Source organism: Rugamonas brunnea, from assembly GCF_014042345.1.
GTDB classification, from domain to species: domain Bacteria; phylum Pseudomonadota; class Gammaproteobacteria; order Burkholderiales; family Burkholderiaceae_D; genus Rugamonas; species Rugamonas brunnea.
The window spans coordinates 1-56,937 of sequence record NZ_JACEZT010000009.1 but is presented as its reverse complement, the minus strand read 5'-3'; the positions used below and the strand labels follow the sequence as shown (position 1 = coordinate 56,937).

50 protein-coding genes (1 of these 50 only partly in view) are annotated in these 56,937 nt (G+C 64.9%); 13 read left to right on the top strand and 37 right to left on the bottom strand.

Annotated features, from left to right (window positions below; all coding sequences use genetic code 11):
* On the top strand, positions 1 to 788 hold the 3' portion of the coding sequence (locus H3H37_RS14670) for an NAD(P)/FAD-dependent oxidoreductase (RefSeq protein ID WP_311197504.1). Its footprint begins 490 nt before the window's first position; 788 of the gene's 1,278 nt are visible here — the last part of the coding sequence; its start codon lies off the left edge, out of view; it ends in the stop codon at positions 786 to 788.
* A gap of 78 nt (positions 789 to 866) precedes the next feature.
* Here H3H37_RS14670 and H3H37_RS14665 read toward each other — a convergent pair whose 3' ends face one another.
* The 9 genes from H3H37_RS14665 to glpD form a co-directional block, all read right to left on the bottom strand.
* Positions 867 to 2,132 (bottom strand): maltoporin, encoded by a 1,266-nt coding sequence (locus H3H37_RS14665; RefSeq protein ID WP_182163740.1) that lies wholly within the window; start codon positions 2,130 to 2,132, stop codon positions 867 to 869.
* A gap of 110 nt (positions 2,133 to 2,242) precedes the next feature.
* Positions 2,243 to 3,724, bottom strand: a complete 1,482-nt coding sequence (gene glpK, locus H3H37_RS14660; protein ID WP_182163738.1) for a glycerol kinase GlpK — start codon at positions 3,722 to 3,724, stop codon at positions 2,243 to 2,245.
* Positions 3,725 to 3,803: 79 nt separating this feature from the next.
* Entirely contained in the window at positions 3,804 to 5,549 is a 1,746-nt protein-coding gene (locus H3H37_RS14655; protein WP_182163736.1) for an ABC transporter substrate-binding protein, read from the bottom strand.
* 143 nt (positions 5,550 to 5,692) lie between these two features.
* The gene (locus H3H37_RS14650; protein ID WP_182163734.1) at positions 5,693 to 5,977 is read right to left on the bottom strand and encodes a DUF2160 domain-containing protein; all 285 of its coding nucleotides are present in this window, start codon (positions 5,975 to 5,977) and stop codon (positions 5,693 to 5,695) included.
* Position 5,978: 1 nt separating this feature from the next.
* On the bottom strand, positions 5,979 to 6,791 hold the full coding sequence (locus H3H37_RS14645; protein ID WP_182153171.1) for a carbohydrate ABC transporter permease: 813 nt from the start codon (positions 6,789 to 6,791) through the stop codon (positions 5,979 to 5,981).
* Positions 6,784 to 7,674 (bottom strand): carbohydrate ABC transporter permease, encoded by an 891-nt coding sequence (locus H3H37_RS14640; protein ID WP_182163732.1) that lies wholly within the window; start codon positions 7,672 to 7,674, stop codon positions 6,784 to 6,786. The genes H3H37_RS14645 and H3H37_RS14640 overlap by 8 nt, the downstream gene beginning before the upstream one ends.
* Positions 7,671 to 8,765 (bottom strand): ABC transporter ATP-binding protein, encoded by a 1,095-nt coding sequence (locus H3H37_RS14635; protein ID WP_182163730.1) that lies wholly within the window; start codon positions 8,763 to 8,765, stop codon positions 7,671 to 7,673. Before H3H37_RS14635 ends, H3H37_RS14640 begins: the two co-directional genes overlap by 4 nt.
* The gene (locus tag H3H37_RS14630; protein WP_182163728.1) at positions 8,752 to 9,852 is read right to left on the bottom strand and encodes an ABC transporter ATP-binding protein; all 1,101 of its coding nucleotides are present in this window, start codon (positions 9,850 to 9,852) and stop codon (positions 8,752 to 8,754) included. Before H3H37_RS14630 ends, H3H37_RS14635 begins: the two co-directional genes overlap by 14 nt.
* A gap of 23 nt (positions 9,853 to 9,875) precedes the next feature.
* On the bottom strand, positions 9,876 to 11,423 hold the full coding sequence (gene glpD / locus H3H37_RS14625; protein ID WP_229218845.1) for a glycerol-3-phosphate dehydrogenase: 1,548 nt from the start codon (positions 11,421 to 11,423) through the stop codon (positions 9,876 to 9,878).
* Between the two features lie 455 nt (positions 11,424 to 11,878).
* On the opposite strand from glpD, the gene H3H37_RS14620 reads away from it, so the two are divergent.
* Positions 11,879 to 12,640: a DeoR/GlpR family DNA-binding transcription regulator gene (locus H3H37_RS14620; RefSeq protein ID WP_182163726.1), complete on the top strand. Its 762-nt coding sequence runs from the start codon at positions 11,879 to 11,881 to the stop codon at positions 12,638 to 12,640.
* A 17-nt stretch (positions 12,641 to 12,657) separates the two neighbouring features.
* Here H3H37_RS14620 and H3H37_RS14615 read toward each other — a convergent pair whose 3' ends face one another.
* Positions 12,658 to 13,965, bottom strand: a complete 1,308-nt coding sequence (locus H3H37_RS14615; protein ID WP_182163724.1) for a voltage-gated chloride channel family protein — start codon at positions 13,963 to 13,965, stop codon at positions 12,658 to 12,660.
* Between the two features lie 198 nt (positions 13,966 to 14,163).
* On the opposite strand from H3H37_RS14615, the gene H3H37_RS14610 reads away from it, so the two are divergent.
* From H3H37_RS14610 to nadC, 3 genes are all read left to right on the top strand, one after another.
* Positions 14,164 to 15,762, top strand: coding sequence for an ABC-F family ATPase (locus H3H37_RS14610; protein WP_182163722.1), 1,599 nt, complete (start codon positions 14,164 to 14,166; stop codon positions 15,760 to 15,762).
* Positions 15,763 to 15,887: 125 nt separating this feature from the next.
* Positions 15,888 to 17,021, top strand: a complete 1,134-nt coding sequence (gene nadA, locus H3H37_RS14605; RefSeq protein ID WP_182163720.1) for a quinolinate synthase NadA — start codon at positions 15,888 to 15,890, stop codon at positions 17,019 to 17,021.
* Positions 17,018 to 17,884, top strand: coding sequence for a carboxylating nicotinate-nucleotide diphosphorylase (gene nadC / locus H3H37_RS14600; protein WP_182163718.1), 867 nt, complete (start codon positions 17,018 to 17,020; stop codon positions 17,882 to 17,884). Before nadA ends, nadC begins: the two co-directional genes overlap by 4 nt.
* Before the next feature lie 34 nt (positions 17,885 to 17,918).
* On the opposite strand, the gene H3H37_RS14595 is transcribed toward nadC, so the two are convergent.
* Positions 17,919 to 18,482: a GNAT family N-acetyltransferase gene (locus tag H3H37_RS14595; protein ID WP_182163716.1), complete on the bottom strand. Its 564-nt coding sequence runs from the start codon at positions 18,480 to 18,482 to the stop codon at positions 17,919 to 17,921.
* A 131-nt stretch (positions 18,483 to 18,613) separates the two neighbouring features.
* Between H3H37_RS14595 and H3H37_RS14590 the strand changes: the two genes are divergently transcribed.
* Positions 18,614 to 18,937 (top strand): antibiotic biosynthesis monooxygenase family protein, encoded by a 324-nt coding sequence (locus H3H37_RS14590; RefSeq protein WP_182163714.1) that lies wholly within the window; start codon positions 18,614 to 18,616, stop codon positions 18,935 to 18,937.
* 86 nt (positions 18,938 to 19,023) lie between these two features.
* Entirely contained in the window at positions 19,024 to 19,755 is a 732-nt protein-coding gene (locus H3H37_RS14585; protein WP_311197503.1) for a substrate-binding periplasmic protein, read from the top strand.
* A 3-nt stretch (positions 19,756 to 19,758) separates the two neighbouring features.
* On the opposite strand, the gene nadB is transcribed toward H3H37_RS14585, so the two are convergent.
* Positions 19,759 to 21,375 (bottom strand): L-aspartate oxidase, encoded by a 1,617-nt coding sequence (gene nadB, locus H3H37_RS14580; RefSeq protein WP_182163710.1) that lies wholly within the window; start codon positions 21,373 to 21,375, stop codon positions 19,759 to 19,761.
* 184 nt (positions 21,376 to 21,559) lie between these two features.
* On the opposite strand from nadB, the gene H3H37_RS14575 reads away from it, so the two are divergent.
* Positions 21,560 to 23,173, top strand: a complete 1,614-nt coding sequence (locus H3H37_RS14575) for a TIGR03013 family XrtA/PEP-CTERM system glycosyltransferase (RefSeq protein ID WP_182163709.1) — start codon at positions 21,560 to 21,562, stop codon at positions 23,171 to 23,173.
* Positions 23,161 to 24,222, top strand: coding sequence for an SDR family oxidoreductase (locus H3H37_RS14570; protein ID WP_182163707.1), 1,062 nt, complete (start codon positions 23,161 to 23,163; stop codon positions 24,220 to 24,222). The genes H3H37_RS14575 and H3H37_RS14570 overlap by 13 nt, the downstream gene beginning before the upstream one ends.
* 35 nt (positions 24,223 to 24,257) lie before the next feature.
* On the opposite strand, the gene H3H37_RS14565 is transcribed toward H3H37_RS14570, so the two are convergent.
* The 12 genes from H3H37_RS14565 to H3H37_RS14510 all read right to left on the bottom strand — a co-directional run bounded on the left by H3H37_RS14565 (position 24,258) and on the right by H3H37_RS14510 (position 37,410).
* Positions 24,258 to 25,634 carry a SpoVR family protein gene (locus H3H37_RS14565; RefSeq protein WP_311197502.1) on the bottom strand — a complete coding sequence of 459 codons (1,377 nt, stop codon included), beginning with the start codon at positions 25,632 to 25,634 and terminating at the stop codon, positions 24,258 to 24,260.
* Entirely contained in the window at positions 25,631 to 26,797 is a 1,167-nt protein-coding gene (locus H3H37_RS14560; RefSeq protein ID WP_182163705.1) for a DUF444 family protein, read from the bottom strand. The genes H3H37_RS14565 and H3H37_RS14560 overlap by 4 nt, the downstream gene beginning before the upstream one ends.
* A gap of 13 nt (positions 26,798 to 26,810) precedes the next feature.
* Complete coding sequence (locus H3H37_RS14555; RefSeq protein WP_182163703.1) at positions 26,811 to 28,781, bottom strand: serine protein kinase; 1,971 nt, start codon at positions 28,779 to 28,781, stop codon at positions 26,811 to 26,813.
* Positions 28,782 to 28,952: 171 nt separating this feature from the next.
* The gene (locus tag H3H37_RS14550) at positions 28,953 to 29,873 is read right to left on the bottom strand and encodes a LysR family transcriptional regulator (protein ID WP_182163701.1); all 921 of its coding nucleotides are present in this window, start codon (positions 29,871 to 29,873) and stop codon (positions 28,953 to 28,955) included.
* 111 nt (positions 29,874 to 29,984) lie between these two features.
* Positions 29,985 to 30,407: an SEL1-like repeat protein gene (locus tag H3H37_RS14545; protein ID WP_229218843.1), complete on the bottom strand. Its 423-nt coding sequence runs from the start codon at positions 30,405 to 30,407 to the stop codon at positions 29,985 to 29,987.
* A 338-nt stretch (positions 30,408 to 30,745) separates the two neighbouring features.
* Positions 30,746 to 31,147: an Hpt domain-containing protein gene (locus H3H37_RS14540; protein WP_182163699.1), complete on the bottom strand. Its 402-nt coding sequence runs from the start codon at positions 31,145 to 31,147 to the stop codon at positions 30,746 to 30,748.
* Positions 31,148 to 31,227: 80 nt separating this feature from the next.
* The gene (locus H3H37_RS14535; protein WP_182163697.1) at positions 31,228 to 32,016 is read right to left on the bottom strand and encodes a transporter substrate-binding domain-containing protein; all 789 of its coding nucleotides are present in this window, start codon (positions 32,014 to 32,016) and stop codon (positions 31,228 to 31,230) included.
* A 111-nt stretch (positions 32,017 to 32,127) separates the two neighbouring features.
* Entirely contained in the window at positions 32,128 to 33,207 is a 1,080-nt protein-coding gene (locus H3H37_RS14530) for an ABC transporter substrate-binding protein (RefSeq protein WP_182163695.1), read from the bottom strand.
* A gap of 175 nt (positions 33,208 to 33,382) precedes the next feature.
* On the bottom strand, positions 33,383 to 34,198 hold the full coding sequence (locus H3H37_RS14525; RefSeq protein ID WP_182163693.1) for a substrate-binding periplasmic protein: 816 nt from the start codon (positions 34,196 to 34,198) through the stop codon (positions 33,383 to 33,385).
* 33 nt (positions 34,199 to 34,231) lie between these two features.
* Positions 34,232 to 34,984 (bottom strand): substrate-binding periplasmic protein, encoded by a 753-nt coding sequence (locus tag H3H37_RS14520; protein WP_182163691.1) that lies wholly within the window; start codon positions 34,982 to 34,984, stop codon positions 34,232 to 34,234.
* Positions 34,985 to 35,147: 163 nt separating this feature from the next.
* On the bottom strand, positions 35,148 to 36,482 hold the full coding sequence (locus tag H3H37_RS14515; RefSeq protein ID WP_182163689.1) for a sensor domain-containing protein: 1,335 nt from the start codon (positions 36,480 to 36,482) through the stop codon (positions 35,148 to 35,150).
* Positions 36,483 to 36,675: 193 nt separating this feature from the next.
* Positions 36,676 to 37,410, bottom strand: coding sequence for a helix-turn-helix domain-containing protein (locus tag H3H37_RS14510; RefSeq protein ID WP_182163681.1), 735 nt, complete (start codon positions 37,408 to 37,410; stop codon positions 36,676 to 36,678).
* A 464-nt stretch (positions 37,411 to 37,874) separates the two neighbouring features.
* Between H3H37_RS14510 and H3H37_RS14505 the strand changes: the two genes are divergently transcribed.
* The 3 genes from H3H37_RS14505 to H3H37_RS14495 are packed head-to-tail and all read left to right on the top strand — an operon-like array spanning position 37,875 to position 42,150.
* On the top strand, positions 37,875 to 38,591 hold the full coding sequence (locus tag H3H37_RS14505; RefSeq protein WP_182163679.1) for an ABC transporter ATP-binding protein: 717 nt from the start codon (positions 37,875 to 37,877) through the stop codon (positions 38,589 to 38,591).
* Entirely contained in the window at positions 38,585 to 40,948 is a 2,364-nt protein-coding gene (locus tag H3H37_RS14500; protein ID WP_220456445.1) for an ABC transporter permease, read from the top strand. Before H3H37_RS14505 ends, H3H37_RS14500 begins: the two co-directional genes overlap by 7 nt.
* Positions 40,945 to 42,150 carry an efflux RND transporter periplasmic adaptor subunit gene (locus H3H37_RS14495; protein WP_182163677.1) on the top strand — a complete coding sequence of 402 codons (1,206 nt, stop codon included), beginning with the start codon at positions 40,945 to 40,947 and terminating at the stop codon, positions 42,148 to 42,150. The genes H3H37_RS14500 and H3H37_RS14495 overlap by 4 nt, the downstream gene beginning before the upstream one ends.
* 48 nt (positions 42,151 to 42,198) lie before the next feature.
* Here H3H37_RS14495 and H3H37_RS14490 read toward each other — a convergent pair whose 3' ends face one another.
* The 12 genes from H3H37_RS14490 to H3H37_RS14435 form a co-directional block, all read right to left on the bottom strand.
* A complete protein-coding gene (locus tag H3H37_RS14490; RefSeq protein WP_182163675.1) occupies positions 42,199 to 44,169 on the bottom strand; it encodes a peptidase U32 family protein in 1,971 nt (656 codons plus the stop codon).
* Positions 44,170 to 44,281: 112 nt separating this feature from the next.
* On the bottom strand, positions 44,282 to 45,814 hold the full coding sequence (locus tag H3H37_RS14485; RefSeq protein WP_182163674.1) for a cryptochrome/photolyase family protein: 1,533 nt from the start codon (positions 45,812 to 45,814) through the stop codon (positions 44,282 to 44,284).
* A gap of 16 nt (positions 45,815 to 45,830) precedes the next feature.
* The gene (gene folE, locus H3H37_RS14480) at positions 45,831 to 46,541 is read right to left on the bottom strand and encodes a GTP cyclohydrolase I (RefSeq protein WP_375540002.1); all 711 of its coding nucleotides are present in this window, start codon (positions 46,539 to 46,541) and stop codon (positions 45,831 to 45,833) included.
* A gap of 8 nt (positions 46,542 to 46,549) precedes the next feature.
* Positions 46,550 to 47,047 (bottom strand): TspO/MBR family protein, encoded by a 498-nt coding sequence (locus tag H3H37_RS14475; RefSeq protein ID WP_182163672.1) that lies wholly within the window; start codon positions 47,045 to 47,047, stop codon positions 46,550 to 46,552.
* Positions 47,044 to 47,493 carry a nuclear transport factor 2 family protein gene (locus H3H37_RS14470; RefSeq protein ID WP_182163670.1) on the bottom strand — a complete coding sequence of 150 codons (450 nt, stop codon included), beginning with the start codon at positions 47,491 to 47,493 and terminating at the stop codon, positions 47,044 to 47,046. Before H3H37_RS14470 ends, H3H37_RS14475 begins: the two co-directional genes overlap by 4 nt.
* Positions 47,490 to 48,269 (bottom strand): SDR family NAD(P)-dependent oxidoreductase, encoded by a 780-nt coding sequence (locus H3H37_RS14465; protein ID WP_182163668.1) that lies wholly within the window; start codon positions 48,267 to 48,269, stop codon positions 47,490 to 47,492. The genes H3H37_RS14470 and H3H37_RS14465 overlap by 4 nt, the downstream gene beginning before the upstream one ends.
* A complete protein-coding gene (locus H3H37_RS14460) occupies positions 48,257 to 48,790 on the bottom strand; it encodes a DUF3833 domain-containing protein (protein WP_182163659.1) in 534 nt (177 codons plus the stop codon). Before H3H37_RS14460 ends, H3H37_RS14465 begins: the two co-directional genes overlap by 13 nt.
* The gene (locus tag H3H37_RS14455; protein WP_182163657.1) at positions 48,787 to 50,097 is read right to left on the bottom strand and encodes an MFS transporter; all 1,311 of its coding nucleotides are present in this window, start codon (positions 50,095 to 50,097) and stop codon (positions 48,787 to 48,789) included. The genes H3H37_RS14460 and H3H37_RS14455 overlap by 4 nt, the downstream gene beginning before the upstream one ends.
* Positions 50,094 to 50,684, bottom strand: a complete 591-nt coding sequence (locus H3H37_RS14450) for a chalcone isomerase family protein (protein WP_182163655.1) — start codon at positions 50,682 to 50,684, stop codon at positions 50,094 to 50,096. The genes H3H37_RS14455 and H3H37_RS14450 overlap by 4 nt, the downstream gene beginning before the upstream one ends.
* A complete protein-coding gene (locus H3H37_RS14445) occupies positions 50,653 to 51,858 on the bottom strand; it encodes an SAM-dependent methyltransferase (protein WP_182163653.1) in 1,206 nt (401 codons plus the stop codon). The genes H3H37_RS14450 and H3H37_RS14445 overlap by 32 nt, the downstream gene beginning before the upstream one ends.
* Positions 51,855 to 52,631, bottom strand: coding sequence for a DUF1365 domain-containing protein (locus H3H37_RS14440; RefSeq protein WP_182163651.1), 777 nt, complete (start codon positions 52,629 to 52,631; stop codon positions 51,855 to 51,857). The genes H3H37_RS14445 and H3H37_RS14440 overlap by 4 nt, the downstream gene beginning before the upstream one ends.
* Positions 52,628 to 53,911: an NAD(P)/FAD-dependent oxidoreductase gene (locus H3H37_RS14435; protein ID WP_182163649.1), complete on the bottom strand. Its 1,284-nt coding sequence runs from the start codon at positions 53,909 to 53,911 to the stop codon at positions 52,628 to 52,630. The genes H3H37_RS14440 and H3H37_RS14435 overlap by 4 nt, the downstream gene beginning before the upstream one ends.
* Before the next feature lie 98 nt (positions 53,912 to 54,009).
* Between H3H37_RS14435 and H3H37_RS14430 the strand changes: the two genes are divergently transcribed.
* A complete protein-coding gene (locus tag H3H37_RS14430) occupies positions 54,010 to 54,615 on the top strand; it encodes a TetR/AcrR family transcriptional regulator (protein WP_182163647.1) in 606 nt (201 codons plus the stop codon).
* Between the two features lie 60 nt (positions 54,616 to 54,675).
* On the opposite strand, the gene H3H37_RS14425 is transcribed toward H3H37_RS14430, so the two are convergent.
* On the bottom strand, positions 54,676 to 56,484 hold the full coding sequence (locus H3H37_RS14425; protein ID WP_182163645.1) for a pyrroloquinoline quinone-dependent dehydrogenase: 1,809 nt from the start codon (positions 56,482 to 56,484) through the stop codon (positions 54,676 to 54,678).
* Between the last annotated feature and the right edge of the window lie 453 nt (positions 56,485 to 56,937).

Below are 56,937 nucleotides of genomic sequence, written 5' to 3'. Positions count from 1 at the left end.
AGCGCGCGCACAGCGAACGCTATTTCGGCGCCTTGTACGAGTCGAATGCCTTCCATTTCCATCCGCTCAAATACGCGCATGGCCTGGCGCGGGCCTTGACGGACGGCGGCGCCCATGTGTACGAGCAAAGCCGGGTGACGCGCATTGTGCGCGAAGGCGAGGGCTGGTCGGTGCGCACGGCGCAGGGCGCGGTACATGCGCGCGAGGTGGTGGTGTGCTGTGGCGGTTACATCGAACGGCTGTATCCGAAGCTGGCCAGCGCCATCCTGCCTATCGCCACCTACGTCATGGTGACGGAACCGCTTGGCGAACGCATGCAGACGGCGCTTGAAACCAAGGCCGCCATCTACGATACGCGCTTTGCATTCGACTACTACCGGCCGCTGGCGGACAGCCGCCTGCTGTGGGGCGGGCGCATCTCGATCCGCGACCGCAGCGCGCCGGACGTGGCGCGGTTGCTGTACCAGGACATGCTCAGGGTCTATCCGCAGTTGGCGGGCACGCAGGTCGATTACGCGTGGAGCGGCATGATGAGTTACGGCAGCCACAAGATGCCGCAACTGGGGTGCTTGCCGGAAGGGCTGTGGTACGGCATGGGCTTTGGCGGGCATGGCGTGGCGCCCACCACCTTGTCCGGCGAAGTGCTGGCGCGCGCGATGTTGGGCGACCGCGCTGACCTGGACCGTTTCAGCCAGTGGGGCTTGCCCACCACGGGCGGCCATGCGGGGCTGCTGGCCGCGCAGCTCACCTACTGGTACTACGAGCTGCGCGACTGGATGCGGCAATAAGTTCAGCGCCGCGCCGGTGAGGGCACGGCGCAAAAGGCAGGCTGAGAACCTGGCTTAGAACCTGCCTTTGAACCAGCCTTAGAACCAGGCTTCCACTTGCAGGCCAGCGGAAGTGCCGCTGGTGTTGCTGCCAAAGACAGGGCCGGAATTATTGTTGGCGTTGACGGCCGCGCGGGCTGCGTCGTTCCACTTGCCGTAGGTGATGAAGGCGCGCAGTTCCGGACGGTCCCAATAGCCTTTGCCGGCCGTGATGGTGGGCGCGAACGTCAGCTTGGTCAGGCGCAGCGTGTCTGCGCCTGGTTGCGTGACGCGATGCGTGCCCAGTTCCATCTGCAGCTTGAAGTGGTTGTTGAGCGCGTAGGCGGGGCGGGCGCCCAGCGTGGTCCAGGTGGTCGAACCGGTGGCGTCGGAGCGGTCGTGCTGGGCCAGCGCCACGAACTCCATGCTGAATTCAGGCGTCGGCTGCACCACCAGGTCGTCGAAGATGCGGCTGCGCTTGACGTCGGAGTTGAGCAGGGTGCTGCCGGCCGCGCCCATGCGGTCGTTGCCCACGCCGATACCGGTGCCGGGACCCACGCCGTACTGCAGGCCGAAGGTATTGCTGCCGCCGAACACCTTGTCCTGCTTGTGCAGCGCCGTCAACTGCCAGCCGCCATGGCGGCCATCGCCTTGCGCCGTGATCAGCGAGGCGGCGACATCGATGCTGCCGCCTTCGTTGACGGGCAAGCCCTCGTAGATGAAGTTCTGGCGGATAGCCGCGTTGGTGTTGGTCACCAGGCCGGTCTGCGGATTGATGATGTTGCTGTCGTTGTCCTTGAACACGGCGTAGCTGAATTTGCCCGGGCCGGCCTTGACGCCGTCGATACCGCCGCCGGTGCCGTTCAGGTTGATGTACTGCAGATCGAGCATGTGGATGTCGGGACGGTAGTAGTAGCGCTTACCAATCCAGGCCACGCCGCCGCCCAGGAAGTCCAGGCCTTTCGCTTCCACATAGGCCTTGGCCAGGCCAAGTTTGGCATCGCCGAAGTCGGAGCCGGAGTTGTATTCCGTGCCCCACAGCGTGGCCACGAAGCTGACGCCATCGGCAGACTTGGCCACTTCCTTGGTGTAGCCGCCTTCGAAGTAGGCGTCGCACTCGTTACCGAGGCGGTACTTCATGGTGTTGCCACCCAGGCCGTAGCAGGCCTGCGGGCCGTGGCCCGAGCTGGTGCCGGCGCCGGCACGCAGGTAGCCGTGGAAGCCTTCCTCGTCGTGGCCAGCATCGGCGCGGGCAGCGCTGGCGCCCAGTGCGGCCAGCGCTGCCGCGATGGCCAGTGGCAGCAGTTTCAACATCCGTTGGTTCATGCCTTATCTCCCTCTTTTAATGTTGTGGTGTGCAGCACCACGCTCTGTGAACCTGGTTGGTTCGAATTCGGGGTCTTGCGATGACTACTCGGGGTCTTGCGATGAAGCGCTCAGGCAGGATGGACCTGGCTGATGGCGCGCTCCCAGCTATGCATGCGTTCCTGCGCTTGCGCGCGGTCCATCGTTGGTTCGAACACGCGTTCGACGCGCCACTGCGCGGCCAGTTGTTCGCGATTGCGATAGACACCAGTGGCCAGGCCGGCCAGGTAGGCCGCGCCCAGTGCCGTCGTTTCCGTCACCTGCGGGCGCAACACGGGGATGCCCAGCAAATCGGCCTGGAATTGGAGCAGCAGTGAGTTGGCGCAGGCGCCGCCGTCCACGCGCAGTTCCGTAATCGGCGTGGCCGCGTCGCGCATCATGGCCTGCAGCAGGGCCGCGCTTTGGAAGGCGATACCTTCCAGCGCGGCACGCGCGATGTGAGCCTGCGTGGTACCGCGGCTCAAGCCCAGTATGGCACCTTTGGCCGACGGTACCCAGTACGGCGCGCCTAAGCCGGTGAAGGATGGCACAAATACAACGCCACCCGAGTCGGGCACGGAGCCAGCCAGGGCTTCCACTTCGGCCGTGCTGTTGATGGCCTTGAGGCCGTCGCGCAGCCATTGCACGACGGCGCCGCCGACGAAGACGCTGCCTTCGAGCGCATAGTGGCGCGTGGCGTCCGACTGGCAGGCGGCCGTGCTGATCAGGCCATGCTGGGAATCAGCACATTGCGTGCCCGTGTTGAGCAGCATGAAGCATCCGGTGCCATAGGTGTTCTTGGCCATGCCGGGTTCGAAGCAGGCCTGGCCGAACAGGGCCGACTGCTGGTCGCCCGCGAGGCCAGCGATGGGAACGGCGCCGCCCAGCCATTGCGGGTCGGTGCTGCCATACTGATGGCTCGATGGATGTACTTCGGGCAGCACTTCGGGCGGAATGTCGAGCCACGCCAGCAGTTCCTGGTCCCAGCAGCCTTCATGGATATTCCACAGCATGGTACGGGCGGCGTTGCTCACGTCCGTCACATGCAAACGGCCGCCGGTGAGGTTCCAGGCCAGCCAGCTGTCGACCGTGCCGAACGCCAGTTCACCACGCGCGGCGCGCGCGCGGGCGCCATCCACGTGGTTCAGGATCCAGTTCAGTTTGGTGGCCGAGAAATAGGGGTCGAGGATCAGGCCCGTCTTGCGGCGGATCGCTTCGGCCAGGCCGTCGGCGCGCAGGCGGTCGCACAGCGCTTCCGTGCGGCGGTCCTGCCAGACGATGGCGTTAAAAATAGGGCGGCCCGTGGCCCGCTCCCACACGACGGTGGTTTCGCGCTGGTTGGTGATGCCCAGCGCGGCGATGTCGGCCGCGTTGATGCCGGCCTTGGCCAGCGCTGCGCGGGCCGTGGCGAGCTGGCTGCTCCACAATTCCTGCGCGTCGTGTTCGACCCAGCCGGGCTGCGGGAAGTGTTGGGTGAATTCCTGCTGCGCGGAGGCGACGATTTCGCCGCTGTCGCGGAAGACGATGGTGCGCGAGCTTGAGGTGCCCTGGTCCAGTGCCAGCAAATAGGCCATATTGTTTCGAGTCCTGCGGTGGTTGAGTTGAAACTGATGGGGCAGGCCCTGCGGCCTGCCCCGGTGGACGCGGGCGAAATTAACGCACGCGGCCTTCTTTCCACGCCTTCAGCAGCGTGTCATAGGCGATGGTTTCGCCCTTCGGCTTCTCGTTGGGCAGCTTGGCCCACGGTGCGCCGTTGTTGCTCAGCCAGGAGGCCGGGTCCTTCTTGTCGTTCAGCTTGGGCGTGCAGTTCTTCATGCCGGCGCGCTGCAGACGGGCCATGATCTGGTCCATCTCTTCGGCCAGGTTATCCATCGCGCCTTGCGGGGTTTTTTCGGCCGAGATGGCGGTGGAGACGTTCTTCCACCACAGCTGCGCCATCTTCGGATAGTCCGACACGTTGTTGCCGGTCGGGGTCCACGCCACCCGGGCCGGGCTGCGGTAGAACTCGATCAGGCCACCGAGCTTGGGCGCCATCTCCGTCATGGCTTTCGAGCGGATGTCCGAATCGCGGATGAAGGTCAGGCCTACCAGCGATTTTTTCAGCGACACGGTCTTGGACGTGACGAACTGGCCATACAACCACGCGGCGGCCATCTGGTCCGGCGGGGTGCTCTTCAGGTAGGTCCACGAGCCGACGTCCTGGTAGCCGTTCTGCATGCCTTCCTTCCAGTACGGGCCGTGCGGGCCGGGCGCCATGCGCCACTTCGGCGTGCCATCCTTGTTCACCACGGGCAGGCCGGGCTTGGTCATGCCGGCCGTGAAGGCGGTGTACCAGAAGATCTGCTGCGCCACCTGGCCTTGCGCGGGCACGGGACCGGCTTCGGAGAAGGTCATGCCCAGCGCTTCAGGCGGGGCGTAGTGCTTCATCCAGTCCAGGTATTTGGTCAGCGCATAAACAGCGGCCGGCGAGTTGGTCGCGCCGCCGCGTGCCACCGAGGCGCCCACCGGCGTGCACTTGTCGGCTGCCACGCGGATGCCCCATTCGTCCACTGGCAGGCCGTTCGGGATGCCCTTGTCGGCGGTGCCGGCCATCGACAGCCAGGCGTCCGTGAAGCGCCAGCCCAGCGACGGGTCTTTCTTGCCGTAGTCCATGTGACCGAACACCTTCTTGCCGTCCAGGTCCTTCACGTCGTTGGTGAAGAAGGCGGCGATGTCTTCGTAGGCGGACCAGTTCTGCGGCACGCCCAGGTCATAGCCATACTTGGCCTTGAACTTGGCCTGCAGGTCCTTGCGCGCGAACCAGTCGGCGCGGAACCAGTACAGGTTGGCGAACTGCTGGTCTGGCAGCTGGTACATCTTGCCGTCCGGCGCCGTGGTGAAGCTGGTGCCGATGAAGTCCTTCAGGTCCAGCCCCGGATTGGTGTATTCCTTGCCGGGGCCGGCCATGTAGTCGGACAGCACCACGGTCTGGCCGTAGCGGTAGTGGGTGCCGATCAGGTCCGAGTCGTTGACCCAGCCGTCGTAGATCGATTTTCCGGACTGCATGGAGGTCTGCATCTTCTCCACCAGGTCACCCTCCTGGATCACGTCGTGGATCACCTTGATGCCGGTGATTTCCTCGAAGGCCTTGGCCAGCGTCTTCGATTCATAGACGTGGGTGTCCAGCGTTTCAGACACGACGTGGATTTCCTTCACGCCTTTGGCCTTCAGTTTGGCGGCGGCGTTGATGAACCAGTTCATCTCCTCGATCTGCTGGGCGCGCGACAGGGTGCTGGGTTTGAACTCCGTGTCGATCCACTTTTCGGCCGCTTTGGTGTCGGCCCACGCGTTGCTGGACAGGCCCAGCACGGCCGCTGCCACGAGACTGAGCTTGAACCCTGCTTGAGTGCTTCTCTTCATGTCTTCTCCACTTGTAGTATTGCCTTCCCAGGGACTGCCGCAATGGAGACGGAAGGGTGTCTCTTCTTGCTTTCTTTTGCAGATACTGCCAACCAGTCGAATCGCTAAGACTGGTAACTTGATAACGCTACGGACAAAAAAATCTAGGCCTTGGCCATGATCACCACCAGCGCCAGGAAACCCAGGCCGGCCGCGAACCACTGGTTCATCTCGGTGAACGCGACCCAGGCCAGGTTGATGTAGGCGGCCGTCAGCAGGCCGATGAACAGGCGGTCGCCGCGCGTGGTGCGCATGGGCAGGAAGCCCTTGCGTTCCACGGTGGGCGAGCGCAGCTCCCACACCGTCATCCCAGCCAGCATCAGCACGATGCCGGTGAAGAAAATCGCGATCGGCGTGGTCCACGCCATCCAGGCAAATGTCATTTCCATCTCAAACCCTCCCCATGGCGAAACCTTTGGCGATGTGATTGCGCACGAACCAGATCACCAGCATGCCGGGGATCAGGGTCAGCACGCCGGCGGCGGCCAGCACGCCCCAGTCCATGCCGGCGGCCGACACGGTGCGCGTCATGATGGCGCTGATCGGCTTGGCGTTCACGGAGGTGAGCGTGCGCGCCAGCAGCAGTTCCACCCAGCTGAACATGAAGCAGAAGAACGCCGTCACGCCCACGCCGGCTTTGATCAGCGGCAGGAAGATGCGCAGGAAGAAGCGCGGGAACGAGAAGCCGTCGATGTAGGCCGTTTCGTCGATCTCGCGCGAGATGCCGGACATGAAGCCTTCCAGGATCCACACGGCCAGCGGCACGTTGAACAGCATGTGGGCCAGCGCCACGGCGATGTGGGTGTCCATCAGCCCCACGGTGGAGTAGAGCTGGAAGAATGGCAGCAGGAACACTGCCGGCGGCGTCATGCGGTTGGTCAGCAGCCAGAAGAACATGTGCTTGTCGCCCAGGAAGCGGTAGCGTGAGAAGCCGTAGGCGGCCGGCAGCGCCACCAGCAGCGACAGCACGGTGTTCAACGCCACGTAGATGATCGAGTTGATGTAGCCGTTGTACCAGGACGGATCGGTGAAGATGGTCTTGTAGTTGTCCCACGTGAGCTGGTGCGGCCACAGGCTGAACACCGACAGGGTTTCCTCGTTGGTCTTGAGCGAGGTGTTGAGCATCCAGTACAGCGGGATCAGCGTAAAGCCCACGTACAGCATGAGCGTCAGCGCGCGCGGCAGGCGGTTGGCCTTATCCATGTGCAGTCTCCGTAGTGGCGGCGCTGTTGCCGGCGCCTTGCATCCAGTTGTAGAGCACGAAGCTGAACAGCAGGATGATGAGGAAGTAAATCAGCGAGAACGCGGCCGCCGGGCCCAGGTCGAACTGGCCAACGGCTTTCTGGGTCAGGTACTGGCTCAGGAAGGTGGTCGAGTTGCCAGGTCCGCCGCCGGTCAGTACGAACGGCTCGGTGTAGATCATGAAGCTGTCCATGAAGCGCAGCAGCACCGCGATCATCAGCACGCCGCGCATCTTGGGCAGCTGGATGTGGCGGAACACGGCCCAGCGGCTGGCGCCGTCGATCTGGGCCGCCTGGTAGTAGGCGTCGGGGATGGAACGCAGGCCGGCGAAACCGAGCAGCGCGACCAGCGGGGTCCAGTGCCACACGTCCATCAGCAGCACGGTCAGCCAGGCGTCGCCGTTGTGGGATGCGTAGTTGTAGTCCACGCCCAGCAGGTTGAGGGCGTAACCACCAAGGCCGATGTCGGCGCGGCCGAAGATCTGCCAGATGGTGCCGACCACGTTCCAGGGGATCAGCAGCGGCATCGATAACACCACCAGCGCGGCCGACGATTTCCAGCCCTTGGACGGCATGGACAGGGCCAGCGCTACGCCCAGCGGAATCTGCACCAGCAGCACGCACAGCGAGAACCCCAACTGGCGCAGCAGCGCGCTATGCAAGTCGGGGTCGCGCATGATGGAGCGGAACCATTCCAGGCCCACGAACACGCTCTGGGTCGGACTGATGATGTCCTGCACTGAGTAGTTCACCACCGTCATCAGCGGCAGGACGGCGGAGAAGGCTACGCACAGGAACACCGGCAGGATGAAGAACCACGCCTTGTTGTGATAGGGTTTGTTCATCCCGCTATCCTTTCGTCGTTGCAGAAGAAGATGGTTTCCGGACGGGCCAGGCGCAGCCAGTGGCGGCCGGCCTGCACGTGGACCGCGCTATCGAGTTTGGCCTTGAGCGGGTGGCCGGCCACAGTACCCGTCACCAGCTGGCAGGTGCCCAGTTGCTGCACTTGCCAGATGTCGGCCTCCAATGCGCCGGGACTGCCCGGCGCCGCCAGTTGCACGAACTCGGGACGGATCCCCAGGCTGACCTTGCCGTTGGCGCCCTTCAGCGCGGCGACGGTGGCCGGGTCCACCGCCAGCCGGTGCTGGCCGATGTGGACCGCGCCCGCCTCGCCATTCAGGCTGACGGGGTAGAAATTCATCCCGGGGCTGCCGATGAAGTAGCCGACGAAGGTGTGGTCGGGCCGTTCGAACAGCGCGTCCGGCGTGCCTTTCTGGACGATCTTCCCGTTCGTCATCACCACCACCTCGTCGGCGAAGGTCAGCGCCTCCACCTGGTCGTGGGTGACGTAGATTAGCGTCAGCTTGAGCTGCTGGTGGATCTGCTTGAGCTGGCGGCGCAGCTGCCATTTCAGGTGCGGATCGATCACGGTCAGTGGCTCGTCGAACAGGATGGCGGCGACGTCCTTGCGCACCAGCCCCCGGCCCAGCGAGATCTTCTGCTTGGCGTCGGCCGACATGCCGGCCGCGCGCACTTTCAACTCGTGCGTCATGCCCAGGATTTCGGCCACTTCATGTACGCGCTGGTGCACTTCCTTTTCCGGCACCTTGCGATTGCGCAGCGGGAAGGCCAGGTTGTCATACACGCTCATGGTGTCGTACAAGACTGGGAACTGGAACACCTGCGCGATGTTGCGGCCGCGCGTGGGCACCTGCGTCATGTCCTTGCCGTCGAACAGCACCTGGCCGTGCGATGGCACCAGCAGGCCGGAGATGATGTTGAGCAGCGTGGACTTGCCGCAGCCCGATGGCCCCAGCAGTGCGTAGGCGCCGCCATCCTCCCACACCATGTTCATCGGCTGCAGCGCGAAGTCCTGCGGATTGGTTGGGTTGGCGCCGTAAGCGTGGCCCAGGTTGCGGAATTCAATGCGCGCCATGGGCGGCCTCCTTGGGTGCGCGCAGCAGCGCGCCGTCTGCGTCGAAGATGAACAGGTGATCGGGGCTGACGCTGGCCTGGACGGCAGCGTCCATGGTGGCCGCGTACACGCCCGGCACTTGCGCCACCAGGCTGGTGGCTCCGTGGTGCAGGTGGACGTAGGTTTCCGAGCCGCTCAATTCGGCCAGCTCCACCGTGCAATCGATGCGGTTGGCGTGGGTGGCGTCATCTGCCAGGCGCACGTGGTGGCAACGCACGCCGATCTTGCAGGGCTGGGCGGCCGGCAGGTCCAGCGCGGGCGCGGCGACGGACAGGGTGGGGCCGTTGTTTAGGCGTACGCTGTGGCCATTTTCGATGTGGCCATCGAAGATGTTCATCGGCGGATCGTTAAAGATGGCGGCGGCGCGGATCGACGCCGGGCGCTGGTAGACCGCCAGTGTGGGCCCCGTTTGCAGGATGCGGCCGGCGTCCATCAGCACCGTGTGGCCGCCCAGCAGCAAGGCTTCCTGCGGTTCCGTGGTGGCGTAGACCACGGTCGTCTGGCCATCGGCGAACAGCGACGACAGTTCCATCCGCAGTTCTTCGCGCAGCTTGTAATCGAGGTTGACCAGCGGTTCATCGAGCAGCACCAGCGGGGCGCGCTTGACCAGCGCCCGCGCCAGCGCGCAGCGTTGCTGCTGGCCGCCGGACAGGGCGCCGGGCAGCCGTTGCAGCAGGTGGTCGATATGCAGCTTGGTGGCGATCTCGCGCACGCGCTGGTCGACTTCCGCCGCCGGGCAGCGCTGCAGGCGCAGCGGCGCGGCGATATTTTCGTACACCGTCATGGCCGGGTAGTTGACGAACTGCTGGTAGACCATGGCCAGGTTGCGCTCCCGCACGCTGACGCCGGTGACGTCCTTGCCGTCGACCAGCACACGGCCTTCGGTGGGGCGATCGAGTCCGGCGATCACGCGCATCAACGAGGTTTTGCCGGCCTGGGTGGGGCCCAGCAGCACGTTGATGGTGCCGGGCACCAGCTTGAGATCCATCGGGTACAGATAGGTCTCGGCTCCAACTCTCAGGCTTATATTTTTAAGCTCTAATATCACTGCACGTCTCCTTGCGTTGATCGTTATGCCGCCTGGCTCGTTCGTTCATGGTTGAGCCACTGGGTCAGGCGGGCATGGTGTTGCGGTTGCGCGTACAGGCCGCATTTGGTCCTGCGCCACAGGATATCGTCGGCGCTGCGCGCCCACTCGACGTCCATCAGGTAGCGCGCTTCGCGTTCGTACAGGCCGGGCGCCAGTTCCTCGCCGAGGTCGGCCATCTTCGCGGCGTTCCCCAGCAAGCGGTGCAGGCGGGTGCCGTAGCAGCGCGCATAGCGTTTGGCCAGCCTGGCCGGCAGCCAGGGGTGCGACTTGCCGAGCTTCGTCATGAATTCGTCGAACGCGCCCTTGCGCACCAGCGCGCCGGGTTGCTGCAGGTCGCCGCCGGGCAAAGGCTGTCCGGCCGTCCAATCGGGTGCGGAAGTGCCTAGCCGCTGCTGCAGCATCTCCAGCGCTTCCTCCGCCAGCTTGCGGTAGGTGGTGATCTTGCCGCCCCAGACGTTGAGGAAGGGCGGCGCATCGGGGTCGCATTCGAGCAGGTAGTCGCGGGTGACGGCGGAGGCGGATTGCGACGCGTCGTCCAGCAAGGGACGCACGCCGGAATAGGTGCCAACCACGTCGGCCGCGCTGATTTGTTTGCTGAAATAGCGGTTGGCCATCTGGCACAAGTAGGCGACTTCGCTGTCGTTGATGCGCACTTCGCCTGGCTCGCCCGTGTATTCAAGGTCGGTGGTGCCGATCAGCGTGAATTCGTCCTGGTAGGGGATGGCGAAGATGATGCGCTTGTCTGGGTTCTGGAAAATATAGGCGTAAGGATGGCTGAACAGGCGCGGCACGATGATATGGCTGCCTTTGATCAGGCGCAGGCCGTGGCCTTTGCCGCCGCCGGCCGCGTTGGCCATCTGGCCGGCCCAGGGACCGGCCGCGTTCACGATGGCGCGGGCCTGCACGTCGATGCGACCGTGCTCTTCGCTCTCCAGCGTCGCGGTCCAGCCCTGGCCCTGCTGCCCGATGGCAGTGCACCTGGTGCGGGTGAGGATGATGGCGCCGCGCTCCTTGGCGTCCAGCGCGTTCAGCACCACCAGCCGGGCGTCGTCCACCCAACCATCCGAATACACGAAGCCTTTGCGGTAGCTGCCCTTGAGCGGCGTACCAGCTTCATGGCTGCGCAGCGAAATGCCGTTTGAGGCGGGCAGGAATTTGCGGTGCGCCAGATGGTCGTACAGGAACAGGCCGGCCCGTATCATCCACGCCGGACGCTGGCTGGCGTCGTGCGGCATTACGAAACGCAGCGGATGCATGATGTGGGGCGCGGCGCGCAGCAGCACTTCACGTTCCTGCAGCGCTTTGCGCACCAGTTTGAATTCGTAGTATTCCAGATAGCGCAGGCCGCCGTGTATCAGCTTGGTGCTGGCCGACGAGGTGTGCTGGGCCAGGTCGTGCTGTTCGCACAGGATCACGCTCAGGCCGCGGCCGATGGCGTCGCGGGCGATGCCGGCGCCGTTGATGCCGCCGCCGATGATCAGCAGATCGCAGCTGCGCTGGCCCGATGGCAGGTCGTTGTTCATTTTCATGGACGGCCTGCCGTCGGTTTGCCGGCTCGGGCGGAGGAGGGCGGCAGCTGTTGGTATCTGTTCATTTACTCATTCCTCATGTTGGATCCAGCCCATCTGGCCGCCATTTCCCTGCTTGCGCTGACATTTGCGACAAGTTTATCCAGGTTTTAGTTAGCAAGTCTGCATTGCTGGAATGGCCATTGTACGCAAACTCGAAAAAACTACAACAATTATTTGTTCATTTTTTTGTTCGTTAAAGTTCATTTGAACATTTTGACTTCATGCCCGTCGCACTCGATTTACGGTGCCGTATTGTCTCGATTTGTGGACAAGGAGTCGGTTCGAAGCTGAACTTTCTAGTATTAAAAACCACTACAATGAACAAGAATGAAAATATTTTCAACACCAACGTCGCAACGCAGGTATGATTGCGAACCAGTGAAAATCCGTTCATTTCTGTTCATAAGAAAGCCATGACGCCACGCCACCGCCGATTGCTGGACCATATCCGGGCCCACGGGGACACCTCCGTCGAGGAGCTCGCGAAACTGTTGGGAGTGACCACGCAGACCATCCGCCGCGACATACGGGAATTGGAAGATGCCCGGCTGCTGGCGCGCTATCACGGCGGGGTGGGGATTCCGTCCACGGTCGAAAACATCGATTACGACCGCCGCCGGGTGATGGACACGGATGCCAAGCGCCGCATCGGCCAGATGGCGGCGGCGCAGGTGGAACCAGGGCGTTCGCTGATCATCAACATCGGCACCACCACCGAGGAAGTGGCCAAGGCACTGCAGCAGCACAAGGGCATACGGGTGGTGACGAACAACCTCAATGTGGCATCTCTGTTGTCAGGCAGCGGCGAGGTGGAGGTGATCGTGGCCGGTGGACTGGTGCGCAAGCGCGACCGGGGCATCGTGGGCGAGGCCACCATCGATTTCATGCGCCAGTTCAAAGTCGATATCGGGATCATCGGCGTATCCGGCATCGAGAACGACGGCACGCTGCTCGATTACGATTACCGCGAAGTGCGCGTGACGCAGGCCATCATCGAGCAGTCGCGCGAAGTATGGCTGGTGGCCGATCACACCAAATTCGGCCGCCATGCGCTGGTACGGCTGGGGAATATCGCGCAGATCGACAAGTTCATCACCGATCTGCCCGTGCCGCCGGAGGCGCTGGCCGCGTTCGATGCGGCCGGTGTGGAGGTGCTGGTGGCGCCCGCTGAGTAAGGCCAATCAGGCGAAGCTTAGTGCTTGCCGCCGGATTTGTTGCGCAGTTGACGCAGGTAGTTGGGCAGATCCCCGAGCCGCATCCCTTCCGGAATATGGCGGTGGTGTTTGGCCTGGGCCACGCGCTGCGCGCGGTAGATGCCGGTGTGGCCGGAGAACAGATAGCTGACTGCGCACGCGAGGCCGGCATACGGCGCGATGTCAGCGCCAAACAATTCAATGGCCATGACGGTGGATGCGATCGGGGTATTGGCCGCACCGGCGAATACGGCGACGAAACCGATCGCCGCCAGCGTAGCGAACGGCATGTGCAGCAACGGCGCCAGGGCATTGCCCAGCGTGGCGCCGATGTAGAACAGGGGTGTCACTTCGCCACCCTTGAAGCCGGTGCCAAGCGAGCCGACGGTGAAGGCGAGCTTGCCAAGGAAGTCCGTTGCCGGCAACTGGTGGGCGAACGATTCGACGATGGTGGGAATGCCCAGGCCAATGTAGCGCTGGGTGCCGAGCGCCCAGACGGCCGTGGCGACCACTGTGCCGCCGATCAGGGGCCGCAGCGGTGCATAGGCGATCCGCTGCTTCATGAAATCGGACAGGCCGTGGGTCGCGTTCGCGAACAACATGCCGGCCAAGCCGAACAACATGCCGGCGGCCAGCGTGGCTGCCAGCGTCCACAGCGTGATGTGCGGGATCGCCCCGGCCAGGTAGTGCGTATGGTGGATGCCCCACGCCAGTCCCACCTGGTCGGCGACGATGGCCGCCAGCATGCAGGGCATGATCGCGTCGTAGCGCATGCGGCCGATGGCCAGCACTTCCAGCCCGAAGATGGCGCCGGCCAGCGGCGTGCCGAACACGGACGCGAAACCGGCGCTGATGCCTGCCATGATCAGCAGCCGCCGGTGCGACGGGGCCATGCGGAACACGTGGGTCAGCTGGTCGGCCAGCGCGCCGCCCATCTGCACCGCCGTCCCTTCGCGGCCCACCGAGGCGCCGAACAAGTGGGAGATGATGGTGCCGCCCAAGACCAGCGGCGCCATGCGCAGCGGGATGACTTTTTTCGGATCGTGGATCTCGTCGATGAGCAGGTTGTTGCCCGCCTCGACGGACTTGCCCAGCCGCAGATAGATCCAGCCCACGGCAAAACCGGCCAGCGGCAGCAGCCAGATGATCGCGCCGTGCGCTTCGCGCCACGCGGTCACGACATCGAGTGAAAACAGGAAGGCTGCGGAGGCACTGCCCGCGAGGATGGCGACGATGACCGCAAGCGCGGCCCATTTGGCCATGTAGGGCAGTAAGTCGATGGGTTCGGGATGTTTTGCGTTTTTCATAAGACCCTGGCAAGGCCGGTCGATGATAGCAAGTTTCACCACATGACACAATTATTTGGCCGCAGTATGCCCCTGGGTGCCCCTCCGGCGCGCGCGGCACCGGCGTCAGGTCAGGTCCGCCGCCGTTTCCGCCCCGTGAGAGGCGACTGATGGTAAAATGCCCGGTTATCCAAATTCATCGCTTTAAGGGCATCCCTCGTGTTATCGACAGCAAACATTACCATGCAGTTCGGCGCCAAGCCGTTGTTTGAAAATATCTCCGTCAAATTCGGCGATGGCAATCGCTACGGCCTGATCGGCGCGAACGGCTGCGGCAAGTCCACGTTCATGAAGATCCTGGGCGGCGACCTGGAGCCGTCGGCCGGTAACGTGATGCTGGACGTGAACGAGCGCCTCGGTAAGCTGCGCCAGGACCAGTTCGCGTACGAGGAAATGCGCGTGCTCGACGTGGTCATGATGGGCCACACCGAGATGTGGGCCGCCATGCAGCAGCGCGACGCCATCTACGCCAATCCGGAAGCGACCGACGACGACTATATGCACGCGGCCGAACTGGAAGGCAAAGTGGCCGAGTACGACGGCTACACGGCCGAAGCGCGCGCCGGCGAACTGCTGCTGGGCGCGGGCGTGGAAATCGAACTGCACCAGGGCCCCATGAGCGCCGTGGCGCCGGGCTGGAAGCTGCGCGTGCTGCTGGCGCAAGCCCTGTTCTCGAATCCGGACATCCTGCTGCTCGACGAACCGACCAACAACCTGGACATCAACACCATCCGCTGGCTGGAAGATGTGCTCAACGAGCGCAACTCCACCATGATCATCATTTCCCACGATCGCCACTTCCTGAACCAGGTCTGCACCCACGTGGCCGACATGGACTACGGCACGCTGAAGATCTACCCCGGCAACTACGATGACTACATGCTGGCCTCAACCCAGGCCCGCAACCAGCAACTGGCCAACAACGCCAAGGCCAAAGAGAAGGTCGCCGAGCTGCAGGACTTCGTGCGCCGCTTCGCCGCCAACAAATCCAAGGCCCGCCAGGCGACGTCGCGCGCCAAGCAGATCGAGAAGATCAAGGTCGACGACATCAAGCCATCGTCGCGCGCCTATCCGTTCGTGCGCTTTGAAGGCGAGAAGAAGCTGCACCGCCTGGCCGTGGAAGTGGAAGGCATCTCGAAGGCCTACGACCGCCAGCTGTTCAAGAACTTCAGCATCATGGTGGAAGCCGGTGAGCGCATTGCCATCATCGGCGCCAACGGCGCCGGTAAAACCACCATGCTGCGCTGCATCGCTGGCGAGATCGCCCACCTGCAGCCGGACACGGGCCGCGTGAAGTGGGCCGAAAACGCTAACGTCGGCTACATGCCGCAGGACCCGACCGAGGACTTCGCGACCGACAAGACCCTGACCGACTGGATGGGCCAGTGGACCAAGGAAGGCGACGACGACCAGGCCGTGCGCTCCATCCTGGGCCGTTTGCTGTTCGGTGGCGACGAGGTCAAGAAGTCGGTGCGCGTGCTGTCCGGTGGCGAGAAGGGCCGCATGATGTACGGTAAGCTGATGCTGGGCCGTCACAACGTGCTGCTGCTGGACGAACCGACCAACCACATGGACATGGAATCGATCGAATCGCTTAACGTGGCGCTTGATAAATACGCCGGCACCCTGATCTTCGTGTCCCACGACCGTGAATTCGTGTCGTCGCTGGCCAACCGCATCATCGAGATCAAGGAAAACGAGGTGGTCGATTTCCATGGCAACTACGAGGACTACCTGACCAGCCAGGGCATCGCTTAATTCCCCCGGGGCGCCTATCCCCCTTGCGGCGGGATGGCGCCCTGCACGACGCGCCGCGATATGCGATAGTGTCGTTTCACGCTTTACGTCATCGCTTTACGTCAAGTTTCTCGTTACCGAACACCATGCAAACTTTAGCTATCAAGTCAGTCGAGTATGAACATCCCCAGGATGGCGGCAGCTGCACCGCGCGCGCCTGGGCCCGCACCCCGGCCACGCCCACTGCGGCCGAGCGCACGGAGCTGCGCGAGCGCATCAAGCGCCTGCTGAAGGAGCGCGAAGCCGTGCTGGTGGCCCACTACTACGTGGACGCCGACCTGCAGGACCTGGCCGAGGAAACCGGCGGCTGCGTCTCCGATTCGCTGGAAATGGCCCGCTTCGGCCGCGACCATCCGGCCAAGACCCTGGTGGTGGCCGGCGTGCGCTTCATGGGCGAGACGGCCAAGATCCTGAGCCCGGAAAAACGCATCCTGATGCCGGACCTGGACGCCACCTGCTCGCTGGACCTGGGCTGCCCGGCCGACGAGTTCACGGCGTTCTGCGATGCCCATCCGGACCGCACCGTCGTCGTCTACGCCAACACCAGCGCCGCCGTGAAGGCGCGCGCGGACTGGATGGTGACGTCCTCGATCGGCCTGGACATCGTGGCCCACCTGCACGCGCAGGGCAAGAAGATCCTGTGGGCGCCGGACAAGCACCTCGGTTCCTACATCCAGAAGCAGACCGGCGCCGACATGCTGCTGTGGCAGGGCTCCTGCCTGGTGCACGACGAATTCAAGGGCATCGAACTGGATCTGCTCAAAGCCGAGCACCCGAACGCCAAGGTGCTGGTGCACCCCGAGTCGCCCGCCAACGTGGTGGCGTTGGCCGATGTGGTTGGTTCTACCTCGCAGATGATCCAGGCCGCCGTCGAATCGGATTGCGACACCTTCATCGTCGCCACCGACAACGGCATCCTGCACAAGATGCGCGCCGCCGCGCCGGGCAAAACCTTCATCGAAGCCCCAACGGCCGGCAACAGCGCCACCTGCAAGAGCTGCGCCCACTGCCCGTGGATGGCCATGAACGGCCTGCAGAACCTGGCCGATGTGCTGGAGAACATGGGCAATGAAATTCACGTCGACCCGGCCGTGGGCCAGGCCGCCGTCAAGTCGATCAACCGCATGCTCGATTTCGCCGCGGCGAAAAAGGCCAAGGTCCAGCCGAGCGCCGACCTGGCCAAGGAAGCTGCACTGTTTTCCGGAGTCGGTCCCGCATGAGTACCCTGGTCAATCGTTTTGCCCCGTTCGACGCGCCGCTCAAGGCGGCATTTGAAGCCAACCTGCTGGCCGCGCTGCTGGAAGACGTCGGCACCGGCGACCTGACGGGCGAGCTGGTGCCCGCCGGTGGCCGCGCCACCGCGCGCGTGATCGTGCGCGAAAACGCCGTGCTATGCGGCGCGCCCTGGTTCGAAGGCATCATGAACTGCCTCGATTCGAGCATCGAGATCGACTGGCAATACGCCGAAGGCGACCTGATGACGGCCGACAGCCTGGTGTGCACCATCCAGGGCCCGGCCCGCGCCTTGCTGACGGCTGAACGCAGTGCGCTCAACTTCCTGCAACTGCTGTCGGGCGTGGCGACGGTCACGCGCCGCTACGTGGACGTGGTGGAGGGCACTTCGGCCGCCATCCTCGATACCCGCAAGACCTTGCCCGGCCTGCGCCTGGCGCAAAAATATGCGGTGCGCGTGGGAGGTGGCAAGAACCAACGCCTGGCGCTGTACGACGGCATCCTGATCAAGGAAAACCACATCGCGGCGGCCGGCGGCATCACCGCCGCCATCGCCGCCGCCATGCGGCTGGAGAAGGGCGTGTCGATCCAGGTGGAAGTGGAAAGCCTGGACGAACTGGAAGAAGCGCTGACGGCCGGCGCCACCTCCATCCTGCTCGATAACTTCAGCCTGGAGATGATGCGCGAAGCCGTGGGCCGCAATGCGGGCCGCGCGCTGCTGGAAGCTTCCGGCGGCATCAACTTCGACACCGTGCGCGCTATCGCCGAAACGGGCGTGGACCGCATCTCTATCGGCAGCTTGACCAAGGACGTGCGCGCCACCGATTATTCGATGCGCATCGTCGGCTGATACGCTATACATCGCCGCCGATTCAGCCTGTCATTCAGGCGGCGATTTCCTTCCGCATGCGCGCCAGCGGCACTTGCACGCCGCCTGGCAGCGCCAGTTCTATCCTCTCCAGCGTCGCAAAACCCTCCGCCTCGTAGAGCGGCACGCCCGGCATGGTGGCGGCCAGTTCCAGCGCCCGGAAACCGCCGGCCACCGCTTGTGCCGTACAGTGGCGCAGCAGCAGGCGGCCCAAGCCCTGGCGCGCCGCGTCCGGCGACACGAAGAAGGCGCGGATGCGGGCCGGCTCCGTGGCCGGATCGAGCAGGGGATCAGGGCCGCTCTTGGCGCGGTCGGCGCCGAACAGCGTGCTGCGCTTGCTCCAGCCGCCGCACGCCAGCGGCACGCCATCCCGTTCGATCAGGAAGTAGGTCTGGTCGGCCACCAATTGCGTGTCGACGCCGAACACGTGCCGAGTGACGGCTTGCGCCTGTTCCGGCGAGTAGAAGCCGGCGCTCAGTTCGATGCCGGAACGGGCGATCAGCGCTTCCATGGCGGGAATGTCGGACGGCTGCGCGGCGCGCAGATGGTATTGGCTTGCGGTTTCGGTCGATGAATGCATGCGGGTGCGAATAAAAATGGCTGGAGTGGCGAAGGCGGGTGGAACGCAGCGCCGGGAATGTTATATATTGTACAGTTCGACGCCCCTGTGCCAACCGGGTGTCCACGCTACCATTCATGAGGAGGAATACGATGTCCATCGCTAGTACCGGCGCCACGCCATATTACGCCGTGATCTTCACGTCCATCCGGACCAGTGGCGATGGCGGCTACGGCGACATGGCCGATGCGATGCTGGAAGCCGCTGCGAAACAGCCTGGCTTCCTCGGCGTGGAGTCGGCGCGTGAAGGATTGGGCATCACGGTGTCGTACTGGGAAAGCCTGGAAGCAATCGCCGCCTGGAAACGCGATGCGGAGCACCTGACGGCGCAAAAGCTTGGGCGCGAACAGTGGTACGAGTGTTACAAGACCCGCATCTGCAAGGTGGAACGCGACTACGATTTTTCGCGGCTATGATTCCCGCTGCGGCGCGTTTGCCTGGGGCGAGGTAAGCAATGCGGAAGGCATGGACGACACGGGACATACGCCGGATCGCATTACTGGTGCTGGCGCCATGGTCGCTGTGCGCCGCCGCCCCGGCCTGGGCGCGCGAATGGCTGGTGGCCGGCGCCCATTTCGAACGCGTGTTCGAGCGCACGGCCGACGGCGAGTTTGACGGGCTGGGACCCGCCATCGTGCGGCGGGTGGCGCAGCAGATGAACGATACCGTGCGGTTCGAACTGTATCCGTGGCCGCGCGCCCAGGCATTGGTCGCGCAGGGCAAGGTGGACCTGCTCGTGGGCCCCTACAAATCACCGGCACGGTTGGGGCAGATGGCCTTTTCCCAATTGCCGTTTTATCGTGACCAGATGGTGTTCTACGCGCGCCCGGACGCGCACATCGCGTGGACTGGCGACTACGGCAAGCTGGCCGATCGCCGCATCGTGATCCTCAATGGTTGGGTTTATGGCGCGGCCTTCACCCAGGCCAGTACGGGACTACACACGAGCGTGGCCAATACAGTGGAAAGCGGCTTGCTGATGGTGGCGCACCAGCACGTGGATTTATTCGCGACCAATGTGCGCAACACGGAGCCGGTGCTGGCCCGTCTCCACTTGACTGGCATGGTGACGCCCCTGCCGCAAGCGCTCGACCAGCAGGACGGCTATTTCGCGTTTCCCCATGACTCCGAACACGATGCGCTCCGCGCCTGTTTCGACGCGGCGTTCAGGCTGCTGGTCGAGCGCGGCGAATTGAAGCGGCTCGGCCAGCAGTTCCGGGTGCAGGTGCCGTGAGCGTCAGCCCTGGCGGCGCGATGGCGTGAGGACGCTGGGCAGCGCCTTCGGCAGCGTCTCGGGATAGTCGCGGCTGAAGTGCAGGCCGCGGCTCTCGTGCCGCTGCAGCGCGCTGTTGACGATCAGCGAGGCCACATCGACCAGGTTACGCAGCTCCAGCAAGTCGTGCGTGATGCGGAAGTTGCGGTAGTACTCGTCGATTTCTTCCTTCAGCAGCGCGATGCGGTGCTGGGCCCGTTCCAGGCGCTTGGTGGTGCGCACAATGCCCACGTAGTTCCACATGAAGCGGCGCAGCTCGTCCCAGTTGTGGGCGATCACCACTTCCTCGTCGGCGTCGGTGACCCGGCTTTCATCCCAGTCCGGCAGGTAAGGAATCTCGTCCTTTTCCTTGGCGGCGATGTCGGTCGCGCAGGCGCGGCCGATCACCAGGCATTCGAGCAGCGAATTGCTGGCCAGGCGGTTGGCGCCGTGCAGGCCGGTGCAGGCCGTCTCGCCCACCGCGTACAGGCCGGGCAGGTCGGTGCGGCCGGACAGATCGGTCACCACGCCGCCGCAGGTGTAGTGGGCGGCTGGCACGATGGGAATCGGCTGCTTGGTGATGTCGATGCCCAGTTCCAGGCAGCGCGCGTAAATGGTGGGGAAGTGCTCGATCAGGAATTCAGCGGGCTTGTGGCTGATATCGAGGTGCACATAATCGAGGCCGCGCTTCTTGATTTCGAAGTCGATGGCGCGCGCCACCACGTCGCGCGGCGCCAGTTCGGCGCGCTCGTCGTGGGCCAGCATGAAGCGGCTGCCAGCCGCCGCGCCGGCCTCGGGCGGCAGTTTCAGCAGGCCGCCTTCGCCGCGGATCGCTTCCGTGATCAGGAAGGACTTGGCGTAAGGGTGGTACAAACAGGTCGGGTGGAACTGGATGAATTCCATGTTCGACACGCGGCAACCGGCGCGCCACGCCATGGCGATGCCGTCGCCGCTGGCCGTGTCCGGATTGGTGGTGTACAGGTAGACCTTGCCGGCGCCGCCCGTGGCCAGCACCGTGTGCTCGGCCGCGAAGGTGTGGACCTGGCCGGTCTGTTCGTCCTGGACGTACAGGCCGTGGCACTTGGGCTGGGCATTGCCTTTCTTGGCCGGATGCAACTTGTCGGAGGTGATCAGGTCGATCGCGCAATGGTGCTCGAACAGGGTGATGTTCGGATGGGCGCGCACTTTCTCTTCCAGCGTCACCTGCACGGCGTGGCCGGTGGCGTCGGCCGCGTGGATGATGCGGCGCTGGCTGTGGCCGCCTTCGCGGGTCAGGTGAAAGCCCAGTTCAGCCGATTCGTCGCGCGTGAACGGCACGCCTTGCTCGATCAGCCATTCGATCGCTTCCCGGCCATGCTCGACGATGAAGCGGGTGGCGCCTTCGTCGCACAGGCCGCCGCCGGCGACCAGGGTATCGTTGATATGTTCTGCGTGGCTGTCGCCCGAATCGAGCACGGCGGCGATGCCGCCCTGGGCCCAGTTACTGGCGCCGTCCTGCAGCGCGCGTTTGGAAATGATCGCGACCGTGCGCGTTTCGGCCAGGTGCAGGGCGACCGACAAGCCGGCCAATCCGCTGCCGACAATAGCAACATCAAATTTCATGGTGAAGTCTGTTTCCGGTGAAGACCTCTACTATAGACCATTTGGCCCCCGGACGTCAGCCAGCCGGCCTGAGGCGAGGAAATTCGCCGCCGCGCTAGCCCGGCCTTGTGGCGCCTCAACATGGCCGCCGCACAGTGCGCCATGATGAAAGCTCCCCCGCTTGCTGGGAGGGCAGGAGGTCGTCGTGATCAGGATTTTCCACCATTACGTGTCGAAAATGGGCTTCATGCTGTTGATGATGGAGCTGGTGATATTGTTGGCCGTCGCGGCGGCGCCGTCGGCCGCGTGGCTGGGCTGGCGTCACCACGACGCGCCTTATCTGTCGGCGCTGGCCTACGCCCTGGTGCTGGTGTTCAGTATGAGCACGCTGGGCATGTACCAGAACAATTCCCGGGAAGATATCAAACATACGCTGTTGCGCATCCTGCCTTCGTTCGCGCTGGGATTCGGCCTGCTGAGCATGCCCATCGGCGCCTCGCCAGCCAACACGTTCGGACCATCGGCATTTGTTGTATTTTTGCTCGGCGCGGTGGCCGTGCTGGTGACCCGGCTGGCCGTGCTGGCTTCGACGCGCTCCCGTATGCTGGTCGAAAAGGTGATCCTGATCGGTGACGGCGCCACGGCCAGCGAATGCCTGGCGCTGGCGGCCGGACGCGCCGGCCTGCACCGGTTCGAAGTGGTCGGTTGCGTGCCGGTCGCGGGCGAGGTCTCGCGCGTGGCGGCCCAGGCGGTGCTGCCGGCCGACCAGTCGCTGCTGGCCCTGGCCCGGCGCCATGGGGCGACGGAAATCATCGTCACGGTCGGCGACCGCCGCAATGGCGCGTTCCCCGTGCGCCAGTTGCTCGAATGTGCGCTGGGCGGCTTGCGCATCACGGACGCGGCTACGTTCTTCGAGCGCGAGGCGTGCCAGATCCGCATCGATTCCTTGCAGCCCAGTTTCCTGATATTTGGCGGCGGCTTCGACCAGAGTTTCCTGCGCGCGACCGTCAAGCGCGCCTTTGACCTGTCGGCCAGCGGCGCTATCTGCCTCGTCACCATGCCGCTGATGCTGCTGACCGCCTTGCTGATCATGGCCGAGGATGGCGGGCCGGTGTTCTACCAGCAGCAACGGGTGGGCAAGGACGGGCGCAATTTCAATGTGCTCAAGTTCCGCAGCATGCGCATGGATGCCGAGCGCGACGGCCAGCCGCGCTGGGCCACCACCGACGATCCGCGTGTGACGCGCGTGGGCCACTGGATACGCAAGCTGCGGATCGACGAGCTGCCGCAGATGCTCAATGTGTTCAAGGGTGAGATGAGCTTCGTGGGACCCCGGCCCGAGCGTGGCTATTTCGTGGACCAGCTTTGCGGCCAGGTGGCGTACTACAACCTGCGCCACAGTATCAAGCCCGGCATCACGGGCCTGGCCCAGGTGCGCTACCGCTACGGCGCTTCCGTCGATGACGCGGTCCAGAACGTGCTGGGGCTGACCTTCAAAGAGAATTGCCCCGACCTGCGCAACTCCAAGGTGGTGGACCTGATCCGCGAACTGGAGTCGTATGGCCTGCGCGTGCATGTGCACGATCCCGTGGCGGACCCGGAGGAGGCCATGCACGAGTATGGCCTGCAACTGGAAAGCTGGGAACAATTACCGCGTGCCGACGCCCTGATCAGCGCCGTGGGCCACCGCGAATTGCTGGCCCGGCCGCTGGCCCACTACCAGGACAAGGTGATCGAGGCGGGGTGCTTCATCGATATCAAAGCCCACTTCGACCAGCGCAGCCTGCGCGACAGCGGCCTGAACGTATGGAGACTGTGAACCCCGGCGGCGAAGACGGCCTGCCCGAATCGGCCTATCAGCTCGCCCGGGAGCGGCTGGAATGCCAGCGCCACCATTGGCTGATCACGGGCGTGGCCGGCTTCATCGGCTCGCACCTGCTGGAAGCGTTACTGGAACTGGGCCAGCAGGTGACGGGCATGGACAACTTCCTGACCGGCCATGGCCACAACCTGGAGCAGGTGCGCGACCATGTGGGCGCCAGCGCCTGGCAACGCTTCCGTTTCCTGCAAGCCGATATCCGCGACGCGGCCGCCTGCCGCAACGCCTGCGCCGATGTCGATTTCGTGCTGCACCAGGCAGCGCTCGGGTCGGTGCAACGGTCAATCGAACAGCCGCAGCTGTGCAACGATATCAACGTGGGTGGTTTTCTCCAGGTGCTCACTGCGGCCCGCGAGGCGCGCGTGCGGCGCGTGGTCTATGCGGCCTCCAGCGCCACCTATGGTGACCATCCCGGCCTGCCCAAGGTCGAACACGCGATCGGCCATCCGCTCTCGCCCTATGCGGTGAGCAAATACGTCAACGAGCTGTATGCGGACGTGTGCGCTCGCTGCTACGGCCAGGAAGCCATCGGGCTACGCTATTTCAACGTCTACGGCCCGCGCCAGGACCCGGCCGGCGCCTACGCGGCCGTGATCCCCCAATGGATCGCGGCCATGCTCGCTTGCCGGCCCGTGTTCATCAACGGCGACGGCGAGACCAGCCGCGACTTCTGTTATGTGGGTAATGTGGTACAGGCCAACTTGCTGGCGGCCCTGACGCAGCGGGCCGATGCCGTCAATCAGGTGTACAACGTGGCGGTCAGCGCCCGAACCAGCCTGAATGCATTGCACGGTCTGCTCGCCGAACTGCTGGCTGAACGCCGGCCCGACTTGCCGCGCCTGGCGCCGCAGTATCTACCGTTTCGTCCCGGCGATGTGCGGCACTCCCACGCCGACATCGGGAAGGCTGCCAGCCTGCTCGGGTATGTTCCCACCCACGACTTGCGACGGGGCCTGCGGCTCGCCTTGCGCTGGTACTTGCGCCAGTAAGCGGCGCCAGCGCGGCGCTGCTGGCCATGTCGGGCTCAAGATGGCGCGCCCTCACCGGCTATGGTGCGCGGCATGCCACGCATATCGACGGTATGCAAGACCACGGGCCGGCGCCAGACCCTGGCCAGGTAGCGCATGACCTGTAACGCCTGCGGCACGTCCAGGCCGCGCCCATCGCGCTGCGCGTCATGCGTGAGCTCCAGTTTGCCATCGTCGTGCAGGCGGGTGATGCTAACGCTGGGCGCACCGTAGTTGTATTTAGGCGCCAGGATCGCTTCGTGGATCACATGCAGCTCGCGGCTCACCATGCGGGTCGCGCCATCCGGGCTGGTTTCGTGCACAAACAATTCCAGCTGATCGGCAAGGGCCCGGTCAAGGTGATTGCGGATAAAGCCGCTATCGTCCTCCTCGGCGCAAACGCGGCGGGCCGCCTCCAGGCCGTCGCGCGCCACGATGTGCTCCCACATCGCAAAGCCGAGATGGTAAGGATTGATGGACAAGGCCAGCCCCGCCGCGTCCACGTGCGGACGCACCACGTCCGAGTGGGACTTGATCGCTTGCAGGTAGCAGGACGGCGGCAGGAAGCCCGCCTCGCGCAGCAGGCGCGCATGCCAGTACGACGCCCAGCCTTCGTTCATGATCTGGCAAGCGTGGACCGGGTAAAAGTAGTATGCCTCCTCGCGTACAGCCAGGAAAACATCGCGTTCCCACGCCTCCAGTGCGGGCGCGTGGCGCGCGATAAACCATAGCAGGTCGGCTTCGGGATAGGGCGGCAGCACGGATGGCCGCTGCGGGTCGGCCAACGCTGGTGCCCTGTGGGCCGACGTGGGCGCGTGGCCCCAGCACGGGGCGGCGCCCGGCGGCGCGTGGGCCGCAGTGGTAGCCGGTCCATCATCGGCGCGGTGCAACGGCGCGTGCACGTCGATGTGGGCTTCCAACGCCAGCGCCGCGTCGAGCACGGCCTCGACACGCTGCTGTCCGAAACGCGCGACTGCCGCTTCCACGCGCCGTGCCCGGCCTGCGCTGCGCTCCAGCACTTGCGGGCCGGTCATGGCCATGACATGCCGGAATAGGGCGTTGCGTTTGATGAAATCTGCATGGCCCAGGACGTGGGCCGTCACCAAGGCATTTTGCGCCGCGCTATTACTGTCGGACAGGTAGGCCTGGCACGGGTCGCCGGGAAACATCAGCTCGAACACATGGGCGTGGCCGATGTGATGGTGCACCAGTTGGTGCAGGTAGCGCACGCCGAACGACCAATGCGGCATCCGGACCGGCAAGCCGTAGGCCGCGATTTCAAGCATGAAGTCGGCCGGGACGACGGTATACGCGACGGGCAGACAGTCCAGTCCCAGATCCTGGGCCAGCTTTTCAAGGTGTCGCCGCCAGCGGGCGGGCAGGGCGGGACTCACATCGCCACTCCCGCCGGCGGACGCGCCATGAAGAAGCTGCGCAGCGCCGGCCAGACATCATCGGGGCTGGCCAGCCGGGCGCAGCCAATCGGCCGCCCCAAGCGCGCCTGCTCTGCACACAAGCGCGTCATTTCGGAGGCGGCGGCCCGTGGCAGGCCGGGTAGTGTTTCCACATACCCCAGGAAATTCAGGCGAGTGCACAAGACGCTCAGCAACTGGCCGGCTCGCACCCGGTCCTCGCTGAAGTTCTCGCCATCGGACGCATAGTACAGGTAGCAATTGGGACCGCTGTCGCGGTAGGGGCGGTTGCCACGGTAGTGGGTGTCCGTGCATGCCAGCGCCAGCTCGAAGGCGGTGGAGGCGACCGTGCCACCTTCGCCACTGACCTGGAAGAAATCACGCTCAGCGAACTCCCACGCGTGCGTGGTATGGGCAATGAAGCGGATCGCGACCTGCCGGTATTGCCGCCTTAAGCCCCGCAAGGCCAGGAAAAAGAAGGTCTTGGCCAGCCGCCGTTCCGCGCCCGTCATGCTGGCCGACGCATCCAGGACGAAGAACACGGCGGCCGCGTCGGCCAGCCGTGGCCGCCTGGCAAGCTGGCGGAACCGCAAGTCCTCGTTGGTGAACGCTGGTCCACCAGGCTGCACCGCGCGCCGTTTGACGGCTTGCGCGAGCGTGCGGCGGCGATCGAGCCGGGAGCGGGCGCCACGCTGGTTCCAGCCGTCCCGTTCCAGCGCGGCATGGGTGAGCAAGGCCTCATGGCAGGCCTGCAAGTCGGGCAGCTGGAACGCTTCCCATAACCAGTCGATGACGTCGTCCATGGCGATGTCGAGCTGTGCATGGATGGCGCCATCGCCGCTGCCGCCGTCGGCCGCCACACCGTCGTTCGTGCCGGCTTCCCTCAGCAGCTCGCCAGGCTGGCCCGGTCCGTGGCCCGCGCCGGTTTGCCACGGACCTTGCGCCAGCCGCAAGCGCGCCAATTCCAGCTGCGACGTGGACACCCGCCAGGCGCGCGGCGCGTCCGACGTGATGGCGTCGGCAACGGCAGCCAGGTCGGGCAACTGGCTGCTGACGGCTTCGCGCAGCTTCTCATTGTGTCGCAACCAGTCGCGCGCGCCGCGGGCAAAAAGGCCATACCAGCCTCGAGCGTCCGCCTGTGCCATCGCCAGTCTCCTGTCATTCCTGCGCCAGCACGGTGGTCACGTAGCTGAGTGCTGCGCGGGCACTGTGGCTGTCGTAGCCATAGTCTGCCACCATGCGTTCCTCCACAGCCGCAATGCGGGCGCGCTGCTCGTCATCGGGGCGCCGGGCCGAGCTGACCAGGCGCAGTACGTCGCGGCGTTGCTCGAACAGCAATTGCTGCATCGCCTCGCGCAGCGGGGCGTGGCTGGCCAGGCAAAACCGTTCACCGCGCTTGTAGGCACCCATGGCCTTGCGTACCACTTCCTGCCGGAACGATTGTTTTCCCGCATCGGATACATGGATCTTTTCCTCCACCGAACGTAAAAAGCGTTCATCAGGACGCCGCGCTTCGCCGGTGATGGGGTCGCCGACCTGGCGGTTGTCGAGCATCGCTTCAACCTCGTCGAGATACTTGGCCAGCAGCGCCTCCGCTTCTTGCTCGAACGACACGAACAGGGCCTTATGGACGTCTTCCCTGACCCAGCGGTTGTAGAACTCCTTGCGGCTCAGGATGAGGAAGTCGATCCACTTGTGTTGGCGGCGCGGCTCCAGCCTGGCGTCATGCTCAATCGCGTCCTTGAGCGCCAGCAGCACCTCCATGGTGGACAAGCTCCGCCCACCAGACTGGATGATGGCGTTCGACAAGGCGTTGACGACGAAGCGCGGCGAGACGCCGGCCAAGCCCTCGTCCGGCAGCCGCTCGACCTGGCGCGGCTGTCCGCCCTCGGTGCCGGCGGCGCCCTCCGGCCCGTCGCCGGCATGCCAGCGCACTTTCGCCACCAGTTCCGGATCGCGCTCGTCGCCGCCCTGCAAGCGGGTCAGAATGGCGAACACGGCGGCAGCGCGCAGGGCGTGCGGATCGAGATGGACGTCGCGGAACGCCGGCGCCGCCGCCAGGATCAGCTTGTGATAAATGCGCGCCTCGTCGCGATAGTTGAGCGTATATGGCACTTGCACAATCACCATCCGGTCCAGCAGCGCCTCGTTTTCGCTCTCCTGCAGAAAGGTGCGGAACTCGGCCAGGTTGGTATGGGCCAGGATCACTTCATCCAGATGGATCAGCGGAAAGCGGGCCACCTTGGCATTGTGTTCCTGCGTCAGCGTGAGCAGCAGGTAGAGGAATTCGCGCTTGACCTTGAGGATCTCGATCATTTCCAGCACGCCCCGGCTGGCCGCGTAGAGCGCGCCCGACCACGACCACGCGCGCGGGTCGCCCTCGTCGCCATAGACGGCCACTTTGGCCAGGTCCACCGAGCCGACCAGGTCGGCCAGGTCGGCCGTGCTGGGATCGTGGGGCGCGTAGGTGCCCACCGCGCAGCAGCCGGCTTCCGAGATGAAGATGCGCTCGACGGGCATGCGCAGGAAGTCCCCGTCATGGTCAAGCGCAAGGCGGCTGCGGCAGTGGGGGCACAACTCTCCCGTCACGACGGCGCCGTACTGCTCCCGCAAGCCATCGCGCAAGCCGTGTGGCACCAGATGCAATGGCGATTCGTGCACGGGGCAACCCGCGATCGCGTACACGGCGCCCGCGTCCGTGTTGCTGTACGCTTCCAGTCCGCGCTTGAGGCGGATAACGAGCGTCGATTTACCGCCCGACGGTGGTCCCAGTAGCAGCAACAGCCGTCGTCCCACCTCCGATCCCGCCGCGGCCGCCTTGAAGTAGTCGGCCACCCGCCCTATCGCCTCGTCGATGCCATATAGTTCATCGGCCCACAGGCGGCAGCGCGGCCGCCCCGGCACGCCATCGAGGCCGCACCAGCACAGCATGTCCCAGACGTACTGGTGCGCAGTGCGCGACACGCTCGCGGCGCCATGCGGCATGATCTGCGCCATGAACTGTCCGAACGAGCCGGACCAATGATCCGTCGCGTACGCCGCGGCGTGCGCGCGCAGGCTGTCCAGGTAGCGTGCCCGCCCGTCGAGCGGGGCCGCCAGAAGCTTGTCATCATTGATCGCGTCGTCCATTGCCGCCCATCCTCCGTACCCAGTCTGACGGCCGGAGTTGGCTTGCCCCGGCACGTTGCAGTATCGGACGATGGCAAGGCGGGGGCATGACACTGATCAATCGCGTGCCGGGATATATTGACGGGGAGTTGACTCTAACGGTTCCCTAACCGGCCCATTTATGCCGTACAGCTATTGGTCGGGAACGGCCCGGTCCCACGGTGGCGTCCCCTGGAAGTGCTGTGCCAGGAAGTCGATCAGCACGCGCACCTTGGCGCTCAGGTGGCGCCGGCTGGGATAGACAGCCAGGATGTCGATATCGGGCACGCGGTACTCGGGCAGCACGGCTTGCAAGCGGCCGGCGCGCACATCGGCACCGACCAGGAACGTGGGCTGGCAGATGATGCCCATGCCGCCAAGCGCGGCCGCGCGGGCCGTATCGCCGTTATTGGTGTGCATGATGCAGCGCACCTTGACCGTCTGCTGGTCGCCGGCCGCATCCAGCAATTGCCATTGATCGGCCATGGCCGCGTAGCTGTAGCCTATGCATTGGTGCTGTTGCAGCTCGGCCGGGGTGGCCGGCGCGCCATACTGGCGCAGGTAGGCGGGCGAGGCGCACAGGATGTTGCGCGAGGTGGCCAGCTTGCGCGCCACGTGCGTGCCCGATCCCGCGCCGGAGATGCGGATCGCCAGGTCATAGCCTTCATCGACAATGTCGACCACGCGGTCGATCAGCGCCACTTCCAGCTGGACATCGGGATATTGCTGATGAAAACGGGGCCACAGCGGCGCCAGCTGCAGTACGCCGAAGCTGAGCGGTGCATTGATGCGCAGCAATCCATGCGGGCGCAGCGTGGCCGCCGACACGATCGCCTCCGCCTCGGCCACATCGTCAAGGATGGACTTGGCCCGCTCAAACAGTGCTTCGCCGCTGGAGGTGAGCGACATCTTGCGCGAGCTGCGATTGAGCAGGCGAGTGCCCAGGTGCGCTTCCAGGTCGCCTATGTAGCGCGTGACATTGGCGGGGGAGGTGTCGAGCGCGTCGGCCGCCCGCGCGAAGCCCTCACGGCGCACGACTTCGACAAACACTTCCAGCGCCCGCAAGCGATCCATACGTCCTCCAATTCAGCAATGATGAACGGTGGCGACACTCTCACCACCTGACCATATGGAAGTATAAATGACTACGGATGGGGCGCCGGCATGGCGCGGGCGGGGAGGGGATCAGTGCAACGCGTAGTTACTATTGGTGGCGTCCTTGAGCAGGCGCAAACCACCAAGCTCGCCAATGCGGGAGGCGCCGCTCAGCGTTTCGCCGTCGGCATAGGCGTCATTGAGGCCCCGAACGGCCTGCGCATCGCCGGCGCGGGCGGCCTGCTTGAGCAGACGGATGGCCTCACCTTGCTTGGCAGGATTGGACAGATAGCGCAGCGCAAGTTCACGCTGCGCCACCGGCGAGCCTTGCGCGGCCCATTCTTCCAGGCGCCGGTTGGCGGCGCTGTTAGTGCCTGGTCCCATGGACTGGACCGCCTGTTCAACCACGGTCGGCGATGGCATGGCATCTTCCTTGGCCTGGCAAGCGATTAATGCGCCCACCAGCACCAGCACCGAAGCCACCAACAATCCCGACTTGTTGAATAAATCCATGAATAACGACCCTTGATCCACGCAATCGCCACAGGAGGCAGTTGCAGAAAGTTGATGACGATGCAGTGCACCATTATAACCTATCGGAAACTAATTGTCTAATCCGCAATATTCCGAAGGCAAGGGGACGCCGCGATCGGCATGGCGCGCCTGTCCGGCACCATGCATTTCGGGCATAGTAGCACGAACAACAAGCAACGCCCTTCGCTCAAGGGGACTTCGCTGTAACAAGTGTAACTGTGTGTTAAACGCTTATCATCGATCACAGTCTGTGCGGCTTTTTCGCAACGCAACATAGCGCTGCCGCGTGCATGGCGCACGCGGCCGGAAGGCTCGCATCAAGCCGGTGCGGCGCCACCGGCGTGCCGGGCCAGCCAGTCGCCGGCCTGTTCCAGCACCAGCCGGTATTCAGTCTCCACGGCCGCCAGCAGTGGTCCGATGTCGGCCACACGCTGTTCCGCCAGCGCCAGTTCCAGCGCCAGCGATGCGGTCACGAGGCGCTTGGCGCCCAGGTTGCCAACCGAACCGCGCAGGCTATGGAAGATACGGCCAGCGTCGGCCAACCGCTGTTCATCGATGGCCTGGCCCGCTTGCAGCAAGGGCGTCATCGCCGGCGCGCAAGCATCGCGGACGATCTTGGTGACCACGGCGCGTGCCTTGTCATCGTCGCCCATGTATTTGAGCAGGGTATCGACGGAAAAGACGGTGTCGGTCGAACCGGGAGGGACCAGGGCGGACATACGATACTCCGAAGCAAAAGACTAGGCAGCGCCTATCATACTCTGTCTGACAACGTGCCGGCAGGGGGGGGAGCGCCTCGTCAGCGGGGGACGGACGCCTCGCAACCGGCGGGCGCGTGCGCGCACGGCCATCGGGCCGGGTCATAGGCGATATTGCGGAAGCGCTCCATCTGGCCGGACGCGCGCATCTTGCGCAAGACATCGGCCAGGCGTATGGCCAGCTGTTCGTGGCCCCTTGTCAGATAGCCATACGTGGGCGCACGCTCAAGCACGCCGGCGTTGTAGATGCCGCTGCCGCGAAACGCGTCCGACTGCAGGATCGGTTGCAGCATCTCTTCCGAGTCCACGTACAGGTCGGTGCGTCCGAGCATGACTTTGCGCAAGCCCTGTTCCGCGCCGCCCACCGCGCTCAGGCTACCGGCCGGCAGCACGCTCTCGAGCCGCTGGCGCACCACGACGTAACCGTTGCGATATTCGACCCGGTACGGGCTGCCATGCAAGCTGTCCCACCCCTGGACCTTGATGCCGGGCTTGTGCGCGTAGGCGGCCACCGTCAGGTACAGCACCGGTTCCTCGACGCGGATCAGGGATGGCTGCATGCGGCCATAGTCGTACGCCCGCACCAGTTCGCCATCGACATTACCGGCGACGGCCTCGGCACTGGCGCGCATGGCGGGCAGCACGCGGATCTGCAACGGCACATTGAGCTGGCGGAACGCCTCGGTGTATATCATGGTCAGCAACAAGCCGGCACCGGGCCCGTGCTGTTCCCACGTGCCGGCGAGCACGATGGGGCGCGGCGCCTGCGTCCAGCCCGTCACCGGCGCCAACAGGGCCGTGAACGAGAGGGCGACAGCGGCAAGTTTCATGGCAGGCGCAGGGATAGATTGGGGGCAACACCGATTCTACCGTAAAGCGGGGTACGGATTGCAAGCATGCAGCCCCATGCCGCCCCTGGCGAGCGGATCGCCATTGCGCCCTTATTGCTTGACCAGTTCGATCTGCCAGAAACCGTTCTTGCCATCCGTCTTGTGGTCGAGGATGGCTTGCGGCAACTGCACGCCCAGGCTGGCGACGCGCTGTGGATCGATCAGCACGGTGGGGACTTCCTGGCGCAGGATAGGCAGCACGTCCGGTTTGACGCGCCGTTTCAGAATCTTGGCCGCCTGCACGCCCGCCAGGCTGCCCACCATGCCGAAATCGGCGCCCACGTACAAGGCCGCGCCCGGGACGCGCACCATGGCCAGCGTGACGACGGGGATCTTGTGCTCGGCCCCGAAGTTACCCAGGTCCACGGCCGCCTCGTAGTGGCGCAGGCCGTAGTAGGTGTCGAGCGGCACGGCGTACATCTGCACGCCTTTGCCATCGTCATACAGTTCCTTCAGCGACGGGATGATGCTGTCCGTCTTGGCCACCAGGCGCGAGGTGACGTTCATGTTCATGCTGCGGCCGCTGGCCGCAGCGGCGGCCACGTTCGCCACGCCGTTCTCATCGTCGGTGTGGATCATGCCGATCCGGCTCACGTGGGGAAAAATGTCATGCACCACCTTGAGCGAATGGCCCATGTCGGCATACAGCGTGGAACCGGTGGCGCCGGGGCCGGCGTCCTCCAGCGACAGGCAGCCGACGTCTTCGGGATTGGCCACGGCCGTAAATACCAGCGGGATGTGGGCGTCGGCCAGCATGCCACGGGCGAATTTGGTGGCCGGCGTGCCGATGGTCAGCACCAGGTCCGGTTTGGCTGCCACGATGCGGGCCGCTTCCTGGCGAATCCGCATCAGCACGCCAAGGCGGCTCCAGAAGCCGCCATTCTCAATGTCGAAGTCGATCTTGACGCGGTTGATGTCGAGGTTCTTGCCCGCCACCACATCGTTACGCTGCAAGGCCGACAGGAAACCGGCATAGGCTTCCTGGTAAGGCTCGATATCGGTCACTTGCAGCACTTCGACCCGGAACGTGTGCGTTTCATCCATGGTTTCGGGCGGCAGGGGTTCGAAAGCGGACGCGGAGCGGCTGAGCACGCTCAGCGCGAAGACGAGGACAGCGTAGGTTTTTGGCATTATTGTTGGCAAGCTGGGCTAGGTCGGATGGGTGGGGCGGCGGGTGCCACCCGCTCGCAAGCGGGCGCACGCCTCGTGCATGCCAGCAATTAAACCAGAATACGATGCTACTTCGGCAATAAATCGCTAGCCTTGGCGAGCCAAATTGCGCGCCTCCCGGGCCAGCATCGGTGATTCAAGGCTGGTGCACCCCGTCGGATGGATAGGCGGCCCAGCGGGCCGTGGCATCCAAGTCGAGGTGCAGGCTGGCCAGGGCCGCCTTCCACTCCGGATCGGTGGCCAGTGCCTCGATGGCCAGGTCGAGCGCCCGCAGCAAGCCGGGACGGGCGCGGGACACGAGTATGTGGCGGGAAAAACACTGCAATGGCCGGGGCGCCACGTACAACTGCGATGCCAACGCCTGTTCCGCCACGGCATAGCTATAGATGGTATAGGGCACCACCGTCAGGTCGAGCCGCCGCCTGGCGACCTTGTTCAAGCCGCTCAATTCGTCCTGGCTGTCCTCCCGCACCAGTTTGCCGGCGCGGGCCAATTCATCCAGGACACTGTAGCGATAGCCGCGCACCGCGCCAAAGCGCAAGCCCGCCAGCGAGGCCGGCCCTTGATAATCAACCGGCGCCTCCCTGGACGAAATGACGAGATTGCAGTCGGTGAACAAGGGACGGGACCACAGGAAACGGGTGCGGGCCGCATCATCGACAAAGCGTGGATTGATGAACAGCACGGCGCCCGTGAACGCGCTTCCTTTGTTCAGTTCGCTCAAGTCGAGCCGGATGCGGGGAATCTGGCGCAAGGACAAGCGGTAGCGGGGCGCCAGCTTGTCGTTGAGCCGCTCCACCAGCGCATGCGCCAGTCCATGGTCGGCGTCGACAAAGTAGGGCGCCACCGCATAGCTGTTGAAGGCGGTGACGGTTTCCACAGCCGCCAACGTGCAAGGCGCGCCCGACAGCAAGGCCGCCGCGACCATCCAGGCCGGCGCCAGCGGCTTCACGGCGTGACCTGGAAAGGAACGGCGGCGCGCATCTCACTCCAGCCCGTATTTGGCCAGCACCGCTTTCCACGCGGGATCGCCCTTCATGCCAGCCACGACGGTATCGAGCTCCTTGCCCAGCGCCGCGTTGTCCTTGGCAACGAAAATGTGGCGGTCGAATTCCAGGTGGGTCTTGCTGGACGTGTACAGATTGCTGCGCTCAGCGTTCTGCTTGCCCATTTGCTGCATCAGGTAACGGAAGGTGCTGTTGGCCATGATGGTGACATCGATCTTGCCGGCCCCGAGCTTCTTGATGTTCGACAGTTCCTCGCCCACTTCCTCTTTCTGGATATCCTTGCCGAAACGGTCCTCCAGGCCCATGTAGCGATTGCCGCGCACGGCGCCGAACTTCAGGCCCTTGAACGTGTCCGGGCCGGCATATTCGAGCTTGCGGCTGCCCAGGCTGATCACGGCGTTGGAGTCGTGCAGCAGCGGCTGGGTCCACAGATAGCGGGTCTTGGCCGCGTCATCGACAAATGGCGGACTGAGGAACAACACGGCGCCCTTGAAGCCGGGGTCGCCAATCACGTTCTTGTTGAGCGCCTCGCGCGGCATCTGGGTCAGCTTGAAGTGGTATTTGCCTTTCAGCTTGTTGTTCAGATAGCCAACCAGGTCGCTGGCCAAGCCGCCTTCGCCCACCACGAACGGGACCGACTGATAGGTGTTGTAAGCGGGCAGCGTTTCCTCGGCGGCCAAGGCGGCGCCGGAGAGCAGGACAGCAAACAGGAAGGCGGGCAATTTCGGCATGGCGTCTCCTCAGGGTGGGCAATGGGCGGACAGGGCGTGGCCGGGACACCAGGATTGTTGCCCCAGGTCACAAAAATATAGCATGACCATTGCCCCGGGAACATGCAACGACTTGAACCGGACGATTTTGCAACAGCGATCCGGTAGTCGCCGCCCGCGCCGCTCACATCGGCGCTGGCTGCGTCTTGCTGGCGTACATGGCATTGTCGGCGTGGCGCAGCAGTTGCTGCATGTCCGCCCCGTGGTCCGGGTAGTGGGCCACACCGATGCTGGCAGCGATCTGCAGATTACCCCGATCTGCCAGCGGCACCGGCAAGGCCAGCGCCTCATGGATCTTGTCCTTGACCGCCAGCGCATGGTCGGGCAAACCCACGTTTTCCAGGATCACGACGAATTCATCGCCGCCGATGCGGGCCACGGTATCACTTTCACGCACGCAAGCCTGGATGCGCCACGCCACTTCCTTGAGCAACAGATCGCCACTGGCATGGCCGTACTCGTCATTGATCAGCTTGAACTTGTCCAGATCGATGAACAGCAGCGACAGCCGGCCTTGCTGGCGCTGGGCGCGCGCGAAGGCCGTCTCCAGCCGGTCGTGGAACAGGCGCCGGTTAGGCAGGCGCGTCAGTTCGTCGTGCTGGGCCATGAACCGCAACTGGGCGTGCATGCGCTTGCGCTGGATGGCCGTGGCCACCTGGGTGGAGACGAACAACAGCAAGTCGCGGTCGGCGTCGGTGTAGGCATGCTCGCCCTGGCCTTGCAGCATCAGCACGCCTATCGGTCCTTGCGAGGTGGTCAGGGGCACGCCCAACCAGCTGACCGGCGCCAGCCCCGCAGCCGAACGCAACGCTTCGGGCAAGCCGGCCAGGGTGGAGGAGTCGAGCAACAACGGCCGCCCCATCCGCCGCACTTCCTCGCCCATCACGCGCGCCAGCAAGCTTTGGGGCAGCGGCCCTTGCTGGTCGGCGTGGTAGGCGAAGCGCAACTGGTCGCTACAGCTGTCATGCAAGGCGACGACGAAACAGGCGGCCGGCAGCAAGCCGCCAATAATCTGATGGATGTGCTGGAACAGTTGCGGCAAGTCGTCGGTGGCGTGGGCGGCCTCGGAGATCGCGTACAGGGCCGCCTGGGTCGCCTCGGCCCGCTTGGCGGCCGAGATGTCGCGCGCCACCGCCACCCGCAACTGGTGCTGCTCCGACCAGCGCGCCGACCACAACAGGTGCACCAGGCTGCCATCCTTGCGCACGTAGCGATTCTCGAAGTGCAGGTTGGGCTGGCCGTCCATGATGGTGCGCGCGGCGGCCAGCGTGCGTTCGCGGTCCTCGGGCGCCACCATGTCGATCATGGTGCGGCCCCGCATTTCCTCCGCCGTGTAGCCGAAGATGCGCTCGCAGGCGGCGCTGGCGAACACAAAGCGTCCCGCGGCATCGACCATGCAGACGGCATCCATCAGGAGGTCGGCGAAGTTGGCCACCGGAGCCGGAAAGAATTTTTCCATATTGCAATATTTGCGACGAGGCACGTAGATGGGAACTACTGTACTACCAAGTGCACGGGGCACAAAGCACAAACGTGCTGACGCACCGCCACGTGTAGCGTCATGCCGCCCAGGGAAGACAGGGCGGCGCCGAGTGCCGGGCAAGCATAGGCCAGGGGAAGGGCGGAAAGGGTGGCGGCAGGTGTTGGCGCGGTCAGTGGGCGAGCGCGCGCGCCGGGGCGCCGTTGGCCACGCGTCCCAGCGCGACCGTATCACGCAAGGTGACGACGCGCCCGTCCACGGCGATCACACCGGTGTCCCTGAGCTGGGACAACTGGCGACTTACGCTCTCGGCCGTCAAACCGAGAAACTGGGCGATATGTTTGCGCTCCATGGTCAGGCGGAAGCACGATGCCGAGTAGCCGCGTTCCCGGAAGCGGGCGGACAGGTTGATGAGGAACGCCGCCACCCGCTGGATCGCCAGCGTATGGTAGAGCGACAAGCCGTTCACCTGCTCCTCGGCTAGCAGTTTGCCGAACCGCTCATACAGCCGCGCGATTTGGGCCGGGTCGTGGCGGCACGCGATTTCGCACACCTCCGTATCCTCCAGCGCGACCACGGTACAGCCGTGGCGTTTGAAACCGATGCTCTCCAGACCCGCATAGTCGCCACTCATGAGAAAGCGATTGATGTTCTTGCGCCCCATGGAGTCGACCCGCACCGACATCATGCTGCCGCAGCGTACGACGAAATAGCTGTTATCGGTCTGGTCACCGGCCATGAATAGCGTCTCGCCACGCAGCACGCGATGGCGTCGCCTGATCAACTGGGGAATTGGCGCGCGCCTGTCATCGGTCATGGGCAGGCATGCGTCCCTGTTCTTGCATGCCACGCAGGTATCGTTTGTTTCCTCGCCATTGCGCGTTGCGGGTGAAGTCAGGATAGTCATGGATGCAACCTCAAAATATGTGCGCGGCAATGCCCCAGCGCACGGCGCGTGGGACGATCGTCAGTGATCGGCCGGAAATCGATATGGGGGGGGCAGCGCGCGGCGCGCCGGCGGATGCGGGTGTCGCTGGGACAGGGCATCCTCGCCAGGAGTTGGGGCGTTACAGTGCAAGCGACCGCAGACGGAGTGGGGCGGTGCCATTCAGTACATATTGTATTATTGCCAGCAGCATCAGTGACTGAAATTTACAACGATCTTGCGCTGACGTGGCGTTGTAACAACGGCCAGTGTAACCATCCGTGACCACAATGCAGGACAAGGCCGGCCACAATGCCCAGCAAATTGCGCAAAAAGGCGGGGGGCCCCGGAAAGTCCCAGTTTCTGGACAATTTGATCTGAATCATACAAAGTGCAAAAAGCGGCTCCTAGAATGAGCTGATCCCGAGGAACAGCCAGGAGCGTCGATGCATGGCGAGCGACCGCGCGTCTTTATGGCGCGTAACCTTTGCAAGACCTACCGAACCGGAGAACTGGAAGTTCATGCATTGCGTGCGTTATCGCTCGACATTACCGAAGGCGAGTTCATTGTCCTGCTGGGGCCGTCCGGCAGCGGCAAATCCACCTTGCTCAACATCCTCGGCGGGCTCGATACGCCCACCAGCGGCGAAGCATGCTGGCGCGACCACGTGCTGGCCACCGCCAGCGAGGCGGAACTGACGCGCTACCGGCGCGAGCACGTGGGCTTCGTGTTCCAGTTCTACAACCTGATCTCCAGCCTGACCTTGCGCGAAAACGTGGCGCTGGTGACCGATATCGCCGAGCACCCGATGGCGCCCGACGAGGCGCTGGCCCTGGTCGGGCTCGGCGACAGGGCCGACAACTTTCCATCCCAGATCTCGGGCGGCGAGCAGCAGCGGGTGGCCGTCGCCCGCGCCATCGCCAAGCGCCCGGACGTGCTGCTGTGCGACGAACCGACCGGCGCCCTCGATGTCGACACCGGCCGGCTGGTGCTGGACCTGATCGCCCGCATCAACCGCGAGCTGGGCACCACCGTGGTGGTCATCACCCACAATGCCGTGATCGCCCGCATGGCCGACCGCGTGCTGCACATGACCAACGGCGCCATCGCCGCGATTGAAACGAACGCCAGCCGTTGCCCGGCCGCGGAGCTGTCATGGTGAGGGCGCTCGACCGCAAACTGCTGCGCGACCTGGCCGCCATGCCCGGCCAGGCCGGCACCATCGCGCTGGTGGTGGCGGCCGGGGTGGGGGCGTTCGTGGCCCAGTTGTCCACCTACCATTCGCTGGTGGCGACCCGCGCCGATTACTATCAGCAAGCCCGTTTCGCCGACGTGTTCACCGACCTCAAGCGCGCGCCCACCGCGCTGCTGGCGCGCGTGGCCACACTACCGGGCGTGGCCCAGGCTGATGCGACCGTGAAATTCGATGTGTCGATCGACCTGCCCGACGCGCGCGAGCCGCTGGTGGGCCGCATGATCGGGCTGGATGGCGCGATCCAGCCGCAACTGAACCGCCTCACCCTGCGCAGCGGCCGCTGGCCGCTGCCGACCGAGGCTGGCGCCGTGCTGGTATCCGAAGGCTTTGCGCTGGCGCGCGGGCTGCGGCCGGGCAGCGCGCTGACGGCGGTGCTGAATGGCCATCGCCAGGCCTTACAGGTGGTGGGCGTGGTGCTGTCGCCGGAATACGTATTCGCCACCCTGGGCGGCGGCTTGCCGGACGACCGCGGCTTCGGCGTGTTCTGGATGGAGCGCCAGCAGCTGGCGTCCGCGTTTGGCATGGAAGGCGCGTTCAACCATCTGAACCTCAAGCTCGCACCCGGCGCCAGCGCGCCCGCCACCATCGACGCGCTCGACCGGCTGCTGACGCCTTATGGCGGTTATGGCGCCATCGGGCGCGCGGATCAGATGTCGAACCGGATGCTGAGCCAGGAGATCGGCCAGCAGCGCACCATGGCCAATGTGTTTCCCACCATTTTCCTCGCAGTGGCGGCCTTCCTGCTGCATGTGGTGCTGTCGCGCCAGGTGGCCGCGCAACGGCCCGAGATCGCCGCGCTCAAGGCCGTCGGTTATGCCGATCATGTGATCGCGCTGCATTTCCTGAAGCTGGCCTGCGTCATCGTGCTGGCGGGCATCGTCGCCGGCTTCGCGCTGGGCGCGTGGCTGGGCCATCAGATGACCGGCATGTACACCGAATTCTTCCACTTCCCCGCGCTGGCGTTCCAGATCGCCCCCTGGATACCGATAGCGGCGGCGGTCGTGAGCCTGGTGGCCGGGGTGGGCGGGACGCTGACGGCGGTGCGCGCCGTGGTCCGCCTGCCGCCAGCCGAGGCGTTGCGGCCACCCATGCCGCCGCGCTTCGGCCATGGTCTGTTCGAGCGTTCCGGCCTCGCACAGCGCCTGCCGCCGCAAGCGCGCATGATCGCGCGTACGCTTCAGCGCAACGCAGTACGTTCGGGGATCACGTGCATCGGCGTTGCGTGCAGCGTGGCCGTGATCTTGTCGGGCACTTTCTGGCGTGATTCGCTCGACCACCTGATCGACGTCCAGTTCCACCAGGCGGAGCGCGGTGACGTCACGCTGGCGTTCGCGGAACCGGCGCCCGGGGACGTGCTGGCCGAGGTGGCACGGCTGCCCGGGGTGCTGGAAGCGGAGCCACTGCGGGCACTGCCCGTGCGCATGCGCGCCGGTCCCCGGCAATACCTCGGCAGCGTGTTGGGCATGCCGCCGGACGCGCGGCTACGACGCCTGCTCGACGCCCACCAGCGCCCGGTGCCGCTGCCACCGGAAGGCATATTATTAGGCGATCGCCTGGCCAGCCGCCTGCAGGTCGTCGCCGGCGATGCGCTGGCGATCGAGGTACTTGAAGGCCAGCGGGTCCAGCGCACGGTGCCGGTGGCGGGCATCGTCAATGACATGTTCGGCCTGACCGCGTACATGGACCTGGCGGCCATGCGGCGTATGCTGAACGAGCAGGACAGCGTGTCGGCCGTGGTCCTGAACGACCGGGGCGGCAACCCGGCGGCCCTGATGGCCGCGTTGAAGGCCATGCCGAGGGTGGCGACGGTGTCGGACAAGCGGGCCGCGCTGGCCACGTTCGAACGCACGTCGGCCCGCAACATGCTGGTGTTCACCTCGATCATCACCGGCTTTGCCGTGGCGTTGACGGTGGGGGTGGTGTACAACAGCGCGCGGGTGTCGCTGGCCGAACGGGCATGGGAACTGGCCAGCTTGCGCGTGCTGGGCTTCACCCGCGCCGAGGTATCCGGCCTGCTGCTGGGGGAATTGGCGGTGCAGATGGCGGTCGCCATCCCATTGGGACTGTGGCTCGGTTACCTGTTGTCGGCTGCGCTCGTGCATCTGATGGCGAACGAGACGTTTGCCCTGCCGCTGGTGATCCACGCGCGCACCTATGCCTATGCCGCCGGCGCCACCGCGCTGGCCGCCGTTGCCAGCGCCCTGATCGTGCGGCTGCGGGTGGACCGGCTGGACCTGATTGCAGTGCTGAAGACAAGGGAATGACGATGCGGCGTATCCTGACTATTTTGCTCGCGACATGCAGTCTGGCAGGCCTGCTGGTCTGGTCGCTCGCGCCGCGTCCGGTGACGGTGCAGGTGGCCAGCATCGCGCGCGGTCCATTCGAGCAGACGGTGGACGAAGACGGCAAGACCCGCGTGCGCGAGCGCTACCTGGTATCGGCACCGCTGGCGGGAAGAATCGCCCGTTCCGGTTACAAGGCCGGCGATACGGTCGCAGCGGGGCAGCCGCTTGCCGTGCTCACGCCGCTGGCCCCGGTGCTGCTTGATGCGCGCACCCAGCAGCAACTGGCCGAACGGGTCGGCGCGGCGGAGGCGGCGCGGGCGCGGGCGCAAGCCGGCATGGCACGGGCCCAGGCCGCGCTGCGCAAGAGCGAATCCGACCTGGCGCGCGTACAAAAACTGGCGAAGGACGGATTCCTGTCGCCAGCCCAGTCGGAACAGGCCGATCTTGACCTGCAACTGGCACGGCGGGAACTCGATGCGACACGCCAGGCCGTGCATGTGGCAGACCATGATCTGGCCACGGCCCGCGCCGCGCTGCAACTGTCGCGCAGCGGCACGCCGGGCGAAACGTGGACGGTGAGGGCGCCCGTCGGCGGCACGGTGCTCAAGGTGTTGCAGGAAAGCGAAGCCAGCGTGCCGTTGGGTACGCCGCTGGTGGAACTGGGTAATCCGGCCGACATCGAGATCGTGGCCGACGTGCTGTCAGCCGACGCGGTCCAGATCCAGCCCGGTTACGCAGTGCGCATCGAGCGCTGGGGTGGCCCCAATGTCCTGCGGGGACAGGTACGCCGCGTCGAACCATCGGCCTATATGAAAATTTCGGCGCTCGGGGTCGAGGAACAACGGGTCAACCTGATCATCGATATCGTTTCACCGCCGGAAGAAGCGCGCGGGCTGCGCGATGGATTCCGCGTCGAAGTGCGGGTCGTGGTGCATCGCGAAGCGGACGTGCTGCGCGTGCCCGTGGGCGCCGTGTTCCGCCAGGGCGAGGACTGGGCGACGTACGTGATCGACGGCGACCGCGCGCGCCTGCGCACTGTGCGGCTGGGCCCCCGTAACCAGCGCGAGGCCGTCGTGCTGCAAGGCTTGAAAGCAGGGGAGGTGGTGGTCCTGTATCCGCCCGATACCCTGGCCGATGGCTTGAGGGTGCGGACCAGCGAACCAGCACGGTCAACCAACTGACATGCTCGCTGACCGTGCCTTGCGCGTCGGTGCGTCAGGTGCGGTTCTTCAGGCGCGCGGACGCTGGCGGTGGAAAGTCAGCGGGCTGTATGGCACGTTCGATGGCGGCGGCGAGGCCAGGATGCCAGGCTTCATGGCGCCCACCACGTGCATCTCGCACGGCTTGCAGTCGAAGCGCAGCGTGTAGCGCTCGTCACCGCTGACCAGCGTCATCGGCTCGGCGCGGACCTGGCCCTGCACACCCTGCACACCCTTGGCCTGCTTGGGGCACAGGTTGAACGAGAAGCGCAGGCAATGCTTGGTGATCATCAGCGGCACTTCGCCCGCTTCCTCGTGCGACTCGTAGGCGGCGGCGATCATCTGCACGCCGTGCTTCGTGTAGAAGGCGCGCGCCTTTTCGTTGTAGACGTTGGCCAGGTAGCTCAGTTGCGTCTCCGGATAGACGGCCGGCGGCTCGTCCGGGGCCTTGCGTTGCGGACGATCCCAGGCCGCCAGGCGCGCCGCCTCGTGGGCGGCGATGGCGTCGCGGCGCAGGGCGTTGATGGCCGACGACGGCACGAACCACGGCTGCGACAGCGACAGGACGATGCCATCCACTTCAAACATGGTGTTACCGAGCTTGCCCAGGCTGGCGTGCAGCGCGGCCTCCGCCTGCTCCGCGTGCTGGGCGGGCTGCAGCGCCATGGCCGCGTGCGTGCTGGTGGTGATGCCGTCTTCGTCGCGCAGGGTCAGGCGCAGGCCGTCCGCATCCTCGCTCAGCGCCAATTGCAGCGCCACCTTGCGTTCGGAGGACTTCTTCTGCAGCGACGCTTCCCAATGGTGGTCACGGTTGCGCATGACCGAGGCGCCTGGCTTCAGGCCCGCCAGCTCGCGCATCTGCTCATTGGGGAACACGCGCCACAATTCGCCTTCCGTGCTGTCGCCCAGCTTCTTGACGACGTTGGCCTGGACGCCAACCACTTCACGCTTGTTCATGTAGTTCAAGCCATCGCCATTGGCCATGGGCGCATTGGTCACCAGGTCGAAATGGTCGGTGCCGAGTCGGCTGACGACGCCCAGTTCGACGCCCACGTACTTGGGCGAATCGAAGGCGCCGATTTCATCCTGGCGGCCGTTGGCGAAATAGTCGGTGTGGCCGCGGTGGAAGGTCTTGTCCACGTCCGGCGTGAACAGCACGCGCGTGTGGCCGCTGGAGGCACGGCTCAGTTCCGGGCGGCGTTCGAGGATCTCGTCCAGCAGCAGCCGGTAGTGCGCGGTGATGTTCTTCACATAGCCCATGTCCTTGTAGCGGCCTTCGATCTTGAAGGAACGGATGCCGGCATCGACCAGTGCCTCCAGGTTCGCGCTCTGGTCATTGTCCTTCATCGACAGCAAATGCTTTTCGTAGGCGACCACGCGGCCCTTGCTGTCGCTGAGCGTGTAGGGCAGGCGGCAGGCTTGCGAACAGTCGCCGCGATTGGCGCTGCGGCCCGTGTCGGCGTGCGAGATATAGCACTGGCCGGAGAAGGCCACGCACAGCGCACCGTGGATGAAGTATTCGAGCGGCGTATCGACTTCCGCGCGTATCTTGCGGATCTGCTCGATCGTCAGTTCGCGTGCCAGCACCAGTTGGGAAAAACCGGAGGCACCGAGGAATTTGGCTTTTTCCACGGTGCGGATATCGCACTGGGTGCTGGCGTGCAGCTGGATCGGGGGCAGGTCCATTTCGAGCAGGCCCATGTCCTGGATGATCAGCGCATCGACGCCGGCATCGTACAGTTGCCAGATCTGCTTGCGCGCCGCTTCGAGTTCCGCGTCGTGCAAAATGGTGTTGATGGTGACGAAAATACGCGAACGGAATTTGTGCGCAAATTCGACCAGCGCCGAAATGTCTTCGATCGGATTGCTGGCGTTATGACGCGCGCCGAATGCCGGGCCGCCGATGTACACCGCGTCGGCGCCATGGAGTATGGCCTCGCGGCCGATCTCGGCGGTTTTGGCGGGCGACAGCAGTTCAAGTTGGTGGTCAAGCAGGGACATGGCGGTATTCTCACAAGCGAAGGCCGAAATTTTAGCAAAATCAAGCGCTTAAGTCATCCGGATCGCAAAACCATGCATTTCGCCGTTGATCGCCGCCGGCAGGGCGCTGCCATTACAGTGCCGCCAGCTTCGCGCGGGTGGCGGCGGCCTGACACTGGATGTCCCGCTTGTCGGCATCATCCATGCGCTGGAGTTGTCGATAGGGCATTGCAAGGCGATGGTTGTTGCTCAATTGTTTCTCGTTGCGCAACAAAAAGTCCCAGTACAGCGCATTGAAGGGGCAAGCGAGTTCGCCCGTGCGTTGCTTCTTCTGGTAGTGGCAACCCTTGCAATAGTCGCTCATGCGGTCAATGTAGGCCGCACTGGAAATATAGGGTTTGGTCGCCAGCAAACCGCCGTCGGCATATTGGCTCATGCCCAGCGTATTGGGCAATTCCACCCATTCGAAAGCGTCGATATAGATACCGAGGTACCACTGGTGCAGCTGTTGTGGCGACAAGCCCGCCAGCAAGGAAAAATTGCCGATCACCATAAGGCGGTTGATATGGTGGCTGTGCGCGTGTTCCAGCGATTGCCCGATGGCCGCTGCCACGCAGCGCATGCGCGTGTCGCCGTTCCAGAACCAGTGCGGCAGCGCCGCTGTATGGCCGAAGGTGTTGAGCTGGTCATAGCCCGGCATGCGGTGCCAGTAGATGCCACGCACGTATTCGCGCCAGCCCAGTATCTGGCGGATGTAGCCCTCGGCCGAGGCCAGCGGCACGGCGCCGTCGCGCCACGCCTGCTCGACGCGCGCGACCACCGTGCGCGGCGCCAGCATCTTGGTGTTCAGCGCGAACGACAGCAGCGAATGAAACAGCCGCCAGGCGCGCACGCTCATCGCGTCCTGGTAGCGGCCGAAATGGGGCAGGGCGTCGCGAACGAAGCTGTCCAGTTGCTGCAACGCCTCGTCGCGGTTGAGCGGCCACGCGAACTCGCCGGCCTGCGGCGTGCCGAAGCTGCGCACGCCCGCCGCCTCAATGGTTTGCCACAGCGCGCTGTGGTCGTGGCGGGGTCGTGGATCGGCGGGCTCCCACGGCAAGCCGGGCCAGCGCTCGCGGTTATCGTGGTCGAAGTTCCATTGTCCGCCCGCCGGCTTGCCGTCGCCGGACACCATCACGCCGTGCCGCTTGCGCATGTGGCGGTAGAACGGTTCCATGATCCACGCGTCACGCCCTTCGAAGAAGTCGGCAGCTTCGTCGCGGCCAGCGTAGAAATGTTCGCTGTCGTCCATGCGCGTGGCGATGGTCAGACCGGCGGCGTAGTCGGCCAGTTGCCGGTCCAGCCGCCATTCATCCGGCGCCTGCCAGGCGAAGGCGTCCGCCCCGTAATGGGCCAGCAGCCAGTCGAGGTTGGCGGTCAGGGACTGGCGGTTGTCCACGTCGTCGATGGCCAGATAGTGGACGCGGTGGCCGGCCGCGCGCAGCCGCCTCGCCAGGTCGCGCATCGCGGCGAAGATGGCGATGATCTTCTGCGCGTGATGCAGCACATAGTCCGTCTCCTGCCGCACTTCCATCAGCACGAACACCACGTCCGCGCTGGCCTGCGCGAACCAGCTGTGACGGCAGTTGAGCTGGTCGCCCAGGATCAGTTTGAGCGTGGTGCCCACATCCGTCTCCGCCGTGTCATCGCTTGATCAGGGCGAGGAACTCCCGCCGCAGCGCGATGTCCTCAAGGAAGGCGCCGCGCATCACGCTGTTGATCATGCGCGCGTCGTTGTCCTTGACGCCCCGCCACTGCATGCAGAAGTGGTCAGCCTCCATGATCACAGCCAGGCCGTCCGGTTTGACCTTCTCCTCCAGCAGTTCTGCCAGTTGGACCACGGCCTCCTCCTGGATCTGCGGACGGCTCATGATCCACCCCGCCAGCCGCGCGTACTTGGACAGGCCGATCAGGTTGGAGTGCCGGTTGGGCATCACGCCTATCCACACCTTGCCCATGACAGGACACAGGTGGTGCGAGCATGCGCTGCGCACACTGATCGGGCCGATGATCATCAGCTCGTTCAACTGCGCGGCGTTCGGAAACTCCGTCACCGGCGGCGCGGCCACGTAGCGCCCGCCGAACACTTCCCGCAGATACATCTTGGCCACGCGGCGGGCGGTCTCGCGCGAGTTGTGGTCGTTGGCCGTGTCGATCACCAGGCTCTCCAGCACACCCTCCATGCGCTCGCTGACCTCATCCAGCAGCGCGTCCATCTCCCCGGCTTCGATGTAGTCCGCGATGTTGTCGTTGGCGTGGAAACGCGCACCGTCGCGCTTCAGGCGGGCGCGGATGCGCGCAGAGACGGGCGTGGCGGCAACGCGGTAGTTGAGCAGGCTTTCGTTCATCATCATGTGATCCTTCAAAGTAGGGCGGGATTGCGCTGCCAGACGCTGAAGCACAGCACTCCCGCAAAACTCACCCAGGCCAGGTAGGGCAAGAGCAGCATGGCGGCAAGACGTTCGCGGCGGCCGAACAACACGACGGTCGCGGCGATCATCAGCCACAGCACGACGATGCACGCGAAGGCGGCCGCGCCCAGGTGCCAGGCGAAGAACAGCCAGCTCCACAAGGCATTGACAGCCAGCTGCGCCAGGTAGAGCAGCTGCGCCGGCGCGGCGCCCGGTGCGCCAGTGCGGCCGACGCGCCACGCCGCGACGGCCATCATCAGATACAGTGCACTCCACACTGGCCCGAACAGCCAGCCGGGCGGCGCCCAGCCGGGACGGTCGAGCTGCGCGTAGAACGCGGCCGCATGGACAGAAGCGGATGCGCCCAGCGCGGCCACCACGGCGGTCAGCGTGATCCAGCCGGCCAGTTGCAGGTATGCGGCCGGTCTGGTGGACGAGGCGGCGTTCATGGCTGCGCCCCAATCGTCGCGGCAGCCGGCAGCGGCACCCGGAAGCGGCCGCGCAGCCAGCGGATCGGCGCACCGATCAGCGGCAGCTTTTGCAGCAACTCCTCGGCGGCGTCCCAGTAATCGCGATGCATGACGACCTGGCCCTGGGCATTGAAGCGCAAGTGGCTGCCGCCCGAGATCTGATACGGTACGCCGCGCAGGCGGAACACGAACAGCCAGGTGACGAAAGCCCGGTCGTCCTGCGCGATGCGCTCGCCGATGATGAATTGCGGCTGTTCAGTATGAAGAAACATGTGGCGGAAGATGGCCTCGATCGCGGCAACGCCGCACACGTTGTTGAACGGATCGCGGAACTGGGCGTCCGGCGCGTAGAATTCGCCAGCCCGTCCTACGGTGTCCGGGGTCAGCGTGGCATACCATGCCAGCAGTGGTTCAGGATCGCTCATTGTGGTAGCAGGAAGTGATTGATCAGGGCGAAGCGCCATCGATACGGCATCCGGCGCAGCAACTTGAGCACCAGCGTGAAGCGCTTCGGAAAGTGGATCTCGAACTGCCCGGCCGCCAGCCCGCGCCGGATCGCCGTGGCGGCGGCCTGCGGGGTCTGCAGCGCCGGCATGGCGAAGGTGTTCTTCGCCGTGAGCGGCGTCTGCACGAAGCCGGGATTGATCAGGTAGACGTCCAGCCCGCGCGGCCGCAGGTCGGTGTACAGCAATTCCGCGAGGTTGATCAGTGCCGCCTTGCTGGGGCCATACACACTGGCGTTCGGCAAGCCCAGATAGCCTGCCACGCTGGCGACGATGGCGATGCCGCCGCTGCCGCGCGCCAGCATCGCCGGCAGTACCGTGGCCAGGCCAGTGTAGACGCTGCGCAGGTTCACGGCCAGCGTATGGGCCGCCCCGTCGGACGTCACCTCCCAGCTGCGCTCCGGCTGATAGGCTGCGGCGCAGAACACGATCAGGTCCACGCCGCCCATCTGGTCGCAGATGTCGTGGTAACGCTCCGCCCATGCATGCTGGTCCAGGATGTCGAATGGCGCGACAACGGCTTGCGCGTGCCCCGCCGCGACGCCTTGCAGCAGCCCGGCCCGGCGCGCCGACAGCGCCACGCGCGCGCCCGCTTGTAACAGTTCCCGGGCCAGCGCGGCGCCGATGCCGCTGGAGGCGCCGACCAGCCACACGCGCCGGCCCGCCCATGCGGTGATGGGACGGTTCAGGGAGCGCATGCGCGCCTCCGGAACATCAGCGTGACCTGGCCCAGTTCGAACCCGAACTTGGACATGCTGGCGCGGTTGATCATCGTGCAGCCGTCGATCAGGAACATCCAGTCGTCGAAGGCCATTTCGTAGGTGCTGCCGTCGACGGGCAGCACCAGCGTGTACTGCCAGCGCAGCGCGTTGCCGGCCAGCTCGCCCAGCGCCTCGCCCTTGACGTCGGCAGCACGGCCGTACCAGCGACCGTCGGGCGCGCGCGTCAGGCGCCATACGCGGCGCTGCTTGCTGCCGTCGTCGTAGTGGAACTGTTCGTCCAGCGTCAGGGCGCCGTCGCCGCTGGTGCCGGTGATGACGACGTGGAAGCGCTTGGCCACCGCACCGCCCCGGCGTTGGAACATGCCCCACGCGTCGGTGGTGCCGTTGAAGAAGACGGCCAGGTCGAGCGCCGGCTGCTGCGCCTTGTACTGCTGGACGTCGGGCCCGGCGCAGCCCGCGAGCAGGGCCAGCAGCAGGCTGCATAACAAGGTCTTCATGGCGAGCTCCGGTAACGTGCAATGGGCAATGGCGCTGGCGAAGGGGCCCGCAACGACGCCATGGCCAGCAGTTTGAGCAAACAAGGGACGGCGGCATATACCAGCACCAGCGCAGTGCTGCCCGCAATGCCGGGACGGTAGCCCAGCGCGGCCAGCACCGGCAACGCGAGCCCGGACAGCGCCAGCGCGAGCTTGCCCAGCAACGTGAACACGCCGTAGTAGGCTCCAGCCGCCTCGCCCGCACCAAGCAGTTCGGCCAGCAGCACGGGCGGCATGGCCAGGTCAGCCCCCAGCGCGGCGCCGGCGCCGATGCAGATCGCGAAGTAGGGCAGAACATCGCCCGCACCCAACAGGCTCGCGCCGGCAAAGCTGGCGATGGCCAGCGCCATGCCGATGCGCCAGCATGCCAATACGCCGATACGGCGTGCCAGCGCGGTCCACAACGGCAGCCCGCAGGCAGCGGCGATGAAGTAGCAGCCGAGGAAGGCGCCCGCCAGCTCCGCCGCCTGTAGCTGGTCGCGGATAAAGAACAGCGCCAGCGTGGCCGGCAAGGACACCGAACAGGCATTCAGCAAGTAGGGCAGCAGCAGACGCACGAAGCCCCGGTTGGACGCCATGCGCCGCAGCGCGCAGCGCCAGTCGTCAGCCTGCGGGTTCGGTCGCGGCCACGCGGGCGCGAGCTTCAGCAGCAGTGCCAGCGCGACCATCAGCAGCACCGCGAAGGCAACGCTGTACAGCGCCATGCTGGCCGGGATGCGCGCCGGTTCGCCGGCCATCACGGTGGCGGGAATGACGCTGGCGACGACCAGTCCCGCCAGACCGGCGCCTTCACGCCACGCGGCCGCAGACAACCGGTCCTTGCTGCGCTGTGCGCCGCTGCCCGTCAGGCCGGCGCCCCAGGTCAGGTAAGCGATGTTGAGCATGCTGTGCGCGCAATAGGCCAACACCAGCATGACGCCCAGCCAGATGGCGGCGACGGTACCGGAGGCCGGCGGCTGCCATATGCCCGCGAAGGCCAGGGCCAGGATGGCGCCACCTGCCATCATCCAGCGTGCCACGCCACCGCGCAGGCGGTCGATCACATGGCCTTGCAGCGGGTCCTGCAGCGTGTCCAGCAGGCGCGCCCCGAACAATACCCACCCCAGCTGGGCCAGCGCCACGCCGTGCAACGCGCTGTAATAAGCCGCCACATGGACGTAAACGGGCAGCGCGGCCATCGCCAGCGGCAGACCGAGCAAGCCGTAGGCGGCCAGGCGCCACCAGCGCGGGCCCACATCGGTATCGGGATGAGCGGAAGCGTAAGTCATGGCGCGCCCCCCAACAGCTTGCGGCGCAGATGCTGGTCGCGGGTATGCTCGTCGAGCCAGATGCCGAAGAAGGCGCGCGCCAGCCGCACGTCGGCGATATCCGCCAGCAGGTGTTGCCGGTTGTAGAAACGCATGCCGTGGCCAGGCGCGTACACGCCGATCAGCTCATCGCCGTCCGCCACGTCCGTGAATGCGCGGCTCAGGGATAGCTCCCATTGCGCGAGCGCGGCGGCGTCGATGGCGTCGCCGTTCAGGCGCCGCATTTCGTCCAGGCTGGTTTGCACCAGGCGCTGGCGGCTGATGGTGCGGTAGTAGCGCAGTTGCAGCGCGAACGGGCGCTCGGGCTGGAACGGGCGCTGCTCGGACCACAGCGTGGCGTGGTAGATGCGGAAGCCCAGCCAGCGCAGTTCGCCCTCGCCCAGCGCTTCAGCACGCGGCAGCTCATCGCGCCAGCTGGCCGCGTGGCACGGGCTGGCCGCCAGCGTCACGCCCAGCAGGCAGCCCGCCAGCCAGGCCAGCGTGGAGGCCCGCCCGCCGGGTGGCGCTCCGGCGCAGTCAGGCCTTCTGGAGCAGGAATTGGACAACATCGGTACGTCCCTCGTCGAAGGCTGCTTCGCAATAGGCGAAGTACATATGCCAGATCCGCATGAATCGTTCATCGAAGCCCAGTGCCGTGATGTGCGGCTGGTGCTGGCGGCAGCGCGCATGCCAGCGCCGCAGCGTTTCCGCATAATCGCGGCCGAAAGCCTGGCGTTCCACCGGGCGCAGGCCGCAGCGGCCAGCCTGCCGTTCGAAGCGCTCGACGCTGGGCAGCATCCCGCCGGGGAAAATGTACTGCTGGATGAAATCGGCACTGCTGCGGTAGCGCGGAAAATACTGCTCGCCGATCGTGATCGACTGAATCAGCGCCTGGGCGCCCGGCTTCAGGCGCGCCGCGACCGTGCGGAAGTACTCTTGCCAATACTGCTCGCCCACCGCCTCGAACATCTCGATCGACACCACGGCGTCGTATTCGCCCCGCAGGTCGCGGTAGTCGCACAGTTCCAGCTGCACCCGGTCACCCAGTCCTTGCTGCCGCACGCGGCGCTGCGCCACCTCCAGCTGCGATGGCGAAATCGTCACACCATGCACATGGATGCCTTGTTGCGCCGCCTGCTCGGCAAATCCGCCCCAGCCGCACCCGATTTCCAGCACGCGCTGACCCGGTTGCAGTCGCAGCGTGTCGATGATGCGCTGGTACTTGCACCGCTGTGCGTCTTGCAGCGCCATACTGTAGTCACCGTCGAACAAGGCGCTGGAATACGTCCAGCTGGGATCGAGCCACAGCTGGTAGAAGTCGTTGCCGATGTCGTAGTGCGCGTGGATGTTGCGCTGGCTGCCCTTGCGCGTGTTGGGCCGCAGCCAGTGCCGCAGGCGATACCAGCACCGGGCCAGCACGCCGCCGAACACCATCTGCTCCAGCGATGCCTCGTTGCGTAGCGCAAGACGCAGCAACGCGGTCAGGTCCGGCGTGTCGACCCAGCCGGCCGCGTATGCCTCGGCGAAGCCGATGTCGCCCGCGCGCAGGATGCGCTGGCAGGCGCGCCAGTCAGACACCCTGAGCGTCGCGCCGGTTGGCGCATGGGCGTCACCGAACACCATGCGGGTGTCGCATGGGGTGACCAGCTCCAGGTGCCCGTGCCGGATGTTGTTGAGCAGTGTCAGGAACAGCCGCGCGCCTGCGGGGGCGGACGGCGTGACGGTGGATAAGGTGCGAGTCATCGGACAGTCTCCTGGTGCACGGTGGTGTGGTGTGCGGGGCAGGGCGGTTTGCTGAAAAACGGGACGCGCTTGCGCCACAGCCTGAATGCCTGCCAGTGAATGCGAAACACGATACCCAGGCCCAGCAACGGGTAGCGCAGCAGGGCGCCTGCCAGTGCGCGGCCGGTCATGGGGACGGGACGACCGCTGAGCGCTGTGCGCAGCAGCACGCCGTCGTTGTCGTAGTAGTCGATGGCCGTGCTGTGGCGCGCGCCGCCAAGCCGGAAGCGAAAGCGGTAGTGCCCCTCCACCGGGCAGAACGGCGACACGTGCATCTGTTTGATGGCGGTGCAGGTGCCAGCGCCGTCCGTTGTCCGCACCACGCGCAACAGGTAGCGGTGGCACTCGCCGAAGGTGTTGTTGACTTCCGCCAGCACAGCGCACAAGCGGCCGTCCGCGTCGTGGCACTGCCAGAAACTGACGGGATTGAAAGCGTAGCCGGCCACACGGGGAAAGGTCTGCAGCCAGATTTCGCCCTCGGCGTCGATATGGTGTTCGCGCAGCAGGGCGCGCATCCATTGTTCCAGGCTGGAGCCGTCGCGCGGGCCGTAGTCGCAACGGCGTATCGACAGCGGCCGCCAGCGATCCACGCCAAACCAGCCCGACGCACATTCGTCCAGGCGGGCCAGATTGAGGCGCACATAAAACAGCGGATAGACAAAGCGGTGTGGCGCGGGACGCAAGCGCGCGTGCATCACCTGGCCATGCACCAGCTGGGCGGCGGGGTGATTCATGGCAGCGCCATCCAGCCGGGTGCCGCGCCAAATGCAGCCGCGATGCGCAGCGCCGATTTCAGACCATCTTCGTGGAAGCCGTAGCCAGTCCAGGCGCCCGCGAACCATGCGCCGCCGTTGCCTTGTATCTGCGACAGCTGCTGCTGGGCGCGGACGGTGGCCAGGTCCATCACCGGGTGGGCGTACTGGAAGCTGGCCAGTTGCTTGTCTTCGGCAGGGAGCACGTGCGGATTGAGCGTCACGATCACCGGCGTCTCGAACGGCAGCGCTTGCAGCTGGTTGAGCCAGTAGCTCACGCACACGGGACGTTCTCCGTCGGCCTGCGCGCCCGCCATGTAGTTCCAGGCCGACCAGACCTTGCGCCGACGCGGCATCAGGCTTGCGTCCGTGTGCAGGTAGGCCGTGTTGGGCTGATAGCGGACGCCGGCCAGGATGGCGCGCTCGGTCTCGCTGGCGTCGCGCAGCATGGCCAGCGTGGTCGGCGCATGGGTGGCGAACACCACCGCGTCGAATTCATCAGCGCTTGCGTTGTGGCTCAACACCTGCACGCGGCCGCCGTCGCGTCGCACGGAAGAAACCGGCGTCTTCAGGCGCACGTCTGGCAGCGTGGCGACGATCTTGCGGACGTAGTTGCGCGCACCGCCTGCGACCGTGCGCCATTGCGGCCGATCGTTGACCTGCAGCAGCGCGTGATTGAGGCAAAAACGCAGGAACGTCGCCGCAGGGAACCGCAGGATATCGCGCGGCGAACTGGACCAGATCGCCGCCGCCATCGGCAGCAGGTAGGCATCGCGGAAGCGCGCGCCATAGCCTTCCTGTTCCAGCAACTGCCCCAGCGTCAGCGCGGTCTGGTTCGACCGTTGAAGAAAGCGCTGCGCATTGCGGTTGAAATGAAGGATGTCCCACAGCATGCGCAGGAAGGAGGGCGACGCGGCATTGGCGCGCTGCGCAAACACGGTATCGAGACTGGTGCCCGCCCACTCCAGCGCACCGCCGTCCATCGACACGGCGAACGACATATCGCTGCCGATGCTGTCCACGCCCAGCTCGTTGAACAGTGCGACGAGGTTGGGGTAGGTGCGTTCGTTGTAGACGAGGAAGCCCGTGTCGACGCCGTGCGTGCGTCCTTCCAGCGTGACGTCGACGGTGTTGGTGTGGCCTCCAAGATAGGCGGCCGCCTCGAACAGCACGACGTCGTGCTGGCGATTGAGGAAATAGGCGCTGGCCAAACCGGAGATACCGGCGCCGATGACGGCGATGCGTTTGCGTGGCGGATTCATGTCGTCTTGTTGGTGAATTTGACCGTCATTTGTACTGGCGTGCTAATATTACTACTGTCCAATCACAAAAGCTACTGATTAGTAGCGGAAATTTACCAATGAGTATCCTTCCACGATTAAGCTTTAAGAATCAGGCATTTAAGCTGCGCGAGCACGCGATACTCGATGCCGCGACGGCGGTGCTCAGCCAAAAAGGCTATGACTTGATGACCATGGATGACGTCGCCGGTGCGGTCGGCATCTCCAAACCCAGCCTTTACAAGCACTTCAAGTCGAAGGAGGAGCTGGTGGGCGAGGCGCTGATACGGCTGCTCGATGGCGCACTCGATTACGTGGCCGGGCTCGACTCCGCGCTCAGTCCGCTTCAGAAGCTGTCGTCGCTGCTGGAGTGGGCGCTACGCGTGCGGCTGGACGGCGGCCTGCCGTTCCTGCCCTCGACCAGCCCGCACGTACGGGAAATGTTGATGCGCAATGTGAAGTACATGCTGCGCGTAATGAAACTGAACCGCCAGCTGGAAGCGCTGGTCAAGCAAGGACAGCAGCAAGGGCAGCTGAACCACGAGCTACCGCCCGACGTGATTTTGTTCAGCTACTACGCGCGCACCTGCGACCCGGCGGTCGAGTTCTTGCAGAAGTACAGCAAGATGCCGGCGGACGATATTGTGCGCCATATGCTGAAGGTGTCGTTCGAGGGCTTCCGCTGAAAACGCGATGGCCAGGCGGTCCGTGTTGGACGCGTTCGGGCCACGGACGCACGCGGGTCGCTATTGGTGGCCGCCTTCCAATCCCAGGACCGACACCTTCGCGGTCGTGATCTCGGTCGGCCACAGGATTTCCGTGAGACCGGTGGCCACGGCGACTTTCTGCGCGCCACCAGCTTCGTAGGTAATGACGCCGCCGCCAACGGCTCCGTCAATCTTGCGGCCCCACAGTTTCCGACCGTTGTCGGCGTCGACCGCATAGAAGTTACCACCCATGTCCCCGAAGAACACCAGGCCGCCGCCGGTCGGGGTAACGCCGCTCTGGATCGGATAGTTGGTCTTGACGCGCCATTTCCACGCGCCGGTATCCGCATCGCTGGCATACAGCCATCCCGCCCAGTCACCAAACGGATCCTGCTTCCCCCAGGTGTGATACGGATTGATCGTCGCCTCGCCCGACCAAGGCGTGCCCTCCGCCACATCCGCAATCTGCTTCGAGCTCTGCAAGGTCACTGTCGTACACCAATCAACCTCGCCAACCATGACCAGGTTGTTCTCCGGATCAAAGGCGGGACCGTTCCATTCGGCGCCGCCCACCGATCCAGGACAAAAATGCACTGCCTTGTCGGACGAAAAGGTTTGATCGGCGTTCTCGACCCGCGTAACCGGTTTCCGATACAAGAGATCGCCGTCCTTCAAGTTGATGCCATAGAGATGGCCATCCTTCGGTGCGACCGACAATAGTGTGGTGCCGCCAGCGGTGTGGAGGATCGCCGGCGCGCTCGAGACATCCCAATCGTGCCAGTCCACCGGCACGATCTTGAAGTGGCGCCGGTACGCGCCGGTCTTCGCGTCGAGGACGACGACGGATCCGGAATAGAGATTGGCGCCGGCGCGCGGGCCGGTCGCAAAATCGGGCGCTGGGTTACCACCTGGCACGTAGAGGAGGCCGGTCGCCGGGTCCAGGGTATAAGACGTCCAGGTCGCCCCGCCGGTGATCGGCGAGCCCGGCGCGTTGTTCCAGGTGGAGCCATCCAGCGGTGACGCCGCCTCCGGCCCCCGAACTATATCGGCGGGTTGCTTCGGCACCAAGTAAAACTCCCACACGATGCTGCCGGTCCGGGCATCCAGCGCGTACATGCGGCCCTTCACGCCCTTCACGTCGCCGCCTGCATTGCCGACGAACACCCGCCCCTGCCAGGCGATAGGTGCAGCCGGAACCGACTCACCCTTCCTGGGATCGGCGATGGTGGTTGCCCACAGGCGCTTGCCAGTCTTGAAGTCGTAGGCCAGGACACGGCCATCCTGCGTACCGCGGAACAACCGCCCGTCCATGTAGGCGGCGCCGCGATTGACACCCTGCGGCGACGCCGGCGTATAGTCCTCGTGGGTGCGCCAGTTCAGATGACAATTGGTCGGATCGAGCGAGAAAATATCGTACTCAGTGACGGCGATCAGGGCGCCGTTGACCTCCAGCAGTCCAGAATTGAAACCGGTGTATTGACCGGTATCGTAGGTGCATTGGACCGCCAATCTGCCGACATTCTGCTTGTTGATCTGGCGCAGCGGCGAGAATCGGTTGGAGGTCAAGGTCTTGTTGTAACTCGGCCAATCTCCAGCAGTGGCGCCCGGCGTCTGGTCGGAGGTAGCCCCGGACGCGGCAGCTACCTGGGGCGCCGGAGTGGGTTGGGGTGGAGGCGCTGGCGTTGCCGTTTCTGTGCGCAATGTGCCCGCCGGCGCCGACAGGTAACGAACGTAGTTGATCCCCATGGCCACAACGGGCACGGCTTTGTTCCAGTTAAAGTAAACCAACCCGGCGACGATCAACCCGGCGCCGACAACCGTGGTTGCGACGGCTGAAGACTTTCTCATTATGCGCTCCCCATCCTGACCGTGCATCCGGCCGTAAGGCGCCGTGCCGCGCTTGTTGCCGCGTCATTCCCGCGATGCGCCAACTTTTCCCCGGCGGGCGAAGTGTTAGCTTAGTGTCAGGCACGCGATGGCCGATGTCAGTGCGGTACTGCACCTTGCGTACGGAAGGCGGCATTGGCGCAGTTATCAGCGGCAGTGGCGTAAGAGTGTGAGCGATGATCGTCCAATGAAGCAAATGTGTGACACCTCAATTTCCATTCCCACCCAATGAAGTAGCTCGTATTAACGCACTTACAGTCACAGATTTGCTTCATTTTAAGATGAAGTGTTAATTTGCATTGAAAATTGACCCATCTTCCCCACGAATTTGCAACGGAATCTGACCCACGTTCATAGCACAATCCTTCCTGTCCTTTCGACAGGAGATCGGAGTGATCGACGTGGCTTTACTAG

What these genes read in the sequence shown, in the direction of transcription:
- nadC (WP_182163718.1), top strand. Translation starts at nt 17,018, where the DNA reads ATGAGTACCCTGGTCAATCGTTTTGCCCCGTTCGACGCGCCGCTCAAG.
- H3H37_RS14500 (WP_220456445.1), top strand. Translation starts at nt 38,585, where the DNA reads ATGGTGAGGGCGCTCGACCGCAAACTGCTGCGCGACCTGGCCGCCATG.
- H3H37_RS14645 (WP_182153171.1), bottom strand. Translation starts at nt 6,791, where the DNA reads ATGGATAAGGCCAACCGCCTGCCGCGCGCGCTGACGCTCATGCTGTAC.
- H3H37_RS14635 (WP_182163730.1), bottom strand. Translation starts at nt 8,765, where the DNA reads ATGGCGCGCATTGAATTCCGCAACCTGGGCCACGCTTACGGCGCCAAC.
- H3H37_RS14555 (WP_182163703.1), bottom strand. Translation starts at nt 28,781, where the DNA reads ATGGACGACGCGATCAATGATGACAAGCTTCTGGCGGCCCCGCTCGAC.
- H3H37_RS14505 (WP_182163679.1), top strand. Translation starts at nt 37,875, where the DNA reads ATGCATGGCGAGCGACCGCGCGTCTTTATGGCGCGTAACCTTTGCAAG.
- H3H37_RS14490 (WP_182163675.1), bottom strand. Translation starts at nt 44,169, where the DNA reads ATGTCCCTGCTTGACCACCAACTTGAACTGCTGTCGCCCGCCAAAACC.
- H3H37_RS14460 (WP_182163659.1), bottom strand. Translation starts at nt 48,790, where the DNA reads ATGAAGACCTTGTTATGCAGCCTGCTGCTGGCCCTGCTCGCGGGCTGC.
- H3H37_RS14615 (WP_182163724.1), bottom strand. Translation starts at nt 13,965, where the DNA reads ATGAAAAACGCAAAACATCCCGAACCCATCGACTTACTGCCCTACATG.
- H3H37_RS14495 (WP_182163677.1), top strand. Translation starts at nt 40,945, where the DNA reads ATGACGATGCGGCGTATCCTGACTATTTTGCTCGCGACATGCAGTCTG.
- H3H37_RS14475 (WP_182163672.1), bottom strand. Translation starts at nt 47,047, where the DNA reads ATGAACGCCGCCTCGTCCACCAGACCGGCCGCATACCTGCAACTGGCC.
- H3H37_RS14510 (WP_182163681.1), bottom strand. Translation starts at nt 37,410, where the DNA reads ATGACTATCCTGACTTCACCCGCAACGCGCAATGGCGAGGAAACAAAC.
- H3H37_RS14450 (WP_182163655.1), bottom strand. Translation starts at nt 50,684, where the DNA reads ATGTTGTCCAATTCCTGCTCCAGAAGGCCTGACTGCGCCGGAGCGCCA.
- H3H37_RS14425 (WP_182163645.1), bottom strand. Translation starts at nt 56,484, where the DNA reads ATGAGAAAGTCTTCAGCCGTCGCAACCACGGTTGTCGGCGCCGGGTTG.
- H3H37_RS14435 (WP_182163649.1), bottom strand. Translation starts at nt 53,911, where the DNA reads ATGAATCCGCCACGCAAACGCATCGCCGTCATCGGCGCCGGTATCTCC.
- H3H37_RS14665 (WP_182163740.1), bottom strand. Translation starts at nt 2,132, where the DNA reads ATGAACCAACGGATGTTGAAACTGCTGCCACTGGCCATCGCGGCAGCG.
- H3H37_RS14595 (WP_182163716.1), bottom strand. Translation starts at nt 18,482, where the DNA reads ATGCATTCATCGACCGAAACCGCAAGCCAATACCATCTGCGCGCCGCG.
- nadB (WP_182163710.1), bottom strand. Translation starts at nt 21,375, where the DNA reads ATGAAATTTGATGTTGCTATTGTCGGCAGCGGATTGGCCGGCTTGTCG.
- H3H37_RS14515 (WP_182163689.1), bottom strand. Translation starts at nt 36,482, where the DNA reads ATGGAAAAATTCTTTCCGGCTCCGGTGGCCAACTTCGCCGACCTCCTG.
- folE (WP_375540002.1), bottom strand. Translation starts at nt 46,541, where the DNA reads ATGATGATGAACGAAAGCCTGCTCAACTACCGCGTTGCCGCCACGCCC.
- H3H37_RS14545 (WP_229218843.1), bottom strand. Translation starts at nt 30,407, where the DNA reads ATGGATTTATTCAACAAGTCGGGATTGTTGGTGGCTTCGGTGCTGGTG.
- H3H37_RS14530 (WP_182163695.1), bottom strand. Translation starts at nt 33,207, where the DNA reads ATGCCAAAAACCTACGCTGTCCTCGTCTTCGCGCTGAGCGTGCTCAGC.
- glpD (WP_229218845.1), bottom strand. Translation starts at nt 11,423, where the DNA reads ATGAAAATGAACAACGACCTGCCATCGGGCCAGCGCAGCTGCGATCTG.
- H3H37_RS14650 (WP_182163734.1), bottom strand. Translation starts at nt 5,977, where the DNA reads ATGGAAATGACATTTGCCTGGATGGCGTGGACCACGCCGATCGCGATT.
- H3H37_RS14430 (WP_182163647.1), top strand. Translation starts at nt 54,010, where the DNA reads ATGAGTATCCTTCCACGATTAAGCTTTAAGAATCAGGCATTTAAGCTG.
- H3H37_RS14445 (WP_182163653.1), bottom strand. Translation starts at nt 51,858, where the DNA reads ATGACTCGCACCTTATCCACCGTCACGCCGTCCGCCCCCGCAGGCGCG.
- H3H37_RS14570 (WP_182163707.1), top strand. Translation starts at nt 23,161, where the DNA reads ATGGAGACTGTGAACCCCGGCGGCGAAGACGGCCTGCCCGAATCGGCC.
- H3H37_RS14620 (WP_182163726.1), top strand. Translation starts at nt 11,879, where the DNA reads ATGACGCCACGCCACCGCCGATTGCTGGACCATATCCGGGCCCACGGG.
- H3H37_RS14550 (WP_182163701.1), bottom strand. Translation starts at nt 29,873, where the DNA reads ATGGATCGCTTGCGGGCGCTGGAAGTGTTTGTCGAAGTCGTGCGCCGT.
- H3H37_RS14535 (WP_182163697.1), bottom strand. Translation starts at nt 32,016, where the DNA reads ATGAAACTTGCCGCTGTCGCCCTCTCGTTCACGGCCCTGTTGGCGCCG.
- H3H37_RS14520 (WP_182163691.1), bottom strand. Translation starts at nt 34,984, where the DNA reads ATGCCGAAATTGCCCGCCTTCCTGTTTGCTGTCCTGCTCTCCGGCGCC.
- H3H37_RS14470 (WP_182163670.1), bottom strand. Translation starts at nt 47,493, where the DNA reads ATGAGCGATCCTGAACCACTGCTGGCATGGTATGCCACGCTGACCCCG.
- nadA (WP_182163720.1), top strand. Translation starts at nt 15,888, where the DNA reads ATGCAAACTTTAGCTATCAAGTCAGTCGAGTATGAACATCCCCAGGAT.
- H3H37_RS14440 (WP_182163651.1), bottom strand. Translation starts at nt 52,631, where the DNA reads ATGAATCACCCCGCCGCCCAGCTGGTGCATGGCCAGGTGATGCACGCG.
- H3H37_RS14655 (WP_182163736.1), bottom strand. Translation starts at nt 5,549, where the DNA reads ATGAAGAGAAGCACTCAAGCAGGGTTCAAGCTCAGTCTCGTGGCAGCG.
- H3H37_RS14455 (WP_182163657.1), bottom strand. Translation starts at nt 50,097, where the DNA reads ATGACTTACGCTTCCGCTCATCCCGATACCGATGTGGGCCCGCGCTGG.
- H3H37_RS14465 (WP_182163668.1), bottom strand. Translation starts at nt 48,269, where the DNA reads ATGCGCTCCCTGAACCGTCCCATCACCGCATGGGCGGGCCGGCGCGTG.
- H3H37_RS14640 (WP_182163732.1), bottom strand. Translation starts at nt 7,674, where the DNA reads ATGAACAAACCCTATCACAACAAGGCGTGGTTCTTCATCCTGCCGGTG.
- H3H37_RS14590 (WP_182163714.1), top strand. Translation starts at nt 18,614, where the DNA reads ATGTCCATCGCTAGTACCGGCGCCACGCCATATTACGCCGTGATCTTC.
- H3H37_RS14540 (WP_182163699.1), bottom strand. Translation starts at nt 31,147, where the DNA reads ATGTCCGCCCTGGTCCCTCCCGGTTCGACCGACACCGTCTTTTCCGTC.
- glpK (WP_182163738.1), bottom strand. Translation starts at nt 3,724, where the DNA reads ATGGCCTATTTGCTGGCACTGGACCAGGGCACCTCAAGCTCGCGCACC.
- H3H37_RS14560 (WP_182163705.1), bottom strand. Translation starts at nt 26,797, where the DNA reads ATGGCACAGGCGGACGCTCGAGGCTGGTATGGCCTTTTTGCCCGCGGC.